Origin of the sequence: Modestobacter sp. VKM Ac-2979 (genome assembly GCF_026967995.1) — a bacterium.
Taxonomy (GTDB): domain Bacteria; phylum Actinomycetota; class Actinomycetes; order Mycobacteriales; family Geodermatophilaceae; genus Modestobacter.
The window spans coordinates 847,680-905,350 of record NZ_JAPVBO010000001.1 but is presented as its reverse complement, the minus strand read 5'-3'; the positions used below and the strand labels follow the sequence as shown (position 1 = coordinate 905,350).

Genomic DNA, 57,671 nt, shown 5'->3' with positions numbered 1-57,671 from the left:
TGGGGTTGTTCGGGGCCTCGTTGGTGCTGCTGCTCTTCCGGGAGACCGCACCGATCGTGCTGGAGGGCTTCGCCTTCGGCGGTGCGCTGCTGGCGATGTTCATGCGCGTCGGCGGCGGCATCTTCACCAAGGCCGCCGACGTCGGCGCGGACCTGGTCGGCAAGGTCGAGGCCGGCATCCCGGAGGACGACCCACGCAACGCGGCGACGATCGCGGACAACGTCGGGGACAACGTCGGCGACTGCGCGGGCATGGCCGCCGACCTCTTCGAGTCCTATGCGGTGACGCTGGTGGCCGCGCTGATCCTCGGCCAGGTGTTCTTCGGGCCGGTGGGCATGGTCTTCCCGCTGGTGGTCGCCGCGATCGGGGTGATCGCCTCGGTGGTCGGCATCCTGGCCAGCAACCCCGGCAGCAACGACCGGAACTGGATGTCCCCGATCAACCGCGGCTTCTTCGTCTCCGCCGCCGTCTCCCTGGTGCTGGTCGCCGCCGCGTCCTTCACCGTCCTGCCCACGATCTCCGACGGCCTGGACATCGCGGTCAGCCCGCAGGTGCTCGGCTTCCTCTCCGTCCTGATCGGCATCGTGCTGGCCGCGGCGATCCAGCAGCTCACCGGCTACTTCACCGAGACCTCCCGCCGCCCCGTCCGCGACGTCGGCCGCAGCTCGCTCACCGGCCCGGCCACGGTGATCCTCTCCGGCATCTCCCTCGGCCTGGAGTCGGCCGTCTACGCCGCGCTGCTCATCGGCACCGCCGTCTACGGCGCCTTCCTCATCGGCGGCGCCGCGGCGCTGTACGCGGTCGCCCTGGCCGGCTGTGGGCTGCTCACCACCGCCGGGGTCATCGTCTCGATGGACACCTTCGGGCCGGTGAGCGACAACGCGCAGGGCATCGCGGAGATGTCCGGGGACATCGACGAGGAGGGTGCCCAGGTCCTCACCGACCTCGACGCCGTCGGCAACACCACCAAGGCCATCACCAAGGGCATCGCGATCGCCACCGCCGTGCTGGCGGCCACGGCGCTGTTCGGCTCCTACAACGCCAGCCTCATCGACGCGCTGGACGACGCCGGGGCCGAGCTCGGCGACGCGCTCACCCTGGTCTCACCGAACAACGTCGTCGGCGCCGTGATCGGCGCGGCCGTCGTGTTCCTCTTCTCCGGGCTGGCGATCAGCGCGGTGTCGCGGGCCGCCGGCCGGGTGGTGTTCGAGGTGCGCGAACAGTTCCGCATGCACCCCGGGATCATGGACTACACCGAGCGCCCCGACTACAGCCGCGTGGTCGACATCTGCACCCGCGACTCGCTGCGTGAACTGGCCACCCCGGGTCTGCTGGCCGTCCTGGCCCCGGTGGCGGTCGGCTTCGGTCTCGGCTTCGGCCCGCTGGCCGCCTACCTGGTCGGCGCGATCGCGACCGGCACGCTCATGGCGGTCTTCCTGTCCAACTCCGGCGGCGCCTGGGACAACGCCAAGAAGATGGTCGAGGACGGCGCCCACGGCGGGAAGGGCAGCAAGGCCCACGAGGCGACCATCATCGGCGACACCGTCGGCGACCCGTTCAAGGACACCGCCGGTCCGGCCATCAACCCGCTGATCAAGGTGATGAACCTGGTCGCGCTGCTGATCGCCCCGGCCGTCGTCGGTCTGTCCGTCGGCGAGGACGCCAACACCGTGCTGCGGCTGGCGATCGCCATCGGCGCGACCCTGGTGATCGTGGTGGCCGTCGTGGTCAGCAAGCGGCGGTCCAGCGTCGTGGGCGGTGAGGCCGACACCCCGGCCGAGACGCTCACCGAGAAGGCGTACTGACCGGCGGGTTGTGGAGAGCGGTGCCGGGTGTGGACGACGGGCCCCGGAGGGGACGCCGGGCTCCCTAGCGTCCCTCGCGCCGGTCCCGCCCGGGGCCGTGGTCCGCCGCCGGGAGGCACGTGTGTCCGATCTGATCGACGTCCAGCTCGACGCGCTCGGGGAGCTGCTGGGCGAGCTCGCCGCGCTCGGCGCCGAGCTGGAGGAGGAAGAGCGGCTGTGCGCCTCCGCGGGGCGGGCGCTGGGCACCGCGCTGGAGGGCGCGGTGGGGGAGTCGGCGGCGGCGACCGGTGCGGCGTGGACCGACCTGGTCACCACGCTCGCGGCGCGCACCCTGGCCGTCGCCGCCACCCTGGCGGCGGCGCTGGAGTCCTACCGGGCCATCGACGGCGGCATCGCCGGGCAGCTCGGCGGTGGCCGGGTCCCGGTGCCGCAGTGACGACGACGGCCGACCTCGCCGGCTGGGACGTCCCGCAGCTGCGGGGAGCGGTGGTCACCCTCGGCGTCCTGGTCGACCGGTTGGCGCCCTGGCGGGGGCGGCTGGACCAGCTGGGCCGTGAGCTGGGGGCCGCGGCGTCCTGGTCCGGGCCGGCCGGGAGCGCGGCTGCCGCCGCCCTCGTCGAGCTGTCCACGGTCGCCTCGGGCGTCGGTGGGGCGCTGGCGGCCTCGCTGACCGACCTGACCGGGCTGAGCGCCGCCGCGGACGAGGCGCAGGAGCTCGCCGCCGAGGCCCTGGCGGTCGCGGCCGCCGGTGGCGTCGGCCTGGACGGTGCCGGCCGCGCGGTCGGGGTGCCCGCGCCACCCGCCCCGGCGATGGCACCGGACCAGCTGGCCGACGTCGAGGCCGCCCGGAGCGCCGCGATGCTCGCCGAGGCCCGGGCCGAGGAGGCCGGGATCGCCGCCGCCCGGGCCGCGGCGTGTGCCCGGGCCGCCCTGGAGCCCCTGACGCAGTTCGGTGCGGTCGCCGTCCCGGTGCCGGACCGCTTCGCCGACCTGGTGGGCCGGTTGCTGCCGGTGCGGACGCCGCAGGTGCCGGCCACGGCAGGCCCCCACGACGCGGCGGTCTGGTGGGCGGGCCTGACGGCGGCCGGGCAGCTGCTGGCGATCGACGCGCAGCCGGGGGCCGTCGGCGCCCTGGACGGGCTGCCGGCCTGGGCGCGGGACCGGGCGAACCGGGCCAACCTGGCGGCGGCCCTGCAGCACCTCCCGCCGGGCTCGGTCGGTCACGACACCGCCCGCGCCGTGCAGCACACCCTGACGGAGCTGGTTGCCGCCGGCGCCGTGGCCCAGCTGCTGCAGTTCGACCCGGCGGCCGGCCTGGTGGCCCTGACCGTCGGCGACCTGGACACGGCCGCCGCAGTGGGTGTGCTGGTCCCCGGGGTCGAGACCACGGTCGTCGACGACCTGGCCGAGGTGGTCGGCGACGCCCGGGACGTCGCGGCGGCCGCTGCGGTGGCTGCCCCGGGTCTGGCCGTGGCGACGGTCGCCTGGCTGGGCTACCGGACACCCCGGTGGTTCACCTCGGTCTCCGAGCACGCCTCCCAGCGCGGGGGGCGCGATCTGGATCGTGCGCTCGACGGGCTGGCCGGCAGTCGTGGTGCCCGGGGCGCCGGGCCGGCGCCGCGGACGACCGTGCTGGCGCACAGCTACGGGACCGTCGTCACCGGCGAGGCCGCGCGCGCACCGGGCCGGCTGGCCGCCGACGCCGTCGTCCTGCTGGGCAGCCCCGGCACCGGCACGGGCAGGGCGGAGGGGCTGGAGGCGGCGGAGGTCTACGGGGCCTGGTCGCCGGCCGACCCGATCGCCTGGTCCGGCTGGTACGGAGCCGGCCCGTTCGACATCGGGTTCGGCGACGTCCCCCTGCCCACCGAGCCGACCCAGTGGCACACGCAGTACTACGACCGCGACCGCCCGACGCTGGCCGCGATCGGCGAGGTCGTCGCCGGTACCCGGGAGCCGCGATGACCTGCGGATCGGCGCCGGGAACAGTGACCGCCGTCATCCGTTGGAGGGGGGACGGCGGGTGCGTTCCGGTTCACCGATCGGCCTCCCGGTCGCGCGGTGGCCTACCGTGGCGTCGCCGAGCGGGTACAGCCCGTTCTGCCCCGTGCGCGACCGGGCCCTCCCCGGCGCCTGCACCAGCACCCCCGACAGGAGCACCGTGCCGCCCACCAAGACCACGAAGTCAGCCCCCAGCACCGGCGACCGCGCGCCGCGCAAGCGTGCCGCCGCGGCCGGAGGCAAGCCGCTGGTCATCGTGGAGTCGCCGACCAAGGCGAACAAGATCGCGGGCTACCTCGGCAGCGACTACGTCGTCGAGGCCAGCGTCGGGCACATCCGCGACCTGCCGCGCAACGCCGCCGACGTGCCGGCTGCGCACAAGGGCGAGTCCTGGGCCCGGCTGGGCGTCGACGTCGACAACGGCTTCGCCCCGCTCTACGTGGTCAGCCCCGACCGCAGGCAGCAGGTGACCCGGCTGAAGCAGCTGGTCAAGGAAGCGAGCGAGATCTACCTCGCCACCGATGAGGACCGCGAGGGCGAGGCCATCGCCTGGCACCTGATCGACACGCTCAAGCCCACCGTGCCCGTCCGCCGGATGGTGTTCCACGAGATCACCCGCGAGGCGATCGCCCGCGCCGTGGCGAACCCGCGCGAGCTGGACACCGCGCTGGTCGACGCCCAGGAGACCCGTCGCATCCTCGACCGGCTCTACGGCTACGAGGTCTCCCCGGTGCTGTGGAAGAAGGTGCTGCCGAAGCTGTCGGCCGGCCGCGTGCAGTCGGTCGCCACCCGGATCGTGGTGGAGCGCGAGCGCGCCCGGATGCGGTTCACCGCGGCGGACTACTGGAGCCTCGACGGCCTGTTCGAGGTCGCCCAGGAGCGTGCCGGCGCCGACGCCGGTGAGCCGACGACCCTGCGGGCACGGCTGGTGACCGTAGACGACAGCCGGGTGGCCACCGGCAAGGACTTCGACGCCGACACCGGCTCGGTCACCAGCAACGTCGTCCACCTCGACGAGGCCGGCGCCCGCGGCCTGGCAGCCCGGCTGGAGGGGCGCGCGGTCACGGTCAGCCGGGTCGACGAGCGGGACTACACCCGCAAGCCCTACGCCCCCTTCATCACCTCCAGCCTGCAGATGGAGGCCGGCCGCAAGTTCGGCTGGTCGTCGGCCCAGGTGATGCGGGTGGCCCAGCGGCTGTACGAGAACGGCCACATCACCTACATGCGGACCGACTCGACGAACCTGTCCGGCGAGGCGATCAGCGCCGCCCGCCGGCAGGCCGCTGAGCTGTACGGCGACGCCTACGTGCCGGCCGAGCCGCGCCGCTATGCGACGAAGGACAAGGGCGCCCAGGAGGCGCACGAGGCCATCCGCCCCGCCGGTGACTCCTTCCGCACGCCCGGCCAGCTGGCCGGGCAGCTGGCCCGCGACGAGTTCCGGCTCTACGAGCTCATCTGGCAGCGCACCGTCGCCTCCCAGATGGCCAACGCCGTGGGCAAGACGCTGAGCATCCGGCTCGCCGGCAGCTCCAGCACCGGTGAGGCCGTCGAGTTCACCGCGTCGGGCCGCACGATCACCTTCCCGGGGTTCCTGCGGGCCTACGTCGAGGGCAAGGACGAGGGGTCCGGCAACGACGACGAGGCCGACGACAGCGAGCGCCGGCTGCCCCGGGTGGAGCGCGGTCAGCAGCTGGACACCCGCGAGCTGGACCCCAAGGGGCACACCACCAGCCCGCCGGCGCGCTACACCGAGCCCAGTCTCACCGCCCGCCTGCAGGAGCTGCGGATCGGCCGGCCGTCGACCTACGCGTCGATCATGCAGACCATCCAGGACCGCGGGTACGTGTGGAAGAAGGGCTCGGCGCTGGTGCCGACCTTCATCGCCTTCGCGGTGGTGAACCTGCTCGAGCAGCACTTCGGCCAGCTCGTCGACTACGACTTCACCGCCCTGCTGGAGGAGGAGCTCGACGAGATCGCCGCCGGCCAGCTCGGTCGGGTCGACTGGCTCACCGAGTTCTACTTCGGGGGTGAGGGCCGGCACGCCGGCGGCATCGGCGCCTCCGGTGGGCTGAAGTCCGTCATCGGCCAGCGGCTGGAGGAGATCGACGCCCGCGGCGTCAACTCCATCCCGCTGCGGGCGCTGTCGCCCAGCGGTGAGCCGGTCGTCGTGCGGGTCGGCCGGTACGGCCCCTACCTGCAGGCCGGCGGTGAGGACGGCGCCCGGGTGAGCATCCCCGAGGACATCGCGCCGGACGAGCTGACGACCGAGCGGGTCGAGGAGCTGCTGAACGCGCCGAGTTCGGACCGTGAGCTGGGCACCGACCCGGAGACCGGCTTCCCGGTGGCGGTGAAGGCCGGCCGCTACGGCCCCTACGTCACCACGCTGGTGCCCGAGGGCAGCAAGGAGACCCCGCGGACGGCCAGCCTGTTCAAGACCATGACGCCGGAGACGGTGACCCTGGAGCAGGCACTGCAGCTGCTCACCCTGCCGCGCTCGATCGGCAAGGACGCCGAGGGCGAGGAGATCCAGGCGCTCAACGGCCGGTACGGGCCCTACATCAAGAAGGGCACCGACTCGCGCTCGCTGGAGAGCGAGGACGCGCTGTTCACCATCACCCTCGACGAGGCGCTGGCGATCTTCGCCCAGCCCAAGCAGCGGGGCCGGGCCGCGGCCAAGGCACCGCTCAAGGAGCTGGGCGCCGACCCGGTCAGCCAGGGCCAGGTCACGGTGCGCGAGGGCCGCTTCGGCCCCTACGTCACCGACGGCGAGCACAACGCCAGCCTCCGCAAGGGCGACGAGGTCGAGACGATCACCCTGGAGCGGGCGGCCGAGCTGCTCGCCGACCGCCGTGAGCGCGCGCCGGTGAAGAAGAAGGCGGCCAAGAAGACCGCCGCCAAGAAGGCGCCGGCGAAGAAGGCGGCCGCCAAGAAGGCCACGGCGAAGAAGACGACGGCGAAGTCGACGGCGGCGAAGTCGGCACCGGCTGCGGCCGACGTCGAGGCCAAGGTGCCGGCCGGCAGCTGAGGGTCGAGGTCGGACGGAGGGCGCGGGTGGACGGCTGGGAGCAGCGGCGGACGTCGTTCGGCGCGGTCGCGGCCGACTACGCCGCCCTCCGGCCGACCTACCCGGCCGACGTGGTCGGGTTCCTGCTCGGCGACGCCCCGCGCCGGGTGCTCGACCTCGGTGCGGGCACCGGCCTGCTCACCGACCGCCTGGTGGCCGCCGGGCACGAGGTGGTCGCCGTCGACCTGTCCGGGGAGATGCTGGCGCAGCTGCGGGAGCGACTGCCCCAGGTGCGTGCAGCCACCGGTGGAGCGGAGTCGATCCCACTGCCCGACTCCGACGTGGACGCCGTCGTCGCCGGGCAGGCCGCGCACTGGTTCGACGTCGTCCCCGCGGCCGCCGAGCTGCGCCGGGTGCTCCGGCCGGGTGGGGTGGTCGGCCTGGTCTGGAACACCCGGGACGAGCGGGTCCCGTGGGTGCGCGCCCTCGGTGAGCTGCTCGCCGACGAGGCCCGGGACCACGAGGCCGACCAGACGGTGGTGGACCGGTTCGCTGCCGAGCTGCCCGCCGAGGTCGCGGTGGCCGACTCCGCCGTCGCGCAGCGGGTGACCCCCGAGCAGGTCGTCGCCGGCATCGGCACCCGCAGCTACGTGGCGATGATGGACGGCGCCCGGCGGGCGGAGTTCCTCGGCCAGGTGCGGGAGCTGCTGGCCACTCACCCCGACACCCGGGGAGCCGCGCAGCTCGAGCTGCCGTACATCACCCGGGCGTACCGGCTCACCCCCCGCTGAGTTCGGCTGCCGGCCCCGGTCGGGCGCCTGGCCCGGAGGAGTGGAAATCGACCGGACTCGTCGGTCCCGACCGGTACGGTGACCGAGCCGAGGCCACGACACGGCCACGTCCCGCGGCGCTCCGGTGCTGCCACACCCCGGGGGTCTTCGATCAGCTCCGACCCGACGGACCGCCCGTCCCCGGGCGGCTCGTCCGCTGCGACGCCGGCGGCCGACGGGAGCCGCACGCCGTCCGGCGCCGTGCCCGGCTCGGGTGGTGTCGTGGACGGCGGTCCCGGGAGGGCACCGGCTGCAGTGCCCCCGGACGGGCTCCCGGCGGCCGGCGCACCCACCCCGGACAGCGCCGGCGTGCCGCTGCTCGAGCCGCAGGACGACGCCCCGGGTGACGACCGGTCCGGGGCGGACGACGAGGAGCACCCCGGCGCCGGAGCGGTCGGTCAGGTCGCGAAGATCCGCGCGGTGCTGCGGGTGCGCGACTTCCGCAAGCTGTGGCTGTCCATGTCGCTGTCCAGCTTCGGCGACTGGCTCGGGCTGCTGGCGATCACCGCGACCGCCACCACGCTGGTCGACGGCTACATGGCCAGCAACCTGGCCCTCAGCGGCGTCCTGCTCTTCCGGCTGCTGCCGGCGCTCGTGCTCGGGCCGCTGGCCGGGGTCTTCGCCGACCGGTTCGACCGACGCAAGACGATGGTGCTCACCGACCTCTTCCGGTTCGGCCTCTTCGCCTCCATCCCGCTGGTCGACAACCTGATCTGGCTGTTCATCGCGCAGTTCCTCATCGAGGTGGTCAGCCTCTTCTGGACCCCGGCCAAGGACGCCGCCGTCCCGAACATGCTCCGCAAGGACCAGTTGGAGCCGGCCAACCAGCTGTCCCTGATCACCACCTACGGGATCACCCCGGTGCTCGCCGGTGGCGTCTACGCGGTGCTCAACACCTCCGGGGGCCGGCTGAGCCAGCTGCTCCCCGGGCTCGACCAGATCGCCCTCGCGCTCTACCTGAACGCGCTGACCTTCCTGGTCGCGGCCGTCGTCATCTGGAACCTGCCCTCGATCAGCGGTCGCCGGGCCGCCCGGCCCGAGGCGCCGCAGGAGAGCTTCCTCGGCTCGCTGAAGGCGGGCTTCTCCTTCGCCGGGCACACCCGCCTGGTTCGCGGGCTGATCCTCGGGATCACCGGGGCCTTCGCCGCTGCCGGCGCGATCATCGCGACCGGGCAGTTCTACGTGAACGACCTCGGTGGGGGGCAGGCGGCCTACGGGCTGCTGTTCGGGGCGGTCTTCGTCGGCCTCGGCCTGGGCATCGGCCTGGGCCCCAGCATCGCCCACGACCTCGCCCGGGAGCGCATCTTCGGGGTGGCCATCGTCGGTGCGGGGATCGCCGTGCTGTTCATGTCGTGGATCGCCACGTTGTGGGTGGCGCTGCTGCTGGTCGTGCTGATGGGCTTCTTCGCCGGCATCGCCTACCTGGCCGGCTTCACCCTGCTCGGCACGGAGGTCGACGACGCGATCCGCGGCCGCACGTTCGCCATCGTCCAGTCCCTCGTCCGCGCCTCGCTGATCCTCTCCCTCGCGACGGTGCCGATCGGCGTGGGCGTGATCGGCCAGAACCAGGTCGACGTCGGCGTCCTGACGCTGGCGGTCACCGGGGAGCGGGTCATGTTGTTCGTCGCCGGCCTGCTGGCCGTCGGGGTCGGCGTGGTCGCCTACCGGCAGATGGACGACGGCCGGCCGGTGCCGCTGCTGGCCGACGTCGTCACCGCGCTGCGCCGGGACACCACCGCGCGGCGACGGCTGGCCGGAGGCGGCGTGTTCATCGCCTTCGAGGGCGGCGAGGGGGCGGGCAAGTCGACGCAGGTGCGCCGCCTGCAGGAGTGGCTGACCGGGGAGGGCCTGGTCGCCCGGACCACCCGCGAACCGGGCGGGACGGCGCTGGGCGGGAAGGTCCGGGCGCTCCTGCTGGACCCGGCCAGTGCCGGGCTGTCGCCGCGGGCCGAGGCCCTGATGTACGCCGCCGACCGCGCGCAGCACGTGCACGACGTCCTCCGCCCGGCGCTGGACGCCGGCGAGGTGGTGATCACCGACCGGTTCGTGGACAGCTCGCTGGCCTACCAGGGCGCCGGCCGCACGATCCCGATGGACGACGTCCGCTCGATCTCCCGCTGGGCCACCCAGGGGCTGCGGCCGGAACTCACCCTGCTCCTGGACCTGCCGCCCGAGGTCGGCCTGGCCCGGGCCCGGGGGCGGGCCGCGGCAGACCGGCTGGAGTCGGAGTCGCTGGACTTCCACCAGCGGGTCCGCCGCACCTTCCTCGCCCTGGCCGAGGCCGAGCCCGACCGCTACCTGGTGCTCGACGCCCGCCGGCCGCCGGAGGAGATCGCCGCCGCCGTCCGCACCCGGGTGAGCGTGCTGCTGGAGGGCCTGCCGCTGCAGCAGCTCACGGCCGACGTCGCGGTGCCGCACAGCCGCCGCGGCGGCGACCACGTCGTCCAGACGGGGTCGACGCCGGACCTGCACCCCTGAAGGAACCGTCCGACGCAGGGGGCGGGGCCGGGAGTGAGTGAGGGAGGATGACCACGTGACGGTCGCTGGGGTGTGGGCCGACGTGGTGGGCCAGCCGACGGTGGTGGCCGAGCTGCAGGCCGCGGTGGCCCAGCCGGCGGCGATGACCCACGCCTGGCTCTTCACCGGGCCGCCCGGCTCCGGGCGCTCGGTCGCCGCCCGTGCCTTCGCCGCTGCCCTGCAGTGCCCGGCAGGGGGCGACGGCACCTGCCACGCCTGCCGGACCGTGCTGGCCGGCAGCCATGCCGACGTGCACCGCGTCGTCCCCGAGGGGCTGTCCATCGGGGTCGCCGAGGTGCGGCAGATCGTCCGGACCGCGGGCCGGGCGCCGTCCCAGGGCCGCTGGCAGATCGTGGTGGTCGAGGACGCCGACCGAATGACCGAGCAGGCCTCCAACACCGTGCTGAAGATGCTGGAGGAGCCCCCGCCGCGGACGGTCTTCCTGCTGTGCGCGCCCTCGCTGCACCCCGACGACGTGCCGGTCACCATCCGCTCCCGCTGCCGGGTGGTGGCGCTGCGCACCCCGCGGATCGACGCGGTCACCGAGGTGCTGGTCCGCCGGGACGGCATCGACCCGGCCCTGGCCGCCTGGTCCGCGGCGGCCGCCGGCGGGCACGTCGGGCGGGCCCGGCACCTGGCCCAGGACGAGTCGGCCCGGCTGGCGCGCAAGGCGGTGCTGGACATCCCACTGTCGCTGGTCTCGCTCGCGGCCTGCCTGCACGCCGCCGACGACCTGGTCGGGACGGCCAAGGACGAGTCGGACAAGACCGTCGCCGAGGTCGACGCGGTCGAGACCGACGCCGTCAAGGCCAGCCTGGGTGTGGGCGCGCGCGGACCGGGGGTCGCTGCCGCCAGTCGCGGGGCCGGTCAGCTCAAGGAGCTGGAGACACGGCAGAAGCGGCGGGCCACCCGGATCGGCCGGGACTCCCTGGACCGGGCGCTGGTCGACCTGGCGGCGCTCTACCGGGACGCGCTGGTGATCAGCTCGACGAGTGGCGCGGCCGGGGAGCTGACGTTGCCGCTGGCCCACCCGGACCGCCGGGCCGACGCGGTGGAGCTGGCCCGCCGGATCGGCGCCGAGGGGGCGCTGCGCCGGATCGACGCGGTGCTGGCCGCGCGCACCGCCCTGGAGCAGAACGTGAAGCCGCAGATCGCCGTCGAGGCACTGACCGTCGCCCTCCGCCTGCCCGCCTGAGCCGCTCCGCCACCCCGGCGGGGGTGTCGCAGGAGGGGGGTGGCGGTGCCGTAAGCTCACTCGCGCAGTCCGCCGCCTTAGCTCAGTCGGTAGAGCGTCTCACTCGTAATGAGAAGGTCGTCGGTTCGATTCCGACAGGCGGCTCCCCTTCCCCCTGCGTCTCCCACCCAGGCGGGCGCGCCTCGTCGGTGCGCCGCAGGAGACCGGCGTCGACAAGCGGTCCCCGGATGCGGAACGGCGGCGCACCCGGGTGGGTGCGCCGCCGTCTGGTCGGTGCGTGTCCGGCGAGGTCCGCCGGTGGGGTCAGTGCTGTCGGGGGGTGTCGATGGCGCGCTGCCGGGAGGCCTCGATCTCGGCCTCGGCCTCGGCGCGCCCGACCCACTCGGCACCCTCGACCGACTTGCCCGGCTCGAGGTCCTTGTAGGTCTCGAAGAAGTGCTGGATCTCCAGCCGGTCGAACTCCGAGACGTCGTTGATGTCCTGCAGGTGGGCCATCCGGGGGTCGGTCGCCGGGACGGTGAGGACCTTGTCGTCCCCGCCAGCCTCGTCGGTCATCCGGAACATCCCGATGGCCCGGCAGGTGATGAGGCACCCGGGGAAGGTCGGTTCCTCCAGGAGCACGAGGGCATCGAGTGGGTCACCGTCCATTCCGAGCGTCTCCTCGATGTACCCGTAGTCGGCGGGGTACCGGGTCGAGGTGAACAGCATCCGGTCCAGGCGGATGCGTCCGGTGGCGTGGTCCAGCTCGTACTTGTTCCGCTGGCCCTTGGGGATCTCTACCGTCACGTCGAACTGCACGCCGATAGTGTGTCGTACGACTGTCCGCCCCGTCGGCGGAGGTCACTCCAGGGGGTGGGAGAGATCTCGTCGAGTCCGCGTGACGAGCAGTCGGGGGAGCCGGCGGACGGCCCGGCGGTGCCGTCCTCGGCGGCTGCCGACGGCGACGCGACGACGTCCGATCCGTCGGTCCCGGCCGCGACGGAGCCCGCCGCGAGCACCGTCGACGACGTCGAGGGTCCGGCTGCATCTGCGGGTGCGGAGGCGGACGAAGCGAAGGCCGAGCCGGAGCCCGTCGAGCCGGAGCCCGTCGAGCCGGCACACCCGGAGGCCACGGCTGCGGCCACGCCGGGGCAGGCAGGCGAGCAGCCGGCGCCCGAGCAGTCCCCGGAGCAGCCGGCCCCGCAGGTGACCGACGAGGCTGCCGAGGCGCGCCGCGCCGCCGCGGAGCAGGCGGCCGCCGACCTGGCCGCGGTGAAGCGGTGGGCGGCCGAGCGGGCCGCCGCGGAGCGCGCAGCGGCCGAGGACGCCGAGCGTGCTGCCGCCGCCCAGGCCGAGCTCGACGAGGCCGACGTCGAACGTGCCCGGGCCGAGCAGGCCGCCGCCGACCTCGCGGCCGTCCGGGAGTGGGCGGCCCAGCAGGCCGCCGCGGAGCGAGCCGCCGAGGAGCAGGCCGCTGCCGAGCGAGCCGCGGTCGAGGAGGCCGAGGCGGCGCGCGTCGCGGCCGAGCGGGCGGCCGTCGAGCAGGCGCAGGCCGGGCGTGCGGCGGCCGAACGGGCAGAGGCCGACCGGGTGGCGGCGGAGCGGGCGGCCGAGGAGGAGGCCGCGGGGCAGCGGGCCGCCGCGGCCGCGGCGATGGCCGCCGAGCGCGCCGCCATCGAGCAGGAGACCGCCGAGCGAGCCGCGGCCGACCGCGCCGCGGCAGCCGACCGCGCGGCGGCCGAGCGCCGGGTGGCCGCCGAGCGAGCCGCGGCGGAGCGCAGGGCCGCGGCCGACCGTGCTGAGGCCGACCGTGCTGAGGCCGACCGTGCTGAGGCCGACCGTGCCGCCGGGGAGCGGGCCGAGCGCGAGGAACGGGAACGGGCGCAGGCCGGGCGCGCGGCAGGTCGCCACGGCGTCCCCACGCGCCCTGCCGCTGGTCCCGGAGCGGTGGGCGCCACCGCTGCCGCCTCGGGTCGGCGGCGGGCGGAGCCCGGTCGCGGGGGCGGGCGGCTGGTGAAGGTCCTGGCCGCCGCCGTCCTCGCCGTCGTGCTGGTGGCGGCCGGCGTGGTGCTGGCCCTCGACCTGACCGGAGGAGGCGACTCCACCGCGGCCGAGGACGCCGAGCAGGTGCCGGACGCCGTCCTGCCCGAGCTCACCGACCCGAGCCCGGTGCTCGCCCCGCTGTCCGCGGAGGCCCCGGTGCCCGACCCGACAGCACTCGCGGCCGTGCTGACCCCGCTGCTCGCGGACCCGGTGTTCGGCACCGACCTCTCCGCCCAGGTGGTCGACGTGGCCACCGGCCAGGTGCTCTTCGACCGCGACGCGACCGACCCGAGCACCCCGGCCTCCACCACCAAGCTGCTCACCGCCCTTGCCGCGGTCACCACCCTGGAGCCCACCGCCACCCTGTCGACGACCGTGGTCGCCGGCAGTGCCCCCGGCGAGGTCGTCCTGGTCGGCGGCGGCGACCCGACCCTGTCGACGACCGCCCCGTCGGTCGACTACCCGGGCGCGGCGACCGTCGCCGACCTGGCCGCCCAGGTCCAGCAGGCCCTCGGCGGTCAGCCGGTCACCAGCGTCGTCGTCGACAACTCGTTGTTCAGCGGCCCGCTCACCGCCCAGGGCTGGGGTGCGAGCGACGCGCCGTCGACCTACGCCGCCCCGGTGACCGCCACCGCCGTCGACGGCGCCCGGCAGGTCCCCGGCAACACCCCCCGCAGCGGGTCGCCGGGCACCGACGCCGGTGCGGCCCTGGCCGCGGCACTGGGCGCCCCGGACGCCGCGGTCAGCCTCGGTACGGCACCGGCAGGTGCCCGCACGCTGGGCAGCGTCGAGTCCGCGCCCGTCGCCCGGCTGGTCGAGCAGGCGCTCACCACCTCGGACAACCTGCTGACCGAGTCGCTGGCCCGGCACGTCGCCATCGCCCGGGGACTGCCGGCCACCTTCGACGGCGCCGGGCAGGCGATCGCCGCCGCCCTGGCCGAGGCCGGGCTGGACACGACCGGGCTCGCCCTCTCCGACGCCAGCGGCCTCTCCCGCGACGACCGGGTGCCCGCCGGGCTGCTGGTCGACGTCGTCCAGGCCGCCGCCGACGGCAGCATCCCCGACGCCGACCTGCTGCTCTCCGGTCTGCCGGTCGCCGGGTACGACGGCACCCTGACCGACCGCGCTGCGGCCGGACCGGGCAGCCCGGGGTCGGTGCGGGCCAAGACCGGCACGCTGCTGGGCGTCAACGACCTGGCCGGCACGGTGCAGACCGCCGACGGTCGGCTGCTCGCGTTCGCGGTGCTCGCCGACGGGGCCACCGGGAGCATCGCGGCCACCGAGACCGCACTGGACGTCGTGGCGGCCGCACTGGCCGGCTGCGGCTGCCGCTGACGGCGGCCGGCCCGAGGAGCCCCCGCGTACGGTGAGGCGATGAGCCGCTCGTCGTCACTGGTCGACTGGGACCTCGCCGGCCGCACCGCCCGCCGCTTGACCGGCGCCGGCCCGGAGACCACCCGGGAGGAGGCGGCGGCCGTCGTCGCGGAGCTGCACAGCGCGGCCGCGATCGCCGTCGCGCACGTCGAGGAGCTCACCGGTCTGCGCCCCGTCCCCGGCGGCCCGGCGCCCACCGTGGCGGTCGTCGACCGGCCGGGCTGGATCGACTCGAACACCACGGGCATGGCGGCCCTGCTGGACCCGCTGGCCGACGCGCTGCAGGCGGCGCAGGACACGACGCCGGGGGCGCTGGCCACCGCGATCGGCTCCCGGGCGACCGGCGTGCAGGCCGGTGGCGTGCTCGCCTTCCTGTGCACCCGCGTGCTGGGCCAGTACGAGGTCTTCGGCAGCGGTGGCCGGCTGTTGCTGGTGGCGCCCAACATCGTCGAGACCGAACGCCGGCTCGGCGTCGACCCCAGCGACTTCCGGCTGTGGGTCTGCCTGCACGAGGCCACCCACCAGCTGCAGTTCACCGCCGTCCCCTGGTTGCGCGGCTACCTCGAGGAGCAGATCGCCGCCTTCGCCGAGGCGACCGACCTCACCCCCGACGTGCTGCGCGAGCGGCTCAGCGACGTGCTGCGCAGCCTCACCGACGTCGTCCGCAGCACCGGTGCCGACGACGACGCCCCGCAGGGGCTGATGGCGCTGATCCGGGACCCCGAGCAGCGCGCCGTCCTCGACCGGGTCACGGCAGTGATGAGCCTGGTCGAGGGGCACGCCGAGTTCGTGATGGACGGCGTCGGCCCCGACGTCGTCCCGTCCGTGCGCACGCTGCGCAAGCGCTTCGCCCAGCGCCGCAAGGGCCGCGGCCCCATCGACCGGGTGCTGCGCCGGCTGCTCGGGCTGGAGCAGAAGATGCAGCAGTACGCCGACGGCCGGGTCTTCGTCGCCGGGGTGGTCGAGCTGGCCGGCATGGACGGGTTCAACCAGGTGTGGGCCGGGCCGGAGAACCTGCCGTACAAGGAGGAGCTGACCGAGCCCGCCCGCTGGGTCCAGCGGGTGCTGGAGACGCGGCCGGCCTTCCCGGCCTGATCCGGGTCCCCCAGGTGGCCGGACCCGCCCCCGCCGCCGCGGCGCTGCGCACCGCGGTGCGCCCGGGCCTCGCTGCGGGCACGGGACCGGTGCTGGCCGCCTGCAGTGGGGGAGCGGACTCCGTGGCCCTGGCCGCCGCGCTGGCCTTCGAGGCGCCGCGCGCGGGCCGGCCGGTCGGCGGGGTCACCGTCGACCACGGACTGCAGCCCGGCTCGGCCGAGCAGGCCGAGCGCACCGCCGGCCTGCTCCGTTCCCTCGGGCTCTCCCCGGTGCTGGTGCTCACGGTCGACGTCGGCGACACGGGCGGGCCGGAGGGGGCAGCCCGGGCGGCCCGCGCGGCGGCGCTGGCCGGGGCGGCGGCAGAGCGCGGGGCGACCATCGCCCTGGGCCACACGCTGGACGACCAGGCCGAGACCGTCCTGCTGGGGCTGGCCCGCGGTTCCGGCCCCCGCTCGGTCGCCGGCATGGTGGAGCACCGCCCGCCGTTCTGGCGCCCGTTGCTCGGCGTCCGGCGGGAGACCACCCGGGCCGCCTGCGCGGCGCAGCAGCTGCCGGTGTGGGACGACCCGTGGAACAGCGACCCCGCCTACACCCGCGTCCGGCTGCGCACCGAGGTGCTGCCGCTGCTGGAGGAGGTGCTCGGCGGCGGGGTGGCGGCGGCCCTCGGCCGGACCGCGGCGATGACCCGGGAGGACCTGGACACCCTCGACGCACTGGCCGACACCGAGCTGGCGGCGCTGACCGGGCCGGACGGCGACCTGCCCGCTGCCCCGCTGGCCGAGCTGCCTCCGGCGCTGCGGCGCCGGGTGCTGCGCGGCTGGCTCCGCCGGGCGGGGGTGCCCGACCTGCAGGGCGTGCACCTGTCGGCAGTGGACGCCCTCCTCACCCGGTGGAGGGGACAGGGACGGGCGGACCTCCCCGGCGGTGCGGGGGTGCGGCGTGCGTCTGGCAGGCTGACCGTGCAGCTCGGCGCTCCTCCCGGTCGCGGGACCGGTCCGCGCCCCGCTGCACCTGATGCCGTCCCCCCAGAGGAGCCCTGACAGTCGTGAGCGAGCCCGCCATCCCCGCAGCCGGCCCGTTGGGCCCGGACCACGGCTACGGCCCGGACATCGACCACGTGCTGCTGTCCGAGGAGCAGATCCAGGGGAAGATCGCGGAGCTCGCCGCGCAGATCGCCCACGACTACGCCGGTCGCGAGGTGCTGCTGGTCGGCGTCCTCAAGGGCGCGGTGCTGTTCATGTCCGACTTCGCCCGGGCGCTGCAGCTGCCGACCCAGATGGAGTTCATGGCGGTCTCCTCCTACGGCAGCGCCACCAGCTCCTCCGGCGTGGTGCGGATCCTGAAGGACCTGGACCGCGACATCGCCGACAAGCACGTGCTGGTGCTCGAGGACATCATCGACTCCGGGCTCACGCTCTCCTGGCTGCTGAAGAACCTGGGCAGCCGGCGGCCGGCGTCCCTGGAGGTGTGCACGCTGCTGCGCAAGCCGGACGCGGTGAAGGTCGACGTCCCGGTGCGCTACATCGGCTTCGACATCCCCAACGAGTTCGTCGTCGGCTACGGGCTCGACTACGCCGAGCGGTACCGCGACCTGCCCTACATCGCCACGCTCAAGCCCGAGGTCTACTCCTCCTGACGGGGGACAACCGCGAGGCCAGCGCCTCCTTCCCCAGCAGGGACACAGGTCCTGCGGTGTACCTTCGGCACCAACGACGTCGCCCCGCGCGGGGCGTCCCCCAGGGTCGCGAGCGGCGTCCAGCGACGATCAGGAGGGTCGACGGGCAGGCCGGGCTCACCCCGGCGCCCGGCCACGGTGTATGGAACGTAAGAAGATCTTCCGGAGCGTCTGGTTCTGGATCGCCATCGTCGTCCTGCTGGCCTTCGTCGGCTCCAGCTTCTTCCGTGGTGACCCCGAGTACCAGGAGGTCTCGACCTCCACGGCGCTCGCCCAGTTCGCCGAGGGCAACGTCGACGCCGCCACCATCAACGACCGCGAGCAGACGGTCGACCTCGACCTGATCGACCCGGTCGAGGGCAGTGACCAGGTCACCGCCTTCTACCCGGTCGGCGCCGAGGAGGACGTCTTCGACCTGGTCAGCGGCCTGGGTGAGGGCGAGGGCGTCGACTTCGACACCAACGTCTCCCAGGACAACCTGCTGGTCAGCATCCTGGTCAGCTTCCTGCCCTTCGTGCTCCTGCTGCTGCTGCTCTTCTGGTTGTTCAGCTCCATGCAGGGCGGCGGCCGGGGCGTGATGGCCTTCGGCAAGTCCAAGGCCAAGATCGTCAGCAAGGACAGCCCGAAGACGACGTTCGGCGACGTCGCCGGCGCCGACGAGGCGATCCAGGAGCTGCACGAGATCAAGGACTTCCTGCAGAACCCGGTCAAGTACCAGGCGATCGGCGCGAAGATCCCCAAGGGCGTGCTGCTGTTCGGCCCGCCCGGCACCGGCAAGACGCTGCTGGCCCGCGCCGTCGCCGGTGAGGCCGGCGTGCCGTTCTACTCGATCTCCGGGTCGGACTTCGTGGAGATGTTCGTCGGCGTCGGCGCCAGCCGGGTCCGCGACCTGTTCACCCAGGCCAAGGAGAACGCCCCGGCGATCATCTTCATCGACGAGATCGACGCCGTCGGCCGGCAGCGCGGCGCCGGCATGGGCGGCGGGCACGACGAGCGCGAGCAGACGCTGAACCAGATGCTCGTCGAGATGGACGGCTTCGACGTCAAGGGCGGGGTCATCATGATCGCCGCCACCAACCGGCCGGACGTCCTGGACCCGGCGCTGCTGCGCCCCGGCCGGTTCGACCGGCAGATCCCGGTCGACCGCCCCGACCTGCAGGGCCGGACGGCGGTGCTCAAGGTGCACGCCACCGGGAAGCCGCTGGCCGACGACGTCGACCTGGCGACCGTGGCCCGGCGTACGCCCGGCTTCACCGGGGCCGACCTGGCCAACGTGCTCAACGAGGCCGCCCTGCTCACCGCCCGCCAGGACGGCACGATCATCACCGACGCCACCCTCGAGGAGGCGATCGACCGCGTGCTGGCCGGTCCGGAGCGCAAGACCCGGGCGATGAGCGAGAAGGAGAAGAAGGTCACCGCGTACCACGAGGGCGGCCACGCCCTGGTGGCGCACGCACTGCCGAACACCGACCCGGTGCACAAGGTGACGATCCTGCCGCGCGGCCGCTCGCTGGGCCACACCCTCGTGCTGCCCACCGAGGACCGGTACACCCAGACCCGCTCGGAGATGATCGACACGCTGGCCTACGCGCTGGGCGGCCGGGCGGCCGAGGAGCTGGTCTTCCACGAGCCCACCACCGGCGCCGGCAACGACATCGAGAAGGCCACCTCGCTGGCTAAGTCGATGGTCACCCAGTACGGGATGAGCGCGAAGCTCGGGGCCGTCAAGTACGGCAGCACCGACTCCGAGCCGTTCCTGGGCCGGGACATGGGCTCGCGGCCGGACTACTCCGACGCCGTCGCCGCCGACATCGACGGCGAGGTGCGCGCGCTGATCGAGGCCGCGCACGACGAGGCGTGGGAGATCCTGGTCGAGTACCGGGACGTCCTGGACCGTCTGGTGCTCGAGCTGCTCGAGCGGGAGACCCTGTCCCGCGAGGACATGGACCGGATCTGTGCCGGGGTGGTCAAGCGCCCGTCGATGGCGCCGTACAACGGCTTCGGCAAGCGCACCCCCTCGGAGCGTCCGCCGGTGCTGACCCCGGCCGAGGTCGCCGCGGCCAACGGTGCGGTGCACGGCTCGGCCAACGGCGCCACGCAGGCGCCGGTCGGCGACGTCGGCGCACCGGCCCAGGGCCGGTGACCAACGCACTCGGGGGAGCGGCACTCGGGGGAGGTGCGGACGGTCGGGGCGACACCCGTCGGGGGCCGGTCGACGGCGTCGGTCAGGACCCGCGTACCGGTGACCCGGTGGCCGATCTGGCCGAGGGGCGGGTCGACGCAGCCCGGATCGAGGCCGCCGTCCGGGAGATCCTGCTGGCGATCGGGGAGGACCCGGAGCGGCCCGGCCTCGTCGACACCCCGGCGCGGGTCGCCCGGGCCTACGGGGAGACCTTCGCCGGCCTGAGCCAGGACCCGTACGACGTCCTGGCGACGACGTTCGACGAGGACCACGACGAGCTGGTCCTGGTCAAGGACATCCCGATGTACTCGACCTGCGAGCACCATCTGGTGCCCTTCCACGGTCGGGCGCACATCGGCTACATCCCCGGCGCCGACGGGCGGGTCACCGGGCTGTCCAAGCTGGCCCGCCTGGTGGAGGTCTACGCCCGGCGGCCGCAGGTGCAGGAGCGGATGACCCGCCAGATCGCCGACTCGCTGTTCGAGGTGCTCAAGCCCCAGGGCGTCATCGTCGTGGTCGAGGCCGAGCACCTGTGCATGGCGATGCGGGGCGTTCGCAAGCCCGGCGCCACCACGATCACCTCGGCGGTGCGGGGCATCTTCCGGGAGAGCCCGGCCACCCGCAGCGAGGCGATGAGCCTCATCCTGGGCAGGTGAGCAGCTCCCTGCCGCGGCCGGGGCGGTGCCTGGTGATGGGCGTCCTCAACGTCACGCCGGACTCCTTCTCCGACGGCGGCTGCTACGCCGACGCGGGCGCCGCGATCACCCACGGGCTGCAGATGCACGCCGCCGGCGCGGACTACGTCGACGTCGGCGGTGAGTCGACCCGGCCGGGCGCGGACCGGGTGGACGCGGCCGAGGAGTGCCGCCGGGTGGTGCCGGTGGTCCGGGAGCTGGCCGACGCCGGCGTGCGGGTCAGCGTGGACACCACTCGCGCGGAGGTCGCCGCCGCCGCGCTGGAGGCCGGGGCGGTGCTGGTCAACGACGTCAGCGGCGGCCTGGCCGACGAGGGCATGGCCCGGCTGGTGGCCGAGACCGGGGTGCCCTGGGTGCTGATGCACTGGCGCGGGCACAGCCGGGAGATGTACGCGGCCGCGCGCTACGGCGACGTGGTCACCGAGGTCGGCGCGGAGCTCACCGCCCGGGTCGAGGACGTCGTGGCCGCCGGCGTCGACCCCGCCCAGCTGGTGCTCGACCCGGGGCTGGGGTTCGCCAAGAACGCCGAGCACAACTGGGCGCTGCTGGCCGGGCTGGACCGGCTGGTCGCCCTCGGGCTCCCGGTGCTGGTCGGCGCCTCGCGCAAGACCTTCCTGGGCCGGCTGCTGGCCGGGCCCGGCGGGGAGCTGCGGCCGGTCGAGGGCCGGGAGGCGGCGACCCTGGCGATCTCGGTGCTGGCTGCGCAGGCCGGCGCCTGGGGCGTGCGGGTGCACGACCCGGTGCAGTCGCTGGACGCGATCGCCACCCTGGACGCCGTGCGCGCGGCCGCCGGCACAGGAGGAGCACGTGGCTGACCGGATCACCGTGCACGGCCTCACCGGGCACGGCTTCCACGGCGTGTACCCCCCCGAGCGCGAGCACGGCCAGACCTTCCGGGTCGATGCGGTGCTCGAGCTGGACACCGCCCCGGCCGCCGCGGACGACGACCTGACCAAGACCGTCCACTACGGCGAGCTGGCCCAGCAGCTGCACGCCGCGCTCGTCGGCGAGCCGGTCGACCTGCTGGAGACGCTGGCCCAGCGGCTGGCCGACCTGTGCCTGGCCTACCCGGTGGTGGACGCGGTGGAGATCACCGTGCACAAGCCGGAGGTCGACCTGGGCGTGCCGGCCGACGACGTCACGGTCGCGATCAGGCGCGAGCGCTGATGAGCCGGGCCGTCCTCTCCCTCGGCGGGAACCTCGGCGACCGGGCCGGCACGCTGCGACGCGCGCTGGTGGCGCTCACCGGGCACGGCCTGGTGGCCCGGTCGACGCTGTACGAGACGCCGCCGTGGGGGCCGGTCGAGCAGCCGCCCTACCTCAACGCGGTCGCCGTCGTCCGGGGTGAGCGGGACGCCGCCGGCTGGCTCGCCCTGGCGCAGGAGCTCGAGCAGTCTGCCGGGCGCACCCGGGAGGTCCGCTGGGGCGCCCGGACGCTGGACGTCGACGTCGTCACGGTCACCGCCGACGACGGGACACCGGTGGTCTCGGCCGACCCGGCGCTGACCCTGCCGCACCCGCGGGCCGCCGAGCGGGCCTTCGTGCTCGTCCCCTGGCTGGCGCTGGACCCCACGGCCACCCTGCCCGGGCACGGCCGGGTCGCCGACCTGGTGGCGGCGCTCCCGGCCGACGAGGTGGCCGCGGTCGTCCGCTGGGAGCAACTGGCATGACCTCGGTCCGCCGACGGGACCTGCTGGCCCTCGCGGTCGGGCTGGCGCTGGCCAGCTGGCTGCTGGTCCGGGCCGGCTACGGCTCGCTGCCGCAGCTGCAGTGGTGGCTGCCGGTGCCGCTCGGCGTGCTGGCCGTCGCCGAGCTGCTCGGCGCCCGGGCACTGGCGGCCCGGCTGTCCGCGCAGCGCGACCGCCGTCCGTCGCCGGGCCGGACCCCGGGCGCCACCCGGCCGGTCGAGCCGATGCTGGTGGCCCGGGTGGCGGTGCTCGCCCAGGCCAGCGCCTACGTCGGCGCGGTGCTCACCGGCTGCTGGGCGGGGCTGCTGCTGCACACGGTGCCCCAGCTGGGCCGGCTGTCCGCGGCCACCGCCGACACCGTCACCGGCGTCCTCGGCGTGGTGTTCGCCGCCGGGCTCACCGCTGCGGCGTTGTGGCTGGAGCACGTCTGCAAGATCCCACCGGGCGAGGACGACGACGCGGCACCGACCGCCCGGGCCTGAGGCGGTCCGGCCGGGCGGGAGGAACCCGCCCGGCCGGACCGCCGTGGGTCAGGGCTGCTCGGCCAGGTCGGCGATCGAGGTGAGGCCGTACTCCTCCGCGGTCTCCCTGGTCACGACGATGGCGTCCTTGTCCTGGGCCTCGGACTGCTCGAGCACGGTCAGGTTCTCGGGCAGGGCCTCGGGGAGCGCGGCGTAGACCTCCTCGGAGCTCACCGCGGTCGCCTCCTCGTCGAAGTACTCCAGCAGCACGCCGGTGTACTCCGGGATCAGGTCGATCGACCCGTCCTGCAGACCGGGCATGTAGACCTCCCGGCTGCCGATGTTGAGCTGCGTCTCCACCGTCGCACCCTGGGCCTGCAGCGCCTGCGCGTAGATGTTGGCCAGGGTGATGTTCTCCGGGAAGTTGGCCGAACCGATGGTGAGGTCCGTTCCGGCGGCCTGGGTGCCGGTCGCGTCCAGCCCGCGCTCCGCCAGCCACTGCCCGGCGACCGCGGCCGGGTCCTGCCGGTCGATGATCACCTGCTCGTTGAGTGCGATCAGGTCCTCGGTGGTGAGCTCCGCGGACACCGCGTTCAACACGGCGGCGACGCCGTCGGTGGCCTCCTCGGTGCTGATCAGCGGGACCACGTTCTGCGCGGCGAACAGGTTCTCCGGGTCCTCGAGGACCACCCAGTCGTTGGCCGCGATGTTCGGGTCGGTGGTGAAGATGTCCGCTGCGTCGATCTGGCCGTTGGCCAGCGCGTTGACGGTCAGCGGGCCGCCGGCGTCGAGGCTGCGGAACTCACCGAAGGTGACGCCGTAGACGTCCTCCAGGCCGGGGACGCCGTCGGGCCGGGTCTGGAACTCCGGCGGCCCGCCGAGGACCAGGTCAGCGGCGATGGTGTCGCCGCCGCCGGCGGGGGTGCTCCCGCTCCCGCCGGCGCTGCTGCTGCCCGACTCCCCGCACGCGGTCAGTGCCGTGAGCAGGACGGTCCCGCCGGCCAGCGTCGTGGCGATCCTGCGGTTCATGTGGTCTCTCCTGAGGTCAGCCGCGGCGCGGCGCGCCGGGTCGCTGGGTGCCGGGTGGCGGGTGCCACCCGTGGAAGGGGACCGGGTCACCTGGAGGGGTGGTCGCCGGAGGGGGTCAGGGCAGCCGCCGGCGTGGCCGGTTGCCCGGCGCGCCGGGCACCGTCGGGCCCGCCGCGCGGTGCCTCGGGCCGGACCACGGTGACCGCTGCGGCGCGGCTGTCGCGGGTCGACCGGCGGGAGAACCGGCCGGAGACGCCGCGGGACACGGTGGCGCGCTGCGCCAGCGAGAGGGCCAGGTCGACCAGCAGGGCCAGCGCGGCGACCAGGACCGCGCCGCCGGCCATCTGGCCGAAGTCCCGGCTGGCCAGCCCGTCGTAGACGTAGCGCCCCAGGCCCCCCAGGCCGACGTAGGCCGCGATCGTCGCGGTGGCGATGACCTGCAACGCTGCGCTCCGGAAGCCGGAGAACACCAACGGCAGCGCGTTGGGCAGCTCCACCCGGAACAGCACCTGCCGGCCGGTCATCCCCATGCCGCGGGCGGCGTCGCGGACGGCCGGTGACACGTTGCGCACCCCGGCGTAGGTGTTGGCCAGGATCGCCGGCAGGGCCAGCAGGACCAGGGCGATCTCCGTGGGCACCAGGTAGACGGCGTTCCCGCGGCCGCTGATCAACGGCGAGACCATGACGTACAGGAGGATCAGCAGGCCGACCGTCGGCAGCGCCCGCAGCCCGTTGGCCACCGAGACCAGCCAGGACGCCCGGCCGGTGTGGCCGAGGACGAGCCCCAGCGGGAAGGCGATCACCCCGGCGATCGACAGGGCGATCGCGGTGTACGCCAGGTGGGCGGAGGCCTGCTCGATGATGCCGGGCCTGACCCGGGTCCCGGTCCAGTTCTGCGGGTCGTTGAGCCACAGGAGCATGTCGTTCATCGGGCTGCCGACACCCGCTGCCACGGGGTGACCAGGTGGGCCCCGAGGACGATCAACCGGTCGAGCAGCAGCGCCAGCGCGACGGACAGCACGATGCCCAGCACGATCGGCGGGTAGTAGGGACCGGTCACCGACAGCTGGAACCCGGTGATGAAGAGCTGGCCGAGCTGGGGGATGCCGATGGTCGCCGCGATGGCGACCAGGCTGACGTTGGCCACCATGGCCACCCGCAGGCCCGCGGCGATGACCGGGACGGCCAGCGGGAGCTCCACGGTCCGCAGCCGCTGGAAGCGGGTGAAGCCCATCGCGGTGGCCGCCTGCACAGCGTCCTCGGGGACGGCGGCCAGACCGTCGGCGACCACCCGCACCAGCAGCGCCACGGTGTAGATCGTCAACGCAACGACCACGTTGAGCGGGTCGAGGATCTGCGTGCCCAGCAGGGTCGGCATGACGACGAACAACGCCAGCGACGGGATCGTGTAGAGCAGGCCGGACACCGAGACGACCGGGGGGTAGGCCCACCGGTACCGGCGGGCCAGCCAGCCGATCGGGAAGGCCACCAGCAGGCCGATGACGACGGGCAGGACCGAGAGCCAGGTGTGCGCCCACAGCAGGTCCAGCACCTCGGCCCGGTGGTCGGCGAAGTAGCCGAACAGGTCCCAGGGCGCCGAGCCGTCGGCCGAGTTCATGGCCTGACCCGGGCGGAGGGGTCCGCGGTCGCGGCGTGCAGGTGTTCCAGCACGGTGCCGGCCCGGACCGAGCCGATGAGCCGCCCGTCCTCGTCCACCACCACACCGCGACCGCTGGGCGAGGAGAGCGCGGCGTCCAGTGCCTCGCGCAGGGTGCCGCCGAGGGGGGAGAGGGTGCCGCCCAGGTTGAGCAGGTCGGGGGTGACGGGGTCGCCCGGTGCGGGTCCGGGCCCGCCGTCGGGATGGGCCCGGAGGTGCAGCCAGCCCTGCGGCTGATCGCCGTCGTCGACCACGAGCACCCAGTCGTCGACGGCGACGTCGTGCGCCCGGGCCACCGGCGAACCGAGGGTCACGGTCGGCTCGGTTGCCACGGCCACCTCGGCGGAGACGAAGCCCAGCGCCCGGTAGCCGCGGTCACGACCGACGAAGCCGGCCACGAAGGGGTCCGCCGGGGTGGCCAGCAGGTCGGCAGGGGTGGCCAGCTGGGCCAGTCTCCCGCCCACGGCCAGGACGGCCACCCGGTCGCCGAGCCGGATCGCCTCGTCGATGTCGTGGGTGACGAACAGGATCGTCTTGCCCAGCTCGCCCTGCAGCCGCAGGAACTCCTGCTGCAGCTGGTCACGGACCACCGGGTCGACGGCGCTGAACGGCTCGTCCATCAGCATGACCGGCGGGTCGGCGGCCAACGCCCGGGCCACGCCCACCCGCTGCTGCTGACCACCGGAGAGCTGGGCCGGATAGCGGTCGGCGAAGGACGCCGGCAGCCCGACCAGCTCCATCAGCTCGATCGCCCGGCTGCGTGCCTGCCGGCGGCCGGTCCCGGTGAGCATGGGCACGGTGGCCACGTTGTCGACGACGGTGCGGTGCGGGAACAGCCCGGCGTGCTGGATGACGTACCCGATGCCCCGTCGCAGGTCGGTGGCGGACACGGAGGTGACGTCGCGGTCGTCGATGGTGATCGTGCCGGAGGTGGGCTCGATCATCCGGTTGACCATCCGCAGGCTGGTGGTCTTGCCGCAGCCGGACGGACCGACCAGCACGGTGATCTGGCCCGAGGGGGCGGTGAGACTGAGTTCGTCGACCGCGACCGTCCCGTCGGGGTACGCCTTCGACACCGCGTCGAACCGGATCATCGGGGTCCTCCCTGCGGCTGGTGTGCACTGGGCCGGAGTCGACGGTGGTGGGTGGGCGGTGCGCTGCTCTCGGTGTCCGCTGGCGTCACGGAGGTGGGTGTGGCCACCGGCTCTCCTCGATCGACTGGCGGGTGCGGCACGTTCGACCGGTGCTGCCCCCCGGGGGCCACAGCGCGGGCACCATCGAAACACATCGCGTCGTGCACGATCATTCCCTCGGCGCGACGTGGGCGTCTCGGGTCAGTGGCCCCAGCCCGCGGGCTGTGCGGAGAGACACTCGGCGCGTACGCAGCGGAGTTGACCGGTGCCGGCGGCGGCCGCCCGTACGCTGCGGACATGGGAGGTCGCCGCGACGACGGGGTCCCCGCCCGGAGTCCCCTCCCACCCCAGCGGGTCGCCGTGCCGGTGACACCGTCGGCCGGGCTCACGGCGCAGCGGGTCTGGTTGGCGGCCGGTCTGGCGCTGGCCGTGCCGGCCACGGCCGCGGCCCTGCTCACCGAGAACGCCCTGTACCTGCGGGTGGCGCTGCTGGCGGTCTGTTGGGCCTTCCTGATCGCCGCCTTCCTCGCCGGCAGTCGGCGCGCCGACCAGGTGGCCGCAGCCGCCCGGGAGGCCGAGCTCCGGCACGCCTACGACGTGGAGCTGGCACGGGAGGTCGCCGCCCGACACGAGCACGAGGCCGACCTGGAGAACCGACTCCGGCGCGAGGCCGAGCAGGCCATGCGTGACCAGCTCGGTCAGCTGCGCGCCGAGCTCGCTGCCCTGACCGAGCTGCGCGGTGAGCTGACCGCGCTGAGCGAGCTGCGCGCCGAGCTGGCCGGGTTGGCCGAGCTGCGCAGCGACCTCGGCCGGATGCGCAGCGAGCTGACCGAGCAGCTGTCCGGTGAGCTGCTGATCGAGCGCATGGTGATGCGGGCGCAGTCAGTCCGCGGTCCGGCGCAGCCCGCCGACGCCGGCCGCACGGTGGAGGGCGCGGCGCCGGTGTGGGAGTCCTCCGGGTGGATGTCGTCCCCGGCCGGGCGGGATCCTCGCAGTGAGGCTGGCCGGCCCCTCCCCACGGCCGCCGCCGGACCCCGCGACGAGCCCGCGTCGTCGCCCAGCACGGCACGCCCGTCGGCCACCGAGACCCCTCCGTCCGCGCCGGCCGAGGACGAGCCCTCCCGGGACCGGCCGCCCTCGCCGCTGGAGTGGCTGGTCGGGGAGGCGGTGCTCGAGCCGGCCGTGCTCGAGGAGGCGGTGCAGGCGACGGGGGTGCTCAAGGAAGCGGTGCCCGAGCCCTGGGTCGAGCCGAGCCCGAGGTCGCCGCGGGCGTGGCTGGAGGACGAGGCGCTGCTCGGTACAGCCGACAGGCCTCCCGCTGAGCCGCCGGTGGTGCCGATGCCCTCCCGGCCGCCGCTGCCCGGGCCGGCGCTCCGCGTGTCCGACGTGGTGGCCGCGATGGCGGAGCCGGTGGAGCCGTCGCGGCATCGTCACCGCCGGGCCGCCGAGCCCGACGAGGAGACTGCCGCGCCCTCGGCCGGCCGCCGGCGCAGCCACGCCGTGCCGGAGGAGCAGCTGGTCACGAGCGCCGGCGAGGCGTCCGCGTCCGTCGGCCCCGTGCCGGACACGCCGGCCGTGAACCTCCCGCCGTGGGCGTCGTGGGAGCCGCCGGCCGAGCCGGCCCCGACGGACGACGCGGTGCCCCGGAGCTGGTCGGACACCCCGACCCCGGACCCCGCGCCCCGGGCGGCACCCCCGGCGCAGGGGCACGCCCGGCTGGAGCAGATCCTCGCCGAGAGCGGGGTCTCCGCACCCAGTGGTGGCCGGTCCCAGCGGCGCCGCTACCGCGACGAGGGCGAGGACGCCGGCGACGACGTCCTCGCCCGGGTGCTCGGCCGCTAGATCGGGCCGCGGGACAGCGCGCCGCCGTCGAGCACCAGGGTCTGACCGGTCACCCAGCCGGCCTGGTCGCTGAGCAGGTAGGCGGCCGCCTCACCGATGTCCTCGGGCACGCCGAGACGGCCGACCGGGTACTGGCCACCCAGCTCGTCCTCGCGCCCGGTGAACAGTGCCTCGGCGAACCGGGTCTTCACCACGGCCGGGGCGACGGCGTTGACCCGCACCTTGGGCCCCATCTCCACGGCCAGCTGCGTGGTCAGGTTGATCAGCGCGGCCTTGCTGACGCCGTAGGCGGCGATCCCCTCGCTGGACTTCAGCCCGGCGACCGACGCCACGATCAGCACCGAGCCGCCGTGCTCGGACATCCACGCCTTCCAGGCCTCCTGGACCAGGCCGAGGCTGGCGACGACGTTGGTGTCCAGGATCTTGCGGAAGGCGTCCAGCGGGGCGTCCATCAACGGGCCGAACACCGGGTTGATGCCGACGTTGCCGACCAGCACGTCCAGGCTGCCGAACGTGTCGATCGCGGTGCGGACGGCCTCGGCGCGGTGCTCCGGGTCGCCGACGTTCCCCGCCACGGCGACCGCCTTCTCCGGGCCGCCGAGCGCCTCCACCGCCTCGGCGAGCGCGTCGGGCTTGCGCGCGGTGACCACCACCCGGGCGCCTCGCTCCACCAGGCTCTGCGCGATCGCCAGGCCGATGCCCCGGCTCGCGCCCGTCACCAGGGCAGTGCGTCCTTCGAAGCTGCTCACCGTGCTCCTCCTGCTCACCAGTGCCGGCTCCGCTGCCGGCCGACCCACCCAATCACGGGCAGACCCGGCCCCGGAGGTCGCCCGGGTGAGTCAGGACACACCTCGCCGGCGTTGCCCGGGATGCTGTGGATGACAGACTCGTTCCTGGCGGTACACCTGCGTGACACGTCCTCCGGGGTGGTTGCAGCAGGCGGCCCGCCGCGATCCACCGCTCCACGCACCACCGCTCCATGCACCACAGCACCACCACACGGCCCACGACGACGTGGGACGACGCGACCTGAGTCCGGTACCCGCGAGGGACTGGAACGAGAGGTGCACCGGGATGCCCAACCGTCCCCGCGCGCTGTCTGCGCGCCCTGCTGTCCTGCCTGCGGGTCTGCCCGCCGCGACCGAGGCGCCCGCCCGCCTGCGGGTCGGGATCGTCGGCGCCGGCCGGGTCGGCGCCGTGCTCGGTGCTGCGCTCGCCGCCGCCGGTCACGAGGTGGTCGCCGCCTCCGGGGTGTCCGCCGCTTCCGCAGAACGGGCGGCCCGCCTGCTGCCCGGCGTCCCGCTGCTGCCCGCCGACGAGGTCGTCGCCGCCAGTGACCTGGTGGTGCTCGCCGTGCCCGACGACACCCTCGCCGGCCTGGTCGCCGGCCTGGCGGAGACCGGCGCCTGGCGGCGCGGCCAGCTGCTCTTCCACACCTCCGGTGCGCACGGCCTGGCCGTCCTGCTGCCGGCCGAGCGCAGCGGTGTCCTGACGCTGGCCCTGCACCCGGCGATGACCTTCTCCGGCGCCCCCGAGGACGCCGCCCGGCTGGTGGCCGCCCCGTTCGGGGTCACCAGCTGCCCCGAGCACCGCCCGGTCGCCGAGACCCTGGTGCTGGAGATGGGTGGCGAGCCCTGCTGGATCGCCGAGGCCGACCGCGGGCTCTACCACGCAGCCCTGGTCACCGGCGCGAACCACCTGGTCACGCTGGTCGCAGAGGCCGCCGACCTGCTCCGGGCGGCCGGCGTCGACCAGCCGGCCCGGCTGCTCACCCCGCTGCTGACCGCCGCGCTGGACAACGGGCTCCGCCACGGCGACCGCGGGCTCACCGGCCCGGTCAGCCGCGGCGACGTCGGCACCGTGGCCGGGCACCTGGACACGCTGACCGATCGGGCGCCCGCGGCGGTCGACGCCTACGTGGCCCTGGCCCGCCGCACCACCGAGCGCGCGCTGGCCGCCGGCCGGCTCAAGCGGCACGAGGGTGCGCCGCTGCTGGAGCTGCTCGACTCGGCCGAGGAGACGGCGCGATGAGCCTGTCCGTCCGGTCGCCGGTGGTCGCGGAGACGACCGCCGACCTGCGCCGGCTGCGGGCCGAGCTGTCCGGGCCGGTCGTGCTGGTGCCCACGATGGGCGCCCTGCACGAGGGGCACCGCGCGCTGGTCCGCGCCGCCCGGGAGCTCGGCGGCAGCGTCGTCGTCTCGGTGTTCGTCAACCCGACCCAGTTCGGCCCCGGCGAGGACTTCGACCGCTACCCCCGCACCTGGGACGCAGACCTGGCCGCGCTCGCCGAGGAGGGCGCCGACCTGGTGTTCCACCCGCCGGTCGACGAGGTGTACCCACCCGGGGCGCTGGGGGTCACCGTGCAGCCCGGGCCGCTGGGGGAGGTGCTGGACGGCGCCGTCCGCCCCGGGCACTTCGCCGGCGTGCTGACCGTGGTGGCGAAGCTGTTCGGCCTGGTCCGGCCGGACGTCGCCGTCTTCGGGGAGAAGGACTACCAGCAGCTGACGCTGATCCGGGCGATGGCCCGTGAGCTGGCGTTGGGGGTGCAGGTGGTCGGCGTCCCGACGGTCCGTGAGGACGACGGCATGGCGCTGTCCTCCCGCAACCGCTACCTGTCCCCGGAACAGCGCCAGGCGGCTGCGGCGTTGTCCGCAGCACTGCGTGCGGGTGCCCAGGCGGGGCCGCAGGGCGCCGACGCGGTCCTGGCCGCGGCCCGCGCGGTCCTGGCCGAGGCGCCCGACCTGCTCCAGGACTACCTGGGACTGACCGATCCAGATCTCGGACCGGCACCCGCCGCCGGACCCGCCCGGCTGCTGGTCGCCGCCCGCGCCGGCAGCACCCGACTCATCGACAACGCCGCTGTGGAACTGGGGAACCGCTGATGATGCGCACCATGCTCAAGAGCAAGATCCACCGGGCCACGGTGACCCAGGCCGACCTGCACTACGTCGGGTCGGTCACCGTCGACGAGGACCTGATGGACGCCGCCGACCTGCTGGCCGGTGAGCAGGTGGCGATCGTCGACGTCACCAACGGTGCCCGGCTGGAGACCTACGTCATCCCCGGCGAGCGCGGCACCGGCGTGCTGGGCATCAACGGCGCCGCGGCGCACCTGGTGCACCCCGGCGACCTGGTGATCCTGATCAGCTACGGCTTGATGGACGAGTCCGAGGCCAAGTCCTACCTGCCGGCGGTCGTGCACGTCGACGCCGACAACCGCGTCGTCGAGCTGGGCGCCGACCCCTCGGCCGCGGTGCCCGGGGCGACGGACCAACAGCGCAGCGACCTCGGCGTCCCGGTCCGCTGATCGCCTCCGCAGGGATGGCCGTTTCTGCCGACGTGGTGCCGGGGCTGCCGCTGCGGCTGCGGGCCCCCGCCCCAGGGTGGGAGCTGACCGCCGACGTCTGCGTGGTGGGCTCCGGGGTCGCCGGGCTCTGCGTGGCGCTGCACGCCCGCGCGGCGGGGCTGTCGGTCGCCGTCGTCACCAAGGTCGAGGTGGACGACGGCTCGACCCGCTGGGCGCAGGGCGGGATCGCCGCCGTCCTGGACCCGGCCGACACCCCGGCCGCGCACGCCCGGGACACCGAGGTGGCCGGGGTGGGGCTCTGCGACCCGGACGCCGTCCAGGCGCTGGTCACCGAGGGGCCCGAGCGGCTGCACCAGCTGATCAGCTGGGGGGCCGCGTTCGACCGGGGCCCGACCGGCCGGCTGCTGCTCACCCGGGAGGGCGGCCACTCCACCGACCGGATCGTGCACGCCGGTGGCGACGCCACCGGGGCGGAGGTCCAGCGGGCGCTGCGCGACGCGGTGGCCGCCGACCCCGGGGTGACGCTCGTCGAGCACGCGATGGTGCTGGACCTGCTGCGGGACGCCGACGGCCGCGCCGCCGGGGTCACCCTGCACGTGCTCGGCGAGGGCAGCGCCGATGGCGTGGGCGCCGTGCGGGCCCGGGCCGTGGTGCTCGCCACCGGCGGGATGGGGCAGGTGTACGCCGCCACCACCAACCCGGGCGTCTCCACCGGCGACGGCGTCGCCCTGGGCCTGCGGGCCGGGGCGGTCGCGACCGACCTGGAGTTCGTCCAGTTCCACCCCACCGCCCTCTATCTGGGCCCGGACGCCCGGGGACAGCAGCCACTGGTCTCCGAGGCGCTGCGCGGGGAGGGTGCGGTGCTGCGCGACGGCGCCGGGGAGCGGTTCATGCCCGGCGTGCACCCGCTCGCCGAGCTGGCCCCCCGCGACGTGGTGGCCAAGGCGATCACCCGGGTGCAGCTGCGGGACGGCGTCGACCACGTCTGGCTCGACGCCCGCGGCCTCCCCGGGCTCGCCGAGCGCTTCCCGACCATCGTGGCCCGCTGTCGGGAGGCCGGCATCGACCCGGAGACCGACCTGGTGCCGGTCACCCCGGCCGCGCACTACGCCTCCGGGGGGCTGGCCACCGACCTGTCCGGGCGGACCACCGTGCCCGGTCTCTACGCCTGCGGCGAGGTCGCCTGCACCGGCGTGCACGGGGCCAACCGGCTGGCGTCGAACTCCCTGCTGGAGGGGCTGGTCTTCGCCGCACGGATCGGCGAGGCGCTGGCCCGGGAGCTGCCGGTGCCCGCTGCCGCGGGTCCGGCCGACCCGCGGCCGGCCGGGCTGGTCGACGTGGCCGCCCGCGCGCCGCTGACCGCGGCGATGTCGGCCCGGGTCGGTGCGCTGCGCAGCGGTCCGGGGCTGGCCGAGGCCGCCGGGCAGCTGGCGGCGCTGGGGGAGTGGACCACCGCCGTCCCCGGGGTGCCCGGCTGGGAGACCACCGACCTGCTCACCGTCGCCACCGCGATCACCGCCGCGGCCTCCGCGCGCGAGGAGACCCGCGGCTGCCACTGGCGGGAGGACCACCCCGAGGCCGTGACGGACTGGCAGGCGCACCTGGACGTGCGACTGGACGACGACGGGCGGGTCCGGCTGACCCGCCGCCCGGTGGGCACGCCGGTGGCGGTGGACTGGTGAGCGAGCATGGCGCGGTGACCACCCCGGCTGCCCGCACCCTCCCCGCCGACCCCACCGATCTGACCGCCACCGGTCTGAGCGCCGCCTGGGTCGCCGAGCTCGTCGAGCGCACCCTGACCGAGGACCTGACCGGCGGTGCCCCGCTGCCCAGCGCTCCCGACGTCGCCGTCGGCTACGACGTGACCAGCGCCGCCACCGTCTCCGGCACCCAATTCGGGACGGCCGACCTCGTCGCCCGGGCCGACGGCGTGGTCGCCGGCCTGCCGCTGGCGGCCCGCGTGTTCACCCGGCTGGCGCCCGGGGCGACGCTCACCGCCGGTGCGGCCGACGGGGACCGGGTGCGCCGCGGCGACGTGCTGCTCACCGTGCGCGGCCCGGTGCGGGCGCTGCTGGCCGCCGAGCGCAGCGCGCTGAACATCGCCAGCCGGGCCAGCGGCATCGCCACCGCCACCCGCGCCTGGGTCGACGCCGTCGCCGGCACCGGCGCGGTCGTGCTGGACACCCGCAAGACCACCCCGGGGCTGCGGCCGCTGGAGAAGTACGCGGTGCGCTGCGGCGGCGGGTCGAACAAGCGGATGGGCCTCTACGACGTGGCGATGGTGAAGGACAACCACGTCGCCGCGGCCGGGTCGGTGGCCGCCGCCGTCTCGCTGGTCCGGGAGCGTGCGCCCCGGATCACCGTGCAGGTCGAGTGCGACACCCTGGAGCAGGTCGGCGAGGCGGTGGACGCCGGCGCCGACTTCCTGCTGCTGGACAACATGACCCCCGACCAGCTGCGGCAGGCCGTGGCGCTGGTGGGCGACCTGGACGTCGAGCTGGAGGCCACCGGCGGGCTCACCCTCGACGTCGCGCGGGAGGTGGCCGACACGGGCATCGACTACCTCTCCGTCGGCGCGCTCACCCACTCCTCGCCGATCCTGGACCTCGCCCTCGACCTGCGGGCGGGCTGACGTGCTGCTCACCGTCGACGTCGGCAACAGCCAGACGGTGCTGGCCACCTTCGACGGCGCCCGGCGGCTCGACTGCTGGCGGGTGACGACGCAGCCGCGGGCGACCGCCGACGAACTGCACATGCTGTGGCGCGGGCTGCTGCGCGACACCGTGGTCACCGGGGTGGCGGCCTGCTCCACCGTGCCCGCGCAGCTGCCGGCGCTGCGGCAGCTGCTCGACCGGCTCGCCGTCCCGGTCACCCTGATCGGGCCGGGCGTGCGCACCGGGGTGCCGCTGCACGTGGACAACCCGCGGGAGGTGGGGGCTGATCGGGTGGTCACCGCACTGGCCGCCCACGAGCTGTACGGCCGCCGTCCCGACGGCACCGGCCGGCCGGTCGTGGTGGTCGACTTCGGCACCTCCACCACCGTCGACGCCGTGGGCCCGGACGGGCAGTTCCTCGGCGGCGCGCTGGCCCCCGGCGTCGAGGTGAGCCTGGACGCGCTGGCCTCGCGCGCCGCGCAGCTGCGCTCGGTGGAGCTCACCGTCCCGACCCAGGCGATCGGGAAGAACACCGTCGCCGCCCTGCAGTCCGGGATGGTCCTCGGCTTCGCCGGGCTGGTCGACGGACTGGTCGCCCGGATCGCCGCCGAACTGGTCGCACAGTTCGGTGCCGCCCCGGTGGTGGTGGCCACCGGCGGACTGCACCGGCTGCTCGTCGACAGCTGCCGCTCCATCGGGGAGCGTGAGCCCGATCTCACCGTGCACGGCCTGCGGCTGGCCTTCGAACGGCACCAGTCGTCCAGCGGGGCCAGCGGTGGCGGGACGTCGTCCGGCCGCCCGTAGGCTCTGTGCCCGTGAGTGAGGAACCCCCAGGCCCGCCCGAGGACGAACTGCCCGAGCAGCTGCGGGTCCGGCGGGCCAAGCTCGACCGGCTGCGTGAGGCCGGCGTGGACCCCTACCCGGTCACCGTCGCCCGCACCACCACCCTCGCCGAGGTGCGCGCCGCACACCCCGACCTGGAGCCGGACACGATGACCGGCGAGCAGGTCGGCGTCACCGGGCGGGTCATCTTCTCCCGCAACACCGGCAAGCTCTGTTTCGCGACGCTGCGCGAGGGCGACACCGAGCTGCAGGTCATGCTCTCCCGTGACCGGGTCGGCGAGGAGTCCCTCGCCGCATGGAAGTCCGACGTCGACCTCGGGGACCACGTGCTGGTCACCGGTGAGGTCGGGACGTCGCGGCGCGGGGAGCTGTCGGTCTTCGCCGACTCCTGGCAGCTGGCCGCCAAGGCGCTGCGGCCACTGCCGGTGGCGCACAAGCCGATGAGCGAGGAGCTGCGCGTCCGCCGCCGCTACGTGGACCTGATCGTCCGCGACGAGGCGCGTCGCACGGTGCACCAGCGGTCCACCGTGATGAGCACGTTGCGCTCCGGCCTGACGACCCGTCGGTTCCTCGAGGTCGAGACGCCGATGCTGCAGACCGTGCACGGCGGCGCCGCTGCCCGGCCGTTCCGCACGCACATGAACGCCTTCGACCTGGACCTCTACCTGCGCATCGCCCCCGAGTTGTTCCTCAAGCGCTGCATCGTCGGCGGGCTGGACCGGGTCTTCGAGATCAACCGCAACTTCCGGAACGAGGGCGCTGACTCCTCGCACTCCCCGGAGTTCGCGATGCTCGAGGCCTACGCCGCGTACTGGGATTACCAGGAAATGGCCCGGATGACCCAGGAACTGGTTCAGGAGTGCAGCACGGCGCTCTTCGGCGACCACGTCGCCCGGCACCACGACGGCACCGAACTCGACCTCTCCGGTGAGTGGCCGCAACTGTCGCTCTACACCGCGGTCTCCGACGCGGTCGGTGAGGAGATCACCCCGGAGACGCCGGTGCAGCAGTTGCGCGCGATCGCCGAACGGCACGACATCGGCGTCGACCCTGCCTGGCTGCCCGGCAAGGTGGTCGAGGAGGTCTTCGAGGCCCTCGTCCAGGACCGGCTGCAGTCGCCGACGTTCGTCATCGACTACCCGCTGGACACCTCACCGCTCACCCGCGCCCACCGGTCCGAGCCGGGCAAGGCGGAGAAGTGGGACCTCTACATCGGCGGGATCGAACAGGGCACCGCCTACTCGGAGCTGGTGGACCCGGTCGTCCAGCGGGAGCGGTTCACCGCCCAGGCACTGTTGGCCGCCGCCGGGGACCCGGAGGCGATGGCCCTGGACGAGGACTTCCTCGAGGCGCTCGAGTACGGGATGCCGCCCACCGGAGGCCTCGGTCTCGGCATGGACCGGCTGATGATGACGCTCACCGGATTGGGGATCAGGGAGACGATCCTGTTCCCCTTGGTGCGCCCACTCCATCAATGACTCACCTGTCCGGGGGCATTTACCAGGGAAATGTCTCGGAATTGGCGGGAATGCCACTGTATGTGGTGCAATGGACTCGTCGATCACGGGGGAGCAGTGACGACAGTCCACGACCCCGCAGCAACAGGAGAGAACAGACAATGGCACGTAAGGTCCAGGTGATCCTGAGCGACGACCTCGACGACAGCATCTCTGCTGACGAGACGGTCACGTTCGCCCTCGACGGGACGACGTACGAGATCGACCTGTCGGACAAGAACGCCGCGGAGATGCGCGACGTGCTCGGCAAGTACGTCACGGCCGCCCGCAAGGTGAGCAGCCGCGGCACCCGGGCCTCGGGCGCAGGTCGGTCGCGGGCCACCGGTGGTGGCGGCCGGATGGACCGCGAGCAGGCCGGCGCGATCCGCGACTGGGCCCGCAACAACGGCCACCAGGTCAGCGACCGCGGCCGCATCCCGGCCAGCGTCGTCGAGGCATTCGAAGCCGCCCACTGATCGAAGGACCCTCCTGCCCCCACCGCTCGCAGGTTCGCGGTGGGCGCCTGCAGGACGGCCGCCACTTCGGCCCGGCACCTCATCGAGGTGCCGGGCCGTCGTGCGTCCGCTCATGGCGTAACCGCGGCGGAACACCACTCCTGGGACGACAGTTGTCTCCATCGAGCCCCCCGAACGGTCCGACGGCCTGGTCTCGACGCCGATCGGGTGGTGCGAACTACAGTGGAACGACCGGTGCCCCAGCGCGCCGACGTACGTCGGGTGTCCACCGTCCCCTGCCGGGGACACGAGCACAGCAGGTCCAGCCGGTCAGAGGGAGATACAGCAGATGTTCGAACGGTTCACCGACCGAGCCCGTCGGGTGGTCGTCCTGGCCCAAGAAGAGGCCCGGATGCTCAACCACAACTACATCGGCACCGAGCACATCCTCCTGGGTCTGATCCACGAGGGCGAGGGTGTCGCCGCCAAGGCGCTGGAGTCCCTCGGCATCTCGCTGGAGGGCGTCCGTCAGCAGGTCGAGGAGATCATCGGGCAGGGCCAGCAGGCCCCGTCCGGCCACATCCCCTTCACCCCGCGCGCCAAGAAGGTCCTGGAGCTGTCGCTGCGCGAGGCGCTGCAGCTCGGCCACAACTACATCGGCACCGAGCACATCCTGCTCGGCCTGATCCGCGAGGGCGAGGGCGTCGCCGCCCAGGTCCTGGTGAAGCTGGGCGCCGACCTCAACCGCGTGCGCCAGCAGGTCATCCAGCTGCTGAGCGGCTACCAGGGCAAGGAGCCGGCCGCCGCCGGCGGGCCCGCCGAGGGCACCCCGTCGACCTCGCTGGTCCTCGACCAGTTCGGCCGCAACCTGACCCAGGCCGCCCGCGACGGCAAGCTGGACCCGGTCATCGGCCGGGCCAAGGAGATCGAGCGGGTCATGCAGGTGCTGTCCCGCCGCACCAAGAACAACCCGGTCCTGATCGGCGAGCCCGGCGTCGGCAAGACGGCGGCCGTCGAGGGCCTGGCGCAGGCCATCGTCAAGGGCGAGGTGCCCGAGACGCTGAAGGACAAGCAGCTCTACACCCTCGACCTCGGCGCGCTGGTCGCCGGTTCCCGCTACCGCGGCGACTTCGAGGAGCGGCTGAAGAAGGTCCTCAAGGAGATCCGCACCCGCGGCGACATCATCCTGTTCATCGACGAGATCCACACCCTCGTCGGGGCGGGCGCTGCCGAGGGCGCGATCGACGCAGCCAGCATCCTCAAGCCGATGCTGGCGCGTGGTGAGCTGCAGACCATCGGTGCCACCACGCTGGACGAGTACCGCAAGCACCTGGAGAAGGACGCCGCTCTCGAGCGCCGCTTCCAGCCCATCCAGGTCAGCGAGCCGACCCTCGCCCACACCATCGAGATCCTCAAGGGCCTGCGGGACCGCTACGAGGCGCACCACCGGATCAGCATCACCGACGGCGCACTGGTCGCCGCCGCGACGCTGGCCGACCGGTACATCTCCGACCGCTTCCTCCCGGACAAGGCGATCGACCTGATCGACGAGGCCGGCGCCCGGATGCGGATCAAGCGGATGACCGCCCCGCCGGACCTGCGCGAGTTCGACGACCGGATCGCGGCCATCCGCCGCGAGAAGGAGTCGGCCATCGACGGGCAGGACTTCGAGAAGGCCGCCTCTCTCCGCGACAAGGAGAAGCAGCTGCTGGGCGAGAAGGCCGAGCGCGAGAAGCAGTGGAAGGCCGGTGACATGGACGTCGTCGCCGAGGTCGACGACGAGCAGATCGCCGAGGTCCTCGCCAACTGGACGGGCATCCCGGTCTTCAAGCTGACCGAGGAGGAGACCACCCGGCTGCTCCGCATGGAGGACGAGCTCCACAAGCGGATCATCGGCCAGGAAGAGGCCATCAAGAGCGTCAGCCAGGCGATCCGGCGCACGCGGGCGGGCCTCAAGGACCCCCGTCGTCCCGGTGGCTCGTTCATCTTCGCCGGCCCCTCGGGTGTCGGTAAGACCGAGCTGGCCAAGGCGCTCGCGCAGTTCCTCTTCGGCGAGGACGACGCCCTCATCCAGATCGACATGGGGGAGTTCCACGACAAGTTCACCGTGTCGCGGCTCGTCGGTGCCCCTCCCGGCTACGTCGGTTACGACGAGGGTGGCCAGCTGACCGAGAAGGTGCGGCGCAAGCCGTTCTCGGTGGTCCTCTTCGACGAGATCGAGAAGGCGCACGCCGATGTCTTCAACACGCTGCTGCAGGTGCTGGAGGACGGTCGGCTGACCGACGGCCAGGGCCGGATCGTGGACTTCAAGAACACGATCCTGATCCTGACCACGAACCTCGGGACGCGGGACATCTCCAAGGCCGTCGGCCTCGGCTTCCAGGCCGGGAACGACAGCACCAGCAACTACGAGCGGATGAAGCTCAAGGTCAACGAGGAGCTCAAGCAGCACTTCCGGCCGGAGTTCCTCAACCGCATCGACGACATCGTCGTGTTCCACCAGCTCACCGAGGACGAGATCGTCCACATCGTGGACCTCATGCTCGCCCGGCTGGAGACGCAGCTGTCGAACAAGGACATGTCGCTGGAGGTCACGCCGGCGGCGAAGAAGCTGCTCGCGGCCCGCGGCTTCGACCCGGTGCTGGGTGCGCGGCCGCTGCGCCGCACGATCCAGCGCGAGATCGAGGACACGCTGTCGGAGAAGATCCTCTACGGCGAGATCGCCTCCGGGCAGATCATCGTGGTGGACGTCGAGGAGGACGCCGACCCGACGGCCTCGCGCTTCACCTTCCGCGGTGAGGCCAAGCCGATCGACATGCCCGACACCCCGCCGGTCGCCCTCACGGGCGCTGACGGCGAGGACGAGGGTCCGGCGGCGGCCGCGCAGGCCGAGTGATCGACGACCCCGTCCACTGACGGGGTCCTGACAGGGGCCGTCCTCCGCATCCGCGGAGGGCGGCCCCTCGTCGTCTGTCCGGTCCGGGCGACCCCGCTGACGGTTGGCTCTCCGGGGGACGCCTCAGCCGGGGAGGGAGAAGCGGCCGTCCGGCGTCTGCTCGACCAGCCCGTCCACCAGCAGGGAGTCCAGGCAGCGCGAGCGCTGGACGGCGTCGTCCCACGCCGGCGTCAGTGCATCGGCCTCGACCGGCTCCGGTGCGGCCCGCAGCACGTCGAGCAGCCGACCTCGCACCTGACGGTCGGTGCCGGTGAACGCCTGCACCCGCCGCGGGGGGCCGTCGTACGCCGGCGAACCGGCCAGCCGCCACGCGCACCGGTCGGACACGGGGCAGGCGCCACAGCGGGGGGCGCCGGCGACGCAGACCAGCGCACCGAGCTCCATGACGGCCACGGAGAACCGCACCGCGCGGGCGTCGTCGGCGGGCGCCAGCGCGGCGATGTCGGTCAGGTCCGTCGCCCGGGCGGGCGCCGCCTGGGCGCTTCCGTGCACCAGCCGCGCGACGACCCGTCGGACGTTGGTGTCGACGACCGGCTGGCGGCTGCCGTGGCCGAAGCAGGCGACCGCCCGGGCGGTGTACGTGCCGATCCCCGGCAGCGCCTCGAGCTCGGCGATGTCGGCGGGAACCGCGCCACCGTGGCGTTCGGTGATCGCGACGGCGGCCTCCCGCAGGCGCAGGGCCCGCCGCGGATAGCCGAGCTTGCCCCAGGCCCGGATCACGTCGGCCGGGCTGGCTGCCGCCAGGTCCGCGGCAGCGGGCCAGCGGGCCAGCCACTCGCGCCAGACCGGCTCCACCCGGCGCACCGGCGTCTGCTGGAGCATGACCTCGCTGACCAGCACCGCCCACGGGTCGGTGCCGGGGGCGCGCCACGGCAGGTCCCGGGCGGCGCCGGCGTACCAGTCCACGAGGACGTCGCCGACGGGCTCTCCGGCGGGGGCGGGCTCGTGGCGTGCGGCGCCGGGCGAGGTGGTGCTCACGGGGACCCAGTCTGCCTGGGCCTCCGCAGACCCTGCCGTCGGCGTGGCAGACGAACCGGGCCAGCACACTCCGTGACCACCCGCCGGGTGGGCCGGGACCCAGGACTGCGCCGGGGCGACGGGCTCCCTCCGGTCAGGGCGTGGCGCGCTGCCGGCGACCGGCCCGCCGGTTAGCGTCGCCGACGTGCTGCACCCGGTCGGCCCGTTGCCCGATGTCGTCTACTGGCGACGGCGCCTGCTGGTCCTCGGCTGTGCGGTGGGCGTGCTCGGTGGCGGGGGCTGGCTGGGGGTCGCGGTGGCCACCGGGTCGCCGGACGAGGACACCGTGGTCACCGCTGCGGGCGATGAGTCGGTGCCCGCGCCGGCCCTGGAGCAGGTCGTGCCGTCGCTGGCGGCGGTGCAGCTCCCGACGGCCGAGCCTGCCGAGGAACCGCAGGACGCGGAGCGGCAGGACGAGGAGCCGGGGGGCGAGGAGCCGCCGGCCGAGGCGCTGCCCGTGGACGGCGGGCCCTGCAGCAACGACATGATCGGCGTCGAGGTGCGGCCCACCCCGGCCAGCAGCCCGGTCGGCAGCAAGCCGACGTTCGACCTGGTGGTCACCAACGTCTCGCCGGTCTCCTGCGTCCGTGCGCTGGACAAGGGGCTGCAGGAGATCGTCATGGTCGACGCGTCGGGCACCCGGGTGTGGGGGAGCAACGACTGCTTCCCGGAGGCGACGACGGACCCGCGGACGCTGCAGCCGGGGGAGTCCGTGGTGTTCCCGGTGTTGTGGGGTGGGCTGAGCAGCACGCCGGGGTGCACCGCGGAGCGCGTGCAGCCCGCACCGGGGGACTACCGGCTGCGCGGCCGGTTGGACACGGCGACCAGCCCCGACGCCACCTTCACCCTGACCTGAGGAAGGCCCCTGCCCTCGGGGTCCTTCGTCAGCTGTAGCGGTCGAGGATGGAGGTCTCGGCGAGCCGGGACAGCCCCTCGCGGATGCCGCGCGCTCGCGCTTCGCCGACGCCCTCCACGGCCAGGAGGTCCTCGATGGTGGCGGCGAGGAGCTTCTGCAGCCCGCCGAAGTGCGCGACCAGCCGGTCGATGATGCCCGCCGGCAGCCGGGGGACCCGGGCCAGCAGCCGGTAGCCGCGCGGGCTGACCGGGGAGTCCAGGGCGTCGGGGGAGGTCGGCAGGCCGTAGCAGCGGGCGACGGCGGAGAGGTCGAGCAGCTCGGTGGCCGTCAGGGCGCGCAGGTCGGCGAGCACCTCCTCGCCGGTGCGGTTCCGGCGGACGCTGGGGAGGTAGTCGCGGACCAGCAGGCCGCGGTCCTCCTCGACGCCGGCGAGCATCTCGTCCAACTGCAGGGCGAGCAGCCGGCCGTCGGTGCCCAGCTCCACGACGAAGCCCTCGATCTCGTCGGCGATCCGCCGCACCATCTCCAGGCGCTGGCTGACGCTCATCGCGTCACGGACCGTGACGAGGTCCTCGATCTCCAGCGCGGACAGCGTGCTCGCGACCTCGTCGAGTCGGAGCTTGTAGCGCTCGAGGGCGGCGAGGGCCTGGTTGGCGCGCGCCAGGATGGTCGTGGGGTGCTCGAGGGTGTACCGCCGGCCGGCCACGTACACCGAGATGATGTGCATCGACTGGCTCACGGAGATGACCGGGAACCCGGTCTGCAGTGCCACGCGCTCGGCGGTGCGGTGCCGCGTGCCGGACTCCTCGGTGGGGATCGTCGGGTCGGGCATCAGGTGGACACCGGCCCGGACGATCCGGGTGCCGTCGTAGGAGACGATCACCGCGCCGTCCATCTTGGCCAGCTCCCGGAGCCGGGTGGCCGACAGTGCGACGTCCAGGGCGAAGCCGCCGGTGCAGAGGGACTCGACGACGCGGTCGTAGCCCAGGACGATCAGTGCTCCGGTACGACCGGCCAGGATCCGCTCCAGACCGTCCCGGAGGGCGGTACCGGGGGCGATGCGGCCGAGCAGTTCCCGCAACGCGGCCTCGGGGTCCACAGCGGGGGACACGAACGCTCCTGACGGTCGGGCGGTACGGCGGCTGATCCTACGGGGCGGAGGGGCGAGCTCGGTCACCACGGGTCCCCCGTCAGGGCTTTCGCCCGGTGGCGGTCGCGCTGTGTCACCACAGCCGGGTGAAGGCCGCTCCCAGGTCGGGCACCTCGATCAGCCGCATCCCCCGGGGCGCGGGGCCGGAGTCCACCGGCACCAGCGCGGCGGTGTACCCCTGCCGCGCTGCCTCGGCCAGCCGCCGGCCGGTGCCCCCCACCCGCCGGATCTCCCCGGACAGCCCGACCTCGCCGATCGCGACCAGGCCGGCGGGCAGCGGGCGGTCCTTGGCGGCCGAGGCGATCGCCAGGGCCAGCGCCAGGTCGGCAGCCGGCTCGGCGATCCGGACGCCGCCGACGGAGGCGGCGAAGACGTCGGCGTCGGCCAGCCGGACCCCGCCGCGGCGCTCGACCACGGCGTTGATCATGGCGATCCGCTGGGAGTCCAGCCCGCTGACCGCGCGGCGTGGTGAACCGCCACCGCCGGCGGTCGCCACCAGGGCCTGCACCTCGGCGAGCAACGGCCGGCTGCCCTCCATCGTCACCGTCACGCAGCTGCCGGGCACCGGTGCGGACCGCCGGGAGACGAACAGGTGCGACGGGTCGGGGACGCCGACGACACCACCGTCGCCGATCTCGAAGCAGCCGATCTCGTCGGCCGGGCCGAACCGGTTCTTGGTGGCTCGCACCAGGCGCAGCGTCGAGTGGCGCTCGCCGTCGAAGGAGACCACCACGTCGACCAGGTGCTCGAGTGCCCGCGGCCCGGCGATCGCGCCGTCCTTGGTGACGTGGCCGACCAGGATGGTGGTCATGTTGCGGGCCCTGGCCACCGCGCTGAGGGCGCTGGCCACCGCGCGCACCTGGGTGGCCCCACCGTCGGTGCCGTCGACGGCGGGGGACCGGACGGTCTGCACGCTGTCGAGCACGAGCAGGGTGGGGCTCACGTCCTCCACGTGGGCGAGCACCGCGGACAGCTCGGTCTCCGCAGCCAGGTAGAGCTGGTCGTGCAGGGCGCCGATCCGCTCGGCCCGGAGCCGGACCTGCGCCGCGGACTCCTCGCCGGAGACGACCAGCGTCGGGCCGTTGGCCGCGGCCACCCGGTGGGCGACCTCCAGCAGCAGCGTGGACTTGCCGACGCCGGGCTCGCCGGCCACCAGCAGCACCGCGCCGGGCACCAGGCCGCCACCGAGGACACGGTCGAACTCGGTGATCCCGGTGGGCACGGCCCGGGCACCGGCGAGCTCCACCTGGCCGATCGGGCGCGCCTTGGCGCTGACCGGGCCGGCGGAGACGGCGCGCAGCGGGGAGCCGACGGTGCCGACCTCCTGCACGCTGCCCCAGGCCTGGCACTCCGGGCAGCGACCGACCCACTTCGCCGAGGCGTAGCCGCACTCGGAACAGCGATGGGCGGGACGGGAGGACTTCACACCGGATGCTGGCACGCCGTCATGGTGACGGCGGGGTACGACAGTCCCGAGAGGGGCGTGGGTCAGCCCTCTTCGTCGGCCGACTCCTGCTCGCGGGCCTCCTGGCCGGAGCTCTCCTCGACGGAGCCCTCCTCGCCGGCGACCTCTTCCTCGCCGTGGAAGTCGAACTCCTCGCCGCGCGGGAGGTCGCGGGTGGGCACCCCGACGGGGACCGGGACGGTGATCTCGCCGGACTCCTCGAAGGTGAAGGTCACGTCGATGGACTGGCCCGGCCCGATGGCCTCGGTGAGGCCGACGAGCGCGACCGTGGGCCCGTCGCCGCTGCTCAGGTACAGGATGCCGTTCGGCGGGATGGTCAGGTCCAGGTCGGCGGAGCCGCTGGTGTCGGCGGCCGGTTCGGCAGCGTCCGGGTCGATCACCTCGACGCTGTCGAAGGCCTCGCTCTCGATCGACACGAGGGTGTCGTCCTCGCGGCCCGTGCTGGCGATCGCACCGACCAGTCGGGCGTCGCTCCCGCTGCTGTACTGCCCGCCGGTCGGGTAGGGCAGCGACAGTGCCCGCAACGTCACGTCCTCCAGTTCGGCCTGGTTGCCGACGTTCGGCTCCTGGGTCGAGGTCTGCGTGACCTGACCGGCGCTGCAGGCGGTGAGCGCGATCGGGGTGAGCAGCAGGGCGCCCATCACGGCAGCGCGCGGTGCGCGGTTCACAGCGTCGACCTCCAGAGACGTGTCGGCCACCGAGGACGCCGGTGGCACGAGTCGCGCTGAGCGTAACCGGCACCCCAGGATGTCCGCTGGGAGGTGAGGGACATGGCGACAGGTGGCGTGGGCGACCTCCCGGGGTCCGGCGACCCCGCGCTCGCCGACTTCCCAGCTCAGGCCCCGGACACCCGCCGCTGGTGCTTCGCCGACCAGCTCGGGCCGCACTTCCTCGACGCGCCGGACCAACCCGTGCTGCTCGTCGAGTCGCGGGGCGTCTTCCGCCGCCGCCGCTTCCACCGGCAGAAGGCGCACCTGCTGCTGTCGGCCCTCCGGCACCGTGCGGCCGAGCTCGGCGACCAGGCGATCTCCCTGCAGACCGACAGCTACGCCGAGGCGCTGGACCGGGTCCGGGAGCCCCTGTCGGTGTGCGCGCCGACCACCTGGCCGGCGCGCGACTTCGTGCTCCGCCGTCCCGGCGTCACGGTGCTGGAGGCCCGGGGCTTCGTGACCCGGCAGGCCGACTTCCGCCGCTGGGCGGAGGGCCGTTCCCGGCAGCGCCTGCTGATGGACGACTTCTACCGGGTGGCCCGGCGGGTGCACGACGTCCTGATGGACGGGGCGGAGCCGGCCGGTGGCACCTGGAACCTCGACCACGAGAACCGGGAGCCGGCACCGGCCGACGGGCGGGTGGACGTCCCGCCGCCGTGGCTGCCCGTCGAGGACGAGATCGACGAGCAGGTGCGCGCCGACCTGGACCGCTGGGCGGCCGACGGCGACGTCGCCTTCGTCGGGGACGACGGGCCGCGGCTGTTCCCGGTCACGCACGCCGAGACCGAGGAGCGGCTCGCGGACTTCCTCACCCACCGGCTGCGTGCGTTCGGCCCGCACGAGGACGCGATGCTGGCGGGTGACCCGTGGCTGGCGCACTCGATGCTCTCCGCGTCGCTGAACCTCGGGCTCGTCGACCCGGCGGACGTCGTCGCCCGGGCCGAGCAGGCGTACCGCGACTCGGTGGCGACCGGCGACCCGTTGCCGCTGAACTCGGTCGAGGGGTTCGTCCGGCAGGTGATGGGCTGGCGGGACTGGATCTGGCACCTCTACTGGCAGCTCGGACGCGACTACCGGCACGGCAACGCGCTGGCCGCCCACGAGGAGGTGCCGCCCTGGCTGGGTGACCTGGAGGCCGAGGCCGTGGGGGCCAACTGCCTGTCCTCCGTGGTCCGGGACGTGCGCGAGCGCGGCTGGGTGCACCACATCCCGCGGCTGATGGTGCTGGGCAACTACGCGCTGCAGCGCGGGATCGAGCCGCTGGCGATGACCGACTGGTTCCACCGGGTCTTCGTCGACGGCTACGACTGGGTGATGGTGGCCAACGTCGTCGGGATGAGCCAGCACGCCGACGGCGGCGTGCTGGCGACCAAGCCCTACGCCGCGGGCGGTGCGTACATCAACCGGATGAGCGACTACTGCGGCGGCTGCCGGTACGACCCGAAGAAGCGGCTCGGTGAGGACGCCTGCCCTTTCACCGCCGGGTACTGGGCGTTCCTGGAGCGCAACCGGGAGCGGTTGGCCGAGAACCGGCGGATGCGTCAGCCGCTGTCCGGTCTGGGGCGGCTCAAGGACCTGGACGCCGTCGTGGAGCAGGAGCGGGACCGGGGCACCGACCCGCGCTGACCGCGGCCCTCCTGCAGGGCGGGGGCAGGAGGGGTCTCCCTCAGGTGATCGCCGCCCCACCGGCCAGCAGCAGTGCGACGTCGAGCACGGTCAGCAGCAGCACCGCCGGGAAGGCGAGCCGACGCGCTCGGGGACTGCCGGCGAGGGCGGCGACGACCACGGCCGGCGCGGCGAGGGCGCAGGCCAGCCACCCGAGCGTGCCCGGCGGGCCGGGTGGCCCCAGCACCAGCAGCAGGGTGGCGCCACCGAGCAGCACGGCGCCGGCGATCGCGGAGGGCACCGCCCCGACCCGGTGCGGCAGTCCGCGGACGCCGGTGGCCAGGTCGTCGTCGACGTCGGGCGCCACGTTGGCGACGTGCGCCGCGCCGCCGAGCGCCGCCCCGGCCGCGATCAGCCACCACGGTGCTCCGGGACCGCCCGGCGCCGCGGCGACCACGCCGGCGGGCAGCGCGCCGAAGCCGGTCAGGTAGGGGAGCGGGGACAGCGCGGTGCGCTTGAGGCCGGCGTCGTAGGCCAGCCCGCTGGCGACCAGCACCAGGAGGAGGAGACCGGGCACGACGCCCAGCGCCAGGGACGTGACGACGGCGACGGCGACGGCGAGCGCCGTGGCCCGGCGCAGCAGCGCCGGGGTCAGCAGCCCCTGGACGACCGGCTTGTCGGTCCGGCCGACGGCGAGGTCCCGGTCGGCGTCGAGCCAGTCGTTGCACCAGCCGATGGCGGCCTGCCCGGCCAGCACCGCGACCCCGACCAGCACGGTCCGGCCGGCGGGGACGTCGGCGGCGACGGCGAGCAGGACGGCGACCGTGGTGACCGCCAGCGTCGGTTCCAAGTGGGTCGCGCGGGCCATCGCCGCGGCGATCGCGAACCGGCCGGGGTGGCGCACGGCACCCTCCGACTGCACACCGACCACCTCCCTGTCAACCCCGTGTCGACCTCGATCACGCCGCTGACCAGCACTTTTGTAGCACTCTGCCGAGCCGGACCGCATTCTCTCGTGCTAACCTGGTGTGAGCGAAAGGGGTCACATACACATGGGCTTCACTGTTGGCGAGACCGTTGTCTACCCGCACCACGGCGCGGCGCTCATCGAGGCGATCGAGCAGCGCACCATCAAGGGCGTCGAGAAGTCGTACCTCGTGCTGAAGGTCGCCCAGGGCGACCTGACCGTCCGCGTGCCGGCCGACAACGCCGAGATCGTCGGTGTCCGCGACGTCGTGGGCCAGGAGGGCCTGAACAAGGTCTTCGAGGTGCTGCGGGCGCCGCACACCGAGGAGCCGACCAACTGGTCGCGGCGCTACAAGGCCAACCTCGAGAAGCTGGCCTCCGGTGACGTGAACAAGGTCGCCGAGGTCGTGCGTGACCTCTGGCGTCGTGACAAGGACCGTGGCCTGTCCGCCGGGGAGAAGCGCATGCTCTCCAAGGCCCGGCAGATCCTGGTCAGCGAGCTCGCGCTCGCCGAGGGCACCAACGAGGACAAGGCCGAGGTCCTCCTCGACGAGGTCCTGGCTTCCTGATCACCCAGCTACACCCCAGAGACACCCAGACCACTCCCGTGCACGCTGTCGGCATCGTCGCAGCGGCCGGGAGTGGTCTGCGTCTGGGGGCAGAGCTGCCCAAGGCCCTGGTGCCCCTCGCGGGCCGGCCGCTGGTCTGCTGGGCGGTCGAGTCGCTGCGTGCCGGCGGGGTCGGGCAGGTGGTGGTCGCCGTCCCGGCGCCGCAGCAGGCGGCCTTCACCGCCGTCCTCCCCGACGACGTGCACGTCGTCGTCGGCGGGGACACCCGCACGGCGTCGGTCCGGGCCGCCCTCGGCGCCGCCCGTGAGCACGCCGACACGGTGCTGGTCCACGACGCGGCGCGGCCGCTGACCCCGCCCGACGTCGTCGCCCGGGTGCTGGCCGCCCTGGCCGGGGGCGCCCGCGCCGTCGTCCCGGTGCTGCCCGTCGTGGACACGACCGTGGTCGTGGACGACGACGGCGTGGTGACCGCCGACGTGCCCCGCGCCCCGCTGCGCCGGGTGCAGACCCCGCAGGGCTTCGACCGGGCCACCCTGGTGGCCGCCTACGCCCACGCGCACGGCACCGCTGCCGAGTTCACCGACGACGCCTCGGTGGTCCGGGCCGCCGGGATCCCGGTGCACACCGTGGCCGGCGACGAGCGCGCCGCCAAGATCACCGTCGCGCACGACCTTGCGCTGGCCGAGTTGCAGGTGACCCGGTGACCTCTCCGCTGCCGCGGGTGGGCATCGGTAGCGACGTCCACCCGATCGAGGCCGGCCGTTCCTGCTGGCTGGCCGGGCTGGAGTGGCCCGGTGTCGACGGCTGCGCGGGGCACTCCGACGGCGACGTCGTGGCCCACGCGGTCACCGACGCCCTGCTGTCCGCCGCCGGCCTGGGCGACATCGGCGGGCTGCTCGGCACCGCCGACCCGCGCTGGGCCGGGGCCCGCGGGGCCGTGGTGCTCGGGCATGTCCGGGAGACGCTGGCGGCCGCCGGCTGGACGATCGGGAACGTCGCCGTGCAGCTGATCGGGAACAGCCCGAAGTTGGGGCCGCGGCGGGCCGAGGCCGAGGGTGTGCTGACCGCAGTGCTCGGCGCACCGGTCAGCGTCACCGCGACGACGACCGATGGGCTGGGGCTCACCGGCCGCGGCGAGGGCCGGGCCGCGGTGGCCACGGCGCTCGTGGTCCGGAGCACTGCCTGGTCGCCCGTAGAATCCATCCGGTGAGCCTCCGCCTGCACGACACGGCCGCGCGTGCCGTGCGTGACTTCACGCCCCTGCGTGCAGGACGGGTCTCCATGTACGTCTGTGGGCTGACCGTGCAGGGGCCGCCGCACATCGGCCACGTCCGGTTCGCGATCGCCTTCGACGTGCTGCGCCGCTGGCTGCTGCACCAGGGCAACGAGGTCACCTACGTCCGCAACGTCACCGACGTCGACGACAAGATCCTCACCAAGGCCGCGGCGGCCGGCGTCCCGTGGTGGGCCTGGGCGTACGAGAACGAGCGCGCCGCCACCCGCGCGTACGACGTGCTGGGCACGCTGCCGCCCACCTACGAGCCGCGGGCCACCGGGCACGTGCCGGAGATGGTCGAGCTGATCGAGCGGCTCATCGCCGGTGGGCACGCCTACGACGTCGACGGCGACGTCTACTTCGACGTCCGCTCCTTCCCCGGCTACGGCGAGCTGACCGGCCAGAAGCTGGGCGACCTGCAGCCGGCCGCGGACACCGAGACCGACGAGCGCAAGCGCGACCCCCGCGACTTCGCGCTGTGGAAGTCGGCCAAGGACGGCGACCCCGCCACGGCCTCCTGGCCCACCCCCTGGGGCCGCGGGCGCCCGGGCTGGCACCTGGAGTGCTCGGCGATGGCCGAGAAGTACCTCGGCGCGGAGTTCGACGTCCACGGTGGCGGGCTGGACCTGCGCTTCCCGCACCACGAGAACGAGCGGGCCCAGTCGCAGGCCGCCGGTGACGGCTTCGCCCGCTACTGGCTGCACAACGGCTGGGTCACCATGGGCGGCGAGAAGATGAGCAAGTCGCTGGGCAACACCGCGCTGGTCGACGAGGTCGTCCAGCGCGTGCGCCCGGTGGAGCTCCGCTACTACCTCGTGGCCCCGCACTACCGCAGCACGATCGAGTTCACCGAGCCGGCGCTGGAGGAGGCGGGGGTCGCCTACCGGCGGCTGGAGTCCTTCGTCCGGCGCGCGGCCGAGGTGGTGGGCGCCGACGCCGGCAAGCCGGTGCTGCCCACCGAGTTCACCGCCGCCCTGGACGACGACCTGAGCACCCCCGCCGCCGTCGCGGTGGTCCACGAGGTCGTCACCCAGGGCAACAGCGCGCTCGCCGCCGACGACCACGAGGCGCTCGCCGCCGCGCTGGGCGCGGTCCGGGAGATGCTCGGCGTGCTCGGCCTCGACCCGCTCGACCCGCAGTGGGCCGACGCCGGCGGCGACCGCCGCCTGGCCGAGGCCACCGACGGCCTGGTCGCGCTCGCGCTGGAGCAGCGCACCGCGGCCCGGGCCCGCAAGGACTACGCGTCAGCTGACGCGATCCGGAACCAGCTCGGCGCCCTGGGCGTGCAGGTCGAGGACACCCCCCAGGGCACACGATGGGAGCTGACCTGATGGCCGGCAACAGTCAACGGCGCGGCCGCTCGGCCGGCGCCGGCAAGAAGACCGCGACGACCGGCACCGGCGGCAAGAACCGCCGGTCGCTGGCCGGGCGGGGCGCCACCCCGAAGGCCACGGACCGGCCGCACCACCCTGCGTACAAGGCGGCGAAGGCCGCTGCGGCCCGCCAGGACAACCGGCAGCGGGTGCAGCGGCGCAACGCCGAGGCCCCCGAGCTGCTGCTGGGCCGCAACCCGGTGCTGGAGGCGCTGCGGGCGAGCATCCCGGCGACGGCGCTCTACGTCGTCACCGGTGACACGAGCCGCGGCGGGACCGACGAGCGGATCGCCGAGTCGGTGCAGCTGGCCGCCGACCGCGGGCTGCCGCTGCTCGAGGTGGGCAAGGCCGAGTTCGACCGGATGAGCGACCACGCACTGCACCAGGGCATCGGCCTGATGGTGCCGCCGTACGACTACGCGCACCCGGACGACCTGCTCGACATCGCCCGCGACTCCGGCCGCCCGCCGCTGGTCGTGGCGCTGGACGGCGTCACCGACCCGCGCAACCTGGGCGCGGTCATCCGCTCGGCCGCGGCCTTCGACGCCCACGGTCTCGTCGTGCCCGAGCGCCGTGCGGTGGGCATGACCGGCTCGGCCTGGCGCACCAGCGCCGGCGCGGCAGCCCGGCTGCGGGTGGCCCGAGCCGTCAACCTGGGCCGCAGCCTGGCCTCGTACCAGGAGGCTGGCCTGCAGACCGTCGGCCTGGCTGCCGACGGCGACATGGGCATCCACGAGTACGACGGCTTCGCCGACCCGATCGCTCTGGTCGTCGGGGCCGAGGGCACCGGGCTGTCCCGGCTGGTCCGGGAGCGCTGCGACGTCGTCCTGTCCATCCCGATCACCAAGGACACCGAGTCGCTGAACGTCAGCGTCGCGGCCGGGATCGCGCTGTACGCCGCGGCCTCCGCCCGCCGGTGACCGGACCGGCCGGACCTGCTGCGCAGGGCCGGCCGGGGACGGCGGTGCGGCTCGGGCTCGAGCCGCACCCGGAGGGCGGCTGGTACCGGCGCACCTGGACGTCCCCTGCCGTCGCCGGCGAGCGGCCGGCGGCGACGGCGATCGTCTTCCTGCTGACCGAGGGGGAGCACTCCGCCTGGCACCGGGTCGACGCCGACGAGCTCTGGCTGTGGCACGGGCCGGGCGAGCTCACGCTGCAGCTCGCCGACACCCCGGACGTCGACGTCGCGGCGGCGGTGACCCTGGGGCCGGAGCTGGTCCAGGTGCTGGTGCCTGCCGGGCGGTGGCAGCGCACCCTGCCGGCGAGCACCGAGGTGCTGGTCAGCTGCGTGGTCTCCCCGGGCTTCCGGTGGAGTGGCTTCCAGCTGGGCTGAGCGGCCGGCTCAGCCCAGCAGCTGGGCGACGGTGTAGATCACCAGGCCGGCCAGGCCGCCCACGACGGTGCCGTTCACCCGGATCCACTGCAGGTCACGGCCGACCTGGAGCTCGATCCGCCGGCTGGTCTCCTCGGTGTCCCAGCGGGCCACGGTGGTGCCCACCAGGTCGGCGACGTCGCCGGAGAACCGCTCGACGGCGTACCCGGCGGCCCGCTGGGACTGCCGCTGCACCAGTTCGCGCACCGTCGGGTCGGTCTGCAGCAGCTGCGCGCCGGAGCGGATCAGCCCGACCACCCGCGCCCGCAGCTCGGAGTCCGGGTCGGCGGCGGCGGTGACGACGGCGTTCTTCGCCGTGCTCCACAGCGAGCCCGACCAGGTGCGCACCGCCGGGTGGTCCAGCAGCTCCTCCTTGAACCGCTCGACCCGGGCCGCGGCCTCCGGATCGGTGCGCAGCGTGTGCACGTAGGCCCGCAGCCGCTTGTCGTAGCTGCGGCGCAGCTCGTGCCGGGAGTCCGCGCCCACCTCGGCGAGGAAGCCCTGGAGCAGGTCGAACACCCGGTCGAACACCCGGTCGTCGACCCAGTCGGGCACCCAGGCGGGGGAGGCGTCGCCGAGCCGGGTGCGGAAGACCAGCCGGTTGTCGGCCAGGAAGTTCGCCAGTCCGGTGAGCCCCGCGGAGAGCACCTCCTGATGCCGGTCGCCGTCGACGACGAGCTCGATGCCGCGGGCCACGGCCGGTGCGGCGGGGGTCTCCCGGAGCTTGCGGTCGACGAAGGCGGCCACGGCGGGCTGCAGCTCGTCGTCCTTCAGCAGGTCGGTCAGCCCGCCGAGGGCGGCGCCGGCGTCGCCGGCCAGCCGCTCGGCCCGACCGGGGGCGGCCAGGAACTCGCCCAGCCGGCCGGGGACGTCGACGGTGGCCAGCCGCTCGTCGACGACCGCCCGGGTCAGGAAGTTCTCCCGGACGAAGGTGCCCAGGCTGGTGCCGATCTGGTCCTTCTTGCGCGGGATGATCGCGGTGTGCGGGATCGGCAGCCGCAGCGGGTGCCGGAACAGTGCGGTGACGGCGAACCAGTCGGCCAGGGCGCCGACCATGGACGCCTCCGCGGTGGCCCGGACGTACCCGACCCAGCTGCCCGCCTCCTCGCCCAGCAGCACGCAGCCGAGGAAGACCAGGGCGGCGAGCCCGAACAGCCCGGTGGCCAGCCGTTTCATCTTGGCCAGGTCGCGGGCGCGCTGGGGGTCGTCGAGCGACTCGGCCAGCGGGGTGGTCAGCTGGGGTCCGGGCACCCGGCCGAGCCTAGGCGTCGGCACACGGCACCCCACGCCGGACGTGCGACGACCCCGGGGCCGCGGGGGCGGCACCGGGGTCGTCGGTCACGGGAGGTGGCTCCTCTGCGTGGGGGCAGAGGGACCCTTCCTCAGTCCGAGGTCTCGTCGAGGGTGACCTCTACCTCGCTGCTGTCCCCGCCGCGGCGGACGGTCAGCGTGACGTCGTCGCCGGGCTGGGCACTGCGGATCGCGGCGGTCAGCTCGGTGGAGGTCGTGATCGGCCGGTCGCCGACCGCGGTGATCACGTCACCGGCCTGCAGGCCGGCGTCGGCGGCGGCGGAGCCGTCGGAGACCGTGGCCACCTGGGCGCCCTGCCCCACGGCGGAGCCGGCGTCGGCCGCGGTGCGGGCGCTGACCCCGAGCAGGGCGTGCGTCGCCGAGCCGGTGTCGATGATCTGCTCGGCGATCCGCTGCGCGGTGTTCGACGGGATGGCGAACCCGACGCCGATGTTCCCGCTGGTCGCCTCCTGGCCCGGCAGGCCGGTGCTGGCGACCGACGCGATCGCGGTGTTGATGCCGATGACCTCGCCGTCGGCGTTCACCAGCGCACCGCCGGAGTTGCCCGGGTTGATGGCCGCGTCGGTCTGCAGGGCGTCGATCACCGTGTTCTCGTCCTGGGTCGACCCGGCCTGCACGGCCCGGTTGGTGGCGCTGATGATCCCGTCGGTGACCGTGTTGGTCAGGCCCAGGGGCGCACCGATGGCGACCGCGAGGTCGCCGACCTGGACGGCCTCGGAGTCGGCGAAGACCGCCGCGGTGAGCCCGGCGGCGTCGGAGAGCTTGACCACGGCGAGGTCGTTGCTCGGGTCCGTGCCGACGACGGTGGCGTCGTAGACCGTCCCGTCGGAGGTGCGCACCTGCACGGTCACGTCGTCGGTGCTGCTGTCCAGGCTCACCACGTGGTTGTTGGTGAGCACGTAGCCGTCCTCGGACAGGACGACGCCGGAGCCCGATCCCGCGCCCGCGGCGGCGCTCACGTACAGGGTGACCACGCTGGGGGCCGCCGCGGCCGCAGCGGCCGTCGTGCTCGTGGCCTTCTCGGCGTCCTTGATGACGACGGGCTGCGCGCTCGTCCCGCTGGCGCTGACCACGGCGTCCACGTCGCTCAGCGCGACCACGCCGGCGCCGGCGCCACCGCCGATCAGCGCACCGGCGACCAGACCGGCGACGCCCAGCCGCCAGCGTCCGGTCCGCCGCGCCGGCTCGTACGACGCAGCCGGGAACGGCTGCGGGCCGTAGACCGGCTGCGGGAGAGCCTGGGTCGGGAAGGTCTGGGTCTGGAAGGCGGGGGGTGCGGCACCGGCCGGTGCGCTCGCCCCCAGGGTGCGCTGGTACCCGGCGGTGCCGTAGCCGGCCGGCGGCCACGGCTGGTGCGCCGTGGCGGGGCCGGCCGCGAACGGTGCGGTGGCCGACGGCTGCTCGGTGGCACCGGCGGTCGGGAACTGCTCGGTCGGTGCGCTCACGGGCTGCCCGGAGCCGGGGGTCTGGTGGGCGGACGCCGGGCGGCTCTGCTGTGGCGCCCAGCCGGAACCGGCACTGCGGTCGGTGCCGATGCCCGTCTCGTCGGCCGGACGGTTCTGCTCACTCACGGAAGTCCCTCCTCACGGCAGGACCTCCCCGCCGCGAAGACACCACTGTGCTCCCTCGGACTGGCCCGAGGCTGGTGGTGAGCTGTGAATCAGCTGGACGTCGCTCGCCAGGGGGACGGCGGCCGGGGCTGCGCCGCACCGTCGGCAGGGGTGATCAAGCACGGTGCGGGGAACGGGACCGCCGACACCCCTCACCTGCTCGCTGCCTGGAGGTCACCCGTGCCCCTCCCCGTCCTGCTCACCCGCGCCGCCGTGGGCCTGTTCGTGCTGGTCGGCGGTGCGCTGGCGGCGGTCGGCGGTGTGTCGCTCGGGCTGCCCGGTCTGGTCGCCGTGGCGCTGGCCGCGGGCGTCGCCGCCTGCCTCGGTGCGGGCATCGCCCGGGACGCGGCGGTCCGGGACCCGCGGCAGGCGGCCGTCGACGCCGCCTGGCGCAGTGCCGTCGTCACCGTCGCCGTGCTGCTCGTGCTCAGCGGCTGCGCCGTGCTGGCCGGCGGAGCGATGACGGTGTTGCTGGCGGCCACCGGGGTGCTGGTGCTGCTCGTCCGGTGGGCGGTGCGGCGGGTGCGGGCCGACCGGCGGGCCGCTCCGGCCGTCGTGCTGCCGCTGGCCGCCGACGACGGGTGGGTGCGGGCGCTGTCGGTGCCGGCGCTGGGCCGGGAGTGGGTGCGCACCTCGGCGGCGCTGGCCGAGACCCGCGAGCCGGTGGCCCGGCAGGAGCTGGTGCGCCGCCGTCAGGAGGCGCTGGACGAGCTGGAGCGCCGCGACCCCGAGGGGTTCGCCCGGTGGCTCAGCACCGGGGCGACCGTCGACAGCGACCCGGCGGAGTACGTCTCCGGGGACCCCACGGCAGGCTACGACGCCGCCTGAACGACCGACCGGGTGGAACGGTCACCGCTGGCCCCGACCCGCCCCCGGTAGCCTGCTCTGCGGCGCCCGTCAGCGCGTCGCCCCATTAGCTCAGTGGTAGAGCACCCGCCTTGTAAGCGGAAGGTCGTCCGTTCAATCCGGACATGGGGCTCCACCCGCTCGCGGGCCGCGCCGGGGCGTGCCAGGGTCGGGGCCGAGCGCTGCCGTCCGGGCAGTCGGCGTCGAGGAGTCCCGTCGTGAGCGACCACGTGTACCGGCTGAGCGAGATCGTCGGCAGCTCTACCACCAGCGTCGACGACGCCATCCGCACGGCGGTGCGCAAGGCCTCGGAGACGGTCCGCCACATCGAGTGGTTCCAGACCCAGGAGATCCGCGGCCAGGTCGTCGACGGCGACGTCGCCTACTTCCAGGTGACGATGAAGATCGGGTTCCGCGTCGAGGACTAGCGGCTCAGGTCAGGGCGACGTCCTCGCCCTGCACCGCGCGCCCCCGGACGGGGTCTCTCATTAGTCGTAGCTGCCCGCGCCGCCGGAGCGGTACCGGGCCTGGCGCTCGATCCGCTCCCGCTCGGCCCGTTCGGCGCGGCGCGCGGCCGTCGTCCCCGGCGGCCAGCCGGCCTTGACCGCGCGGTGCTCGGTCGTCTCGGTCATGTAGGCCACCGAGAACAGCAGCCCGATGACCACCCCGCCCAGGGTCGCGGTGAGCCGGATGTCGAAGGGCACGGGCGGGACCAGCAGGCACAGCAGGAGGACCGGGGCGAGCTGCACCAGGGCGCGGGCCAGGTGCCGCCACACCCAGCTGCGCCGGGTGGTGTCGTCGAGGACCCAGTCCGACAGCGAGGGTGGCAGCCCGCCGCCGTAGGCGTACCAGAGCCACTGGGCCGGGTTGGGGCGTCCCGCGTGCACGTCGCCCACGGTAGGCCTGCGGCGGACGGAGGAGGGCGGTGGTCCGGGTGGGTCCCACCGCTGCGGACCCGGTGGTGGGCGGGCGTACGGTGCGCCGGTGGACGAACGGCGTGTGGGGGTGGGGGCCGGCCTCGGCGCCTACGCCCTGTGGGGGGTCTTCCCGCTCTACTTCCCCCTGCTCGAGCCGGCCGGCGGGCTGGAGATCGTCGCGCACCGGGTGGTCTGGTCGCTGCTGTTCGTGGGGCTCCTGCTCACCGTCCGGCGGGGCTGGAGCCAGGTGCGCTCCGTCGTCACCGACCGGCGGGCGCTGCTGGTGCTGGCGGTCGCCGCCGTGCTGATCGCGGTGAACTGGCTGGTCTACGTCTACGCGGTCAACTCCGGGCACGTGGTCGAGGCGTCGCTGGGGTACTTCATCAACCCACTGGTCAGCGTCCTGTTCGGGGTGGTGTTCTTCCGGGAGCGGCTGCGCCGGCTGCAGTGGCTCGCCGTCGCCATCGCCGTGGTGGCGGTCCTCGTGCTGACCGTCGACTACGGCCACCCGCCGTGGATCTCCCTCGCCCTGGCCGTGAGCTTCGGCCTCTACGGCCTGATGAAGAAGCTGGTCCGGGTCGATGCCGCGCCTGGCCTGTTCGTGGAGACGGCGGTCGTGTTCCTCCCCGCGCTGGCCGTCATCGGCGTGCTGGGCGCCCAGGGCGAGGCCGCCTTCGGGACGGCGGGCGTGGGGAACGGGCTGCTGCTGGCCAGC

52 protein-coding genes and 2 tRNA genes (2 of these 54 cut by a window edge) are annotated in these 57,671 nt (G+C 74.3%); 40 read left to right on the top strand and 14 right to left on the bottom strand.

Features of this window, described 5'->3' with window-relative positions:
- The 8 genes from O2W15_RS04445 to O2W15_RS04410 form a co-directional block, all read left to right on the top strand.
- A protein-coding gene (locus O2W15_RS04445; protein ID WP_269161423.1) for a sodium-translocating pyrophosphatase crosses the window boundary here: on the top strand, positions 1-1,805 show its 3' portion. 457 nt of this gene lie to the left of the window's left edge; 1,805 of the gene's 2,262 nt are visible here — the last part of the coding sequence; its start codon lies beyond the left edge, outside the window; it ends in the stop codon at positions 1,803-1,805.
- Between the two features lie 121 nt (positions 1,806-1,926).
- The gene (locus tag O2W15_RS04440) at positions 1,927-2,241 is read left to right on the top strand and encodes a hypothetical protein (protein WP_269178510.1); all 315 of its coding nucleotides are present in this window, start codon (positions 1,927-1,929) and stop codon (positions 2,239-2,241) included.
- A complete protein-coding gene (locus tag O2W15_RS04435) occupies positions 2,238-3,767 on the top strand; it encodes an alpha/beta hydrolase (protein WP_269178509.1) in 1,530 nt (509 codons plus the stop codon). Before O2W15_RS04440 ends, O2W15_RS04435 begins: the two co-directional genes overlap by 4 nt.
- A 106-nt stretch (positions 3,768-3,873) precedes the next feature.
- Complete coding sequence (gene topA, locus O2W15_RS04430) at positions 3,874-6,828, top strand: type I DNA topoisomerase (RefSeq protein ID WP_269178508.1); 2,955 nt, start codon at positions 3,874-3,876, stop codon at positions 6,826-6,828.
- A 26-nt stretch (positions 6,829-6,854) separates the two neighbouring features.
- Entirely contained in the window at positions 6,855-7,598 is a 744-nt protein-coding gene (locus O2W15_RS04425) for a class I SAM-dependent methyltransferase (protein WP_269178507.1), read from the top strand.
- A 261-nt stretch (positions 7,599-7,859) separates the two neighbouring features.
- Positions 7,860-10,115: a dTMP kinase gene (gene tmk / locus O2W15_RS04420; RefSeq protein WP_269178506.1), complete on the top strand. Its 2,256-nt coding sequence runs from the start codon at positions 7,860-7,862 to the stop codon at positions 10,113-10,115.
- 55 nt (positions 10,116-10,170) lie between these two features.
- Positions 10,171-11,349: a DNA polymerase III subunit delta' gene (locus tag O2W15_RS04415; RefSeq protein ID WP_269178505.1), complete on the top strand. Its 1,179-nt coding sequence runs from the start codon at positions 10,171-10,173 to the stop codon at positions 11,347-11,349.
- A gap of 71 nt (positions 11,350-11,420) precedes the next feature.
- Positions 11,421-11,493, top strand: a tRNA-Thr gene (locus tag O2W15_RS04410).
- A 159-nt stretch (positions 11,494-11,652) separates the two neighbouring features.
- Here the strand turns inward: O2W15_RS04410 and O2W15_RS04405 are convergent.
- A complete protein-coding gene (locus O2W15_RS04405; protein ID WP_036334013.1) occupies positions 11,653-12,147 on the bottom strand; it encodes an inorganic diphosphatase in 495 nt (164 codons plus the stop codon).
- 54 nt (positions 12,148-12,201) lie between these two features.
- Between O2W15_RS04405 and dacB the strand changes: the two genes are divergently transcribed.
- The 10 genes from dacB (at position 12,202) to O2W15_RS04355 (ending at position 22,562) form a co-directional block, all read left to right on the top strand.
- Complete coding sequence (dacB, locus tag O2W15_RS04400) at positions 12,202-14,706, top strand: D-alanyl-D-alanine carboxypeptidase/D-alanyl-D-alanine endopeptidase (protein ID WP_269178504.1); 2,505 nt, start codon at positions 12,202-12,204, stop codon at positions 14,704-14,706.
- 39 nt (positions 14,707-14,745) lie between these two features.
- A complete protein-coding gene (locus O2W15_RS04395) occupies positions 14,746-15,840 on the top strand; it encodes a zinc-dependent metalloprotease (RefSeq protein WP_269178503.1) in 1,095 nt (364 codons plus the stop codon).
- Between the two features lie 14 nt (positions 15,841-15,854).
- The gene (gene tilS, locus O2W15_RS04390) at positions 15,855-16,880 is read left to right on the top strand and encodes a tRNA lysidine(34) synthetase TilS (RefSeq protein WP_269178502.1); all 1,026 of its coding nucleotides are present in this window, start codon (positions 15,855-15,857) and stop codon (positions 16,878-16,880) included.
- A gap of 5 nt (positions 16,881-16,885) precedes the next feature.
- Positions 16,886-17,476, top strand: coding sequence for a hypoxanthine phosphoribosyltransferase (hpt, locus tag O2W15_RS04385; RefSeq protein ID WP_331253759.1), 591 nt, complete (start codon positions 16,886-16,888; stop codon positions 17,474-17,476).
- 181 nt (positions 17,477-17,657) lie between these two features.
- Positions 17,658-19,658 (top strand): ATP-dependent zinc metalloprotease FtsH, encoded by a 2,001-nt coding sequence (gene ftsH, locus O2W15_RS04380; protein WP_269161434.1) that lies wholly within the window; start codon positions 17,658-17,660, stop codon positions 19,656-19,658.
- A gap of 107 nt (positions 19,659-19,765) precedes the next feature.
- Complete coding sequence (gene folE, locus O2W15_RS04375) at positions 19,766-20,353, top strand: GTP cyclohydrolase I FolE (protein ID WP_269178501.1); 588 nt, start codon at positions 19,766-19,768, stop codon at positions 20,351-20,353.
- Entirely contained in the window at positions 20,350-21,207 is an 858-nt protein-coding gene (gene folP / locus O2W15_RS04370; protein ID WP_269178500.1) for a dihydropteroate synthase, read from the top strand. Before folE ends, folP begins: the two co-directional genes overlap by 4 nt.
- Positions 21,200-21,559, top strand: coding sequence for a dihydroneopterin aldolase (folB, locus tag O2W15_RS04365; protein WP_269178499.1), 360 nt, complete (start codon positions 21,200-21,202; stop codon positions 21,557-21,559). The genes folP and folB overlap by 8 nt, the downstream gene beginning before the upstream one ends.
- The gene (gene folK, locus O2W15_RS04360; RefSeq protein ID WP_269178498.1) at positions 21,559-22,062 is read left to right on the top strand and encodes a 2-amino-4-hydroxy-6-hydroxymethyldihydropteridine diphosphokinase; all 504 of its coding nucleotides are present in this window, start codon (positions 21,559-21,561) and stop codon (positions 22,060-22,062) included. Before folB ends, folK begins: the two co-directional genes overlap by 1 nt.
- A complete protein-coding gene (locus O2W15_RS04355) occupies positions 22,059-22,562 on the top strand; it encodes a DUF3180 domain-containing protein (RefSeq protein ID WP_269178497.1) in 504 nt (167 codons plus the stop codon). Before folK ends, O2W15_RS04355 begins: the two co-directional genes overlap by 4 nt.
- Positions 22,563-22,610: 48 nt before the next feature.
- On the opposite strand, the gene O2W15_RS04350 is transcribed toward O2W15_RS04355, so the two are convergent.
- The 4 genes from O2W15_RS04350 to O2W15_RS04335 form a co-directional block, all read right to left on the bottom strand.
- The gene (locus O2W15_RS04350; RefSeq protein WP_269161439.1) at positions 22,611-23,570 is read right to left on the bottom strand and encodes a glycine betaine ABC transporter substrate-binding protein; all 960 of its coding nucleotides are present in this window, start codon (positions 23,568-23,570) and stop codon (positions 22,611-22,613) included.
- 86 nt (positions 23,571-23,656) lie between these two features.
- Positions 23,657-24,499, bottom strand: a complete 843-nt coding sequence (locus O2W15_RS04345; RefSeq protein ID WP_269178496.1) for an ABC transporter permease — start codon at positions 24,497-24,499, stop codon at positions 23,657-23,659.
- Positions 24,496-25,188: an ABC transporter permease gene (locus tag O2W15_RS04340; protein WP_269161441.1), complete on the bottom strand. Its 693-nt coding sequence runs from the start codon at positions 25,186-25,188 to the stop codon at positions 24,496-24,498. Before O2W15_RS04340 ends, O2W15_RS04345 begins: the two co-directional genes overlap by 4 nt.
- Positions 25,185-26,321 (bottom strand): ABC transporter ATP-binding protein, encoded by a 1,137-nt coding sequence (locus O2W15_RS04335; protein WP_269161442.1) that lies wholly within the window; start codon positions 26,319-26,321, stop codon positions 25,185-25,187. The genes O2W15_RS04340 and O2W15_RS04335 overlap by 4 nt, the downstream gene beginning before the upstream one ends.
- A gap of 336 nt (positions 26,322-26,657) precedes the next feature.
- Between O2W15_RS04335 and O2W15_RS04330 the strand changes: the two genes are divergently transcribed.
- Positions 26,658-28,202 (top strand): DUF6779 domain-containing protein, encoded by a 1,545-nt coding sequence (locus tag O2W15_RS04330; protein WP_269178495.1) that lies wholly within the window; start codon positions 26,658-26,660, stop codon positions 28,200-28,202.
- Here the strand turns inward: O2W15_RS04330 and O2W15_RS04325 are convergent.
- Positions 28,199-28,951 carry an SDR family oxidoreductase gene (locus O2W15_RS04325; RefSeq protein WP_036334588.1) on the bottom strand — a complete coding sequence of 251 codons (753 nt, stop codon included), beginning with the start codon at positions 28,949-28,951 and terminating at the stop codon, positions 28,199-28,201. The genes O2W15_RS04330 and O2W15_RS04325 overlap by 4 nt on opposite strands.
- A gap of 325 nt (positions 28,952-29,276) precedes the next feature.
- Here O2W15_RS04325 and O2W15_RS04320 point away from each other — a divergent pair, with 325 nt between their 5' ends.
- From O2W15_RS04320 to O2W15_RS04280, 9 genes are all read left to right on the top strand, one after another.
- Positions 29,277-30,233: a Rossmann-like and DUF2520 domain-containing protein gene (locus tag O2W15_RS04320; protein ID WP_269178494.1), complete on the top strand. Its 957-nt coding sequence runs from the start codon at positions 29,277-29,279 to the stop codon at positions 30,231-30,233.
- The gene (gene panC / locus O2W15_RS04315; protein ID WP_269178493.1) at positions 30,230-31,084 is read left to right on the top strand and encodes a pantoate--beta-alanine ligase; all 855 of its coding nucleotides are present in this window, start codon (positions 30,230-30,232) and stop codon (positions 31,082-31,084) included. The genes O2W15_RS04320 and panC overlap by 4 nt, the downstream gene beginning before the upstream one ends.
- An 11-nt stretch (positions 31,085-31,095) precedes the next feature.
- Complete coding sequence (gene panD, locus O2W15_RS04310; protein ID WP_269178492.1) at positions 31,096-31,509, top strand: aspartate 1-decarboxylase; 414 nt, start codon at positions 31,096-31,098, stop codon at positions 31,507-31,509.
- 14 nt (positions 31,510-31,523) lie between these two features.
- Complete coding sequence (locus O2W15_RS04305; protein ID WP_269178491.1) at positions 31,524-33,191, top strand: L-aspartate oxidase; 1,668 nt, start codon at positions 31,524-31,526, stop codon at positions 33,189-33,191.
- Complete coding sequence (gene nadC, locus O2W15_RS04300; RefSeq protein WP_269178490.1) at positions 33,188-34,141, top strand: carboxylating nicotinate-nucleotide diphosphorylase; 954 nt, start codon at positions 33,188-33,190, stop codon at positions 34,139-34,141. The genes O2W15_RS04305 and nadC overlap by 4 nt, the downstream gene beginning before the upstream one ends.
- Position 34,142: 1 nt before the next feature.
- Positions 34,143-34,967: a type III pantothenate kinase gene (locus tag O2W15_RS04295; RefSeq protein WP_269161449.1), complete on the top strand. Its 825-nt coding sequence runs from the start codon at positions 34,143-34,145 to the stop codon at positions 34,965-34,967.
- Positions 34,968-34,978: 11 nt separating this feature from the next.
- On the top strand, positions 34,979-36,484 hold the full coding sequence (lysS, locus tag O2W15_RS04290; protein WP_269178489.1) for a lysine--tRNA ligase: 1,506 nt from the start codon (positions 34,979-34,981) through the stop codon (positions 36,482-36,484).
- Between the two features lie 140 nt (positions 36,485-36,624).
- Positions 36,625-36,978 carry a histone-like nucleoid-structuring protein Lsr2 gene (locus O2W15_RS04285; protein WP_269161451.1) on the top strand — a complete coding sequence of 118 codons (354 nt, stop codon included), beginning with the start codon at positions 36,625-36,627 and terminating at the stop codon, positions 36,976-36,978.
- Between the two features lie 328 nt (positions 36,979-37,306).
- Positions 37,307-39,853, top strand: a complete 2,547-nt coding sequence (locus O2W15_RS04280; RefSeq protein WP_269161452.1) for an ATP-dependent Clp protease ATP-binding subunit — start codon at positions 37,307-37,309, stop codon at positions 39,851-39,853.
- A gap of 123 nt (positions 39,854-39,976) precedes the next feature.
- Here the strand turns inward: O2W15_RS04280 and O2W15_RS04275 are convergent, their stop codons facing one another.
- Positions 39,977-40,891 carry an A/G-specific adenine glycosylase gene (locus O2W15_RS04275; RefSeq protein WP_269178488.1) on the bottom strand — a complete coding sequence of 305 codons (915 nt, stop codon included), beginning with the start codon at positions 40,889-40,891 and terminating at the stop codon, positions 39,977-39,979.
- A 184-nt stretch (positions 40,892-41,075) separates the two neighbouring features.
- Between O2W15_RS04275 and O2W15_RS04270 the strand changes: the two genes are divergently transcribed.
- Entirely contained in the window at positions 41,076-41,786 is a 711-nt protein-coding gene (locus O2W15_RS04270; RefSeq protein WP_269161454.1) for a MucR family transcriptional regulator, read from the top strand.
- A gap of 28 nt (positions 41,787-41,814) precedes the next feature.
- Here O2W15_RS04270 and disA read toward each other — a convergent pair whose 3' ends face one another.
- The 3 genes from disA to O2W15_RS04255 form a co-directional block, all read right to left on the bottom strand.
- Complete coding sequence (disA, locus tag O2W15_RS04265; RefSeq protein ID WP_036334601.1) at positions 41,815-42,897, bottom strand: DNA integrity scanning diadenylate cyclase DisA; 1,083 nt, start codon at positions 42,895-42,897, stop codon at positions 41,815-41,817.
- Positions 42,898-43,009: 112 nt separating this feature from the next.
- Complete coding sequence (gene radA, locus O2W15_RS04260; RefSeq protein ID WP_269178487.1) at positions 43,010-44,377, bottom strand: DNA repair protein RadA; 1,368 nt, start codon at positions 44,375-44,377, stop codon at positions 43,010-43,012.
- Between the two features lie 47 nt (positions 44,378-44,424).
- Positions 44,425-45,069 carry a copper chaperone PCu(A)C gene (locus tag O2W15_RS04255; RefSeq protein WP_269178486.1) on the bottom strand — a complete coding sequence of 215 codons (645 nt, stop codon included), beginning with the start codon at positions 45,067-45,069 and terminating at the stop codon, positions 44,425-44,427.
- 102 nt (positions 45,070-45,171) lie between these two features.
- Between O2W15_RS04255 and O2W15_RS04250 the strand changes: the two genes are divergently transcribed.
- Positions 45,172-46,737: a cryptochrome/photolyase family protein gene (locus O2W15_RS04250; RefSeq protein WP_269178485.1), complete on the top strand. Its 1,566-nt coding sequence runs from the start codon at positions 45,172-45,174 to the stop codon at positions 46,735-46,737.
- 40 nt (positions 46,738-46,777) lie between these two features.
- Here O2W15_RS04250 and O2W15_RS04245 read toward each other — a convergent pair whose 3' ends face one another.
- Entirely contained in the window at positions 46,778-47,638 is an 861-nt protein-coding gene (locus O2W15_RS04245) for a UbiA family prenyltransferase (RefSeq protein WP_269178484.1), read from the bottom strand.
- A 130-nt stretch (positions 47,639-47,768) separates the two neighbouring features.
- Here O2W15_RS04245 and O2W15_RS04240 point away from each other — a divergent pair, with 130 nt between their 5' ends.
- The 6 genes from O2W15_RS04240 to O2W15_RS04215 are packed head-to-tail and all read left to right on the top strand — an operon-like array spanning position 47,769 to position 52,233.
- Positions 47,769-48,251, top strand: a complete 483-nt coding sequence (locus O2W15_RS04240; RefSeq protein ID WP_036334607.1) for a CarD family transcriptional regulator — start codon at positions 47,769-47,771, stop codon at positions 48,249-48,251.
- A 38-nt stretch (positions 48,252-48,289) separates the two neighbouring features.
- Positions 48,290-48,955: a 2-C-methyl-D-erythritol 4-phosphate cytidylyltransferase gene (gene ispD / locus O2W15_RS04235; RefSeq protein WP_269161459.1), complete on the top strand. Its 666-nt coding sequence runs from the start codon at positions 48,290-48,292 to the stop codon at positions 48,953-48,955.
- Positions 48,952-49,461 (top strand): 2-C-methyl-D-erythritol 2,4-cyclodiphosphate synthase, encoded by a 510-nt coding sequence (ispF, locus tag O2W15_RS04230; RefSeq protein ID WP_269178483.1) that lies wholly within the window; start codon positions 48,952-48,954, stop codon positions 49,459-49,461. The genes ispD and ispF overlap by 4 nt, the downstream gene beginning before the upstream one ends.
- Positions 49,458-50,858 (top strand): cysteine--tRNA ligase, encoded by a 1,401-nt coding sequence (cysS, locus tag O2W15_RS04225; RefSeq protein WP_269161461.1) that lies wholly within the window; start codon positions 49,458-49,460, stop codon positions 50,856-50,858. Before ispF ends, cysS begins: the two co-directional genes overlap by 4 nt.
- Positions 50,858-51,820: a 23S rRNA (guanosine(2251)-2'-O)-methyltransferase RlmB gene (rlmB, locus tag O2W15_RS04220; protein ID WP_269161462.1), complete on the top strand. Its 963-nt coding sequence runs from the start codon at positions 50,858-50,860 to the stop codon at positions 51,818-51,820. Before cysS ends, rlmB begins: the two co-directional genes overlap by 1 nt.
- A complete protein-coding gene (locus O2W15_RS04215) occupies positions 51,817-52,233 on the top strand; it encodes a cupin domain-containing protein (RefSeq protein WP_269178482.1) in 417 nt (138 codons plus the stop codon). Before rlmB ends, O2W15_RS04215 begins: the two co-directional genes overlap by 4 nt.
- A gap of 9 nt (positions 52,234-52,242) precedes the next feature.
- Here the strand turns inward: O2W15_RS04215 and O2W15_RS04210 are convergent, their stop codons facing one another.
- Together O2W15_RS04210 and O2W15_RS04205 are read right to left on the bottom strand one after the other, a co-directional pair.
- Entirely contained in the window at positions 52,243-53,523 is a 1,281-nt protein-coding gene (locus O2W15_RS04210; protein ID WP_269161464.1) for a DUF445 domain-containing protein, read from the bottom strand.
- 131 nt (positions 53,524-53,654) lie between these two features.
- Entirely contained in the window at positions 53,655-55,154 is a 1,500-nt protein-coding gene (locus O2W15_RS04205; protein WP_269178481.1) for a S1C family serine protease, read from the bottom strand.
- A gap of 219 nt (positions 55,155-55,373) precedes the next feature.
- Here O2W15_RS04205 and O2W15_RS04200 point away from each other — a divergent pair, with 219 nt between their 5' ends.
- The 3 genes from O2W15_RS04200 (at position 55,374) to O2W15_RS04190 (ending at position 56,467) form a co-directional block, all read left to right on the top strand.
- Positions 55,374-56,021, top strand: coding sequence for a hypothetical protein (locus O2W15_RS04200; protein ID WP_269178480.1), 648 nt, complete (start codon positions 55,374-55,376; stop codon positions 56,019-56,021).
- 79 nt (positions 56,022-56,100) lie between these two features.
- Positions 56,101-56,175, top strand: a tRNA-Thr gene (locus O2W15_RS04195).
- Positions 56,176-56,257: 82 nt separating this feature from the next.
- Positions 56,258-56,467 (top strand): dodecin, encoded by a 210-nt coding sequence (locus O2W15_RS04190; RefSeq protein ID WP_036334618.1) that lies wholly within the window; start codon positions 56,258-56,260, stop codon positions 56,465-56,467.
- A gap of 60 nt (positions 56,468-56,527) precedes the next feature.
- Here the strand turns inward: O2W15_RS04190 and O2W15_RS04185 are convergent, their stop codons facing one another.
- Positions 56,528-56,926, bottom strand: a complete 399-nt coding sequence (locus O2W15_RS04185; RefSeq protein ID WP_052090981.1) for a DUF5313 family protein — start codon at positions 56,924-56,926, stop codon at positions 56,528-56,530.
- A gap of 97 nt (positions 56,927-57,023) precedes the next feature.
- On the opposite strand from O2W15_RS04185, the gene rarD reads away from it, so the two are divergent.
- A protein-coding gene (gene rarD / locus O2W15_RS04180; RefSeq protein ID WP_269178479.1) for an EamA family transporter RarD crosses the window boundary here: on the top strand, positions 57,024-57,671 show its 5' portion. It continues 264 nt past the right edge of the window; only the first 648 of its 912 coding nucleotides appear in the window; it begins with the start codon at positions 57,024-57,026; its stop codon lies off the right edge, out of view.

Bases quoted from the DNA above. Each gene is read 5' to 3' on its own strand.
- O2W15_RS04395 (WP_269178503.1), top strand. From the start codon at position 14,746: ATGAGCCGCTCGTCGTCACTGGTCGACTGGGACCTCGCCGGCCGCACC.
- ftsH (WP_269161434.1), top strand. From the start codon at position 17,658: ATGGAACGTAAGAAGATCTTCCGGAGCGTCTGGTTCTGGATCGCCATC.
- folK (WP_269178498.1), top strand. From the start codon at position 21,559: ATGAGCCGGGCCGTCCTCTCCCTCGGCGGGAACCTCGGCGACCGGGCC.
- O2W15_RS04355 (WP_269178497.1), top strand. From the start codon at position 22,059: ATGACCTCGGTCCGCCGACGGGACCTGCTGGCCCTCGCGGTCGGGCTG.
- O2W15_RS04350 (WP_269161439.1), bottom strand. From the start codon at position 23,570: ATGAACCGCAGGATCGCCACGACGCTGGCCGGCGGGACCGTCCTGCTC.
- O2W15_RS04345 (WP_269178496.1), bottom strand. From the start codon at position 24,499: ATGAACGACATGCTCCTGTGGCTCAACGACCCGCAGAACTGGACCGGG.
- O2W15_RS04340 (WP_269161441.1), bottom strand. From the start codon at position 25,188: ATGAACTCGGCCGACGGCTCGGCGCCCTGGGACCTGTTCGGCTACTTC.
- O2W15_RS04335 (WP_269161442.1), bottom strand. From the start codon at position 26,321: ATGATCCGGTTCGACGCGGTGTCGAAGGCGTACCCCGACGGGACGGTC.
- O2W15_RS04330 (WP_269178495.1), top strand. From the start codon at position 26,658: ATGGGAGGTCGCCGCGACGACGGGGTCCCCGCCCGGAGTCCCCTCCCA.
- O2W15_RS04320 (WP_269178494.1), top strand. From the start codon at position 29,277: ATGCCCAACCGTCCCCGCGCGCTGTCTGCGCGCCCTGCTGTCCTGCCT.
- panC (WP_269178493.1), top strand. From the start codon at position 30,230: ATGAGCCTGTCCGTCCGGTCGCCGGTGGTCGCGGAGACGACCGCCGAC.
- panD (WP_269178492.1), top strand. From the start codon at position 31,096: ATGCTCAAGAGCAAGATCCACCGGGCCACGGTGACCCAGGCCGACCTG.
- O2W15_RS04305 (WP_269178491.1), top strand. From the start codon at position 31,524: ATGGCCGTTTCTGCCGACGTGGTGCCGGGGCTGCCGCTGCGGCTGCGG.
- O2W15_RS04285 (WP_269161451.1), top strand. From the start codon at position 36,625: ATGGCACGTAAGGTCCAGGTGATCCTGAGCGACGACCTCGACGACAGC.
- O2W15_RS04280 (WP_269161452.1), top strand. From the start codon at position 37,307: ATGTTCGAACGGTTCACCGACCGAGCCCGTCGGGTGGTCGTCCTGGCC.
- O2W15_RS04250 (WP_269178485.1), top strand. From the start codon at position 45,172: ATGGCGACAGGTGGCGTGGGCGACCTCCCGGGGTCCGGCGACCCCGCG.
- O2W15_RS04240 (WP_036334607.1), top strand. From the start codon at position 47,769: ATGGGCTTCACTGTTGGCGAGACCGTTGTCTACCCGCACCACGGCGCG.
- rlmB (WP_269161462.1), top strand. From the start codon at position 50,858: ATGGCCGGCAACAGTCAACGGCGCGGCCGCTCGGCCGGCGCCGGCAAG.